Source organism: Acetobacter fallax, assembly GCF_011516735.1.
In the GTDB taxonomy this organism is placed as follows: Bacteria; Pseudomonadota; Alphaproteobacteria; order Acetobacterales; family Acetobacteraceae; genus Acetobacter; species Acetobacter fallax.
The window spans coordinates 1-40494 of sequence record NZ_WOSX01000031.1; the positions used below are offsets into that span (position 1 = coordinate 1).

General features: G+C 58.3%; 37 protein-coding genes and 4 pseudogenes. 10 read left to right on the forward strand and 31 right to left on the reverse strand.

Features of this window, described 5'->3' with window-relative positions; genetic code table 11:
- Positions 1-528, reverse strand: a 528-nt coding sequence (locus GOB85_RS13570) for a 3'-5' exonuclease (protein ID WP_338422450.1), incomplete at its 3' end; no start/stop codon positions are given.
- Between the two features lie 220 nt (positions 529-748).
- A pseudogene (locus tag GOB85_RS13575) lies at positions 749-1774 on the reverse strand (transposase); the annotation flags it as partial.
- Positions 1775-1824: 50 nt separating this feature from the next.
- Here GOB85_RS13575 and GOB85_RS19785 point away from each other — a divergent pair.
- Positions 1825-1952 (forward strand): annotated as a pseudogene (locus GOB85_RS19785) (transposase); the annotation flags it as partial.
- On the opposite strand, the gene GOB85_RS19790 reads toward GOB85_RS19785, so the two are convergent.
- Positions 1893-2150, reverse strand: a complete 258-nt coding sequence (locus GOB85_RS19790; protein ID WP_408737075.1) for a hypothetical protein — start codon at positions 2148-2150, stop codon at positions 1893-1895. The pseudogene GOB85_RS19785 and the gene GOB85_RS19790 sit on opposite strands and share 60 nt — an antisense overlap.
- Before the next feature lie 89 nt (positions 2151-2239).
- Here GOB85_RS19790 and GOB85_RS13585 point away from each other — a divergent pair, with 89 nt between their 5' ends.
- Together GOB85_RS13585 and GOB85_RS13590 are read left to right on the forward strand one after the other, a co-directional pair.
- A complete protein-coding gene (locus GOB85_RS13585) occupies positions 2240-3229 on the forward strand; it encodes a glycosyltransferase family 2 protein (RefSeq protein ID WP_338421746.1) in 990 nt (329 codons plus the stop codon).
- Complete coding sequence (locus tag GOB85_RS13590; protein ID WP_173578047.1) at positions 3229-4365, forward strand: hypothetical protein; 1137 nt, start codon at positions 3229-3231, stop codon at positions 4363-4365. The genes GOB85_RS13585 and GOB85_RS13590 overlap by 1 nt, the downstream gene beginning before the upstream one ends.
- A gap of 302 nt (positions 4366-4667) precedes the next feature.
- Here the strand turns inward: GOB85_RS13590 and recD2 are convergent, their stop codons facing one another.
- From recD2 to ssb, 11 genes are all read right to left on the reverse strand, one after another.
- Positions 4668-6851 (reverse strand): SF1B family DNA helicase RecD2, encoded by a 2184-nt coding sequence (gene recD2, locus GOB85_RS13595; RefSeq protein WP_173578046.1) that lies wholly within the window; start codon positions 6849-6851, stop codon positions 4668-4670.
- 3 nt (positions 6852-6854) lie between these two features.
- On the reverse strand, positions 6855-9080 hold the full coding sequence (locus GOB85_RS13600) for a site-specific integrase (RefSeq protein WP_338421745.1): 2226 nt from the start codon (positions 9078-9080) through the stop codon (positions 6855-6857).
- 4 nt (positions 9081-9084) lie between these two features.
- Positions 9085-10119 carry a tyrosine-type recombinase/integrase gene (locus tag GOB85_RS13605; protein WP_173578044.1) on the reverse strand — a complete coding sequence of 345 codons (1035 nt, stop codon included), beginning with the start codon at positions 10117-10119 and terminating at the stop codon, positions 9085-9087.
- Positions 10120-10174: 55 nt separating this feature from the next.
- Complete coding sequence (locus tag GOB85_RS13610) at positions 10175-11038, reverse strand: ATP-dependent helicase (RefSeq protein ID WP_242011511.1); 864 nt, start codon at positions 11036-11038, stop codon at positions 10175-10177.
- Complete coding sequence (locus GOB85_RS19330) at positions 11035-11709, reverse strand: hypothetical protein (protein ID WP_242011512.1); 675 nt, start codon at positions 11707-11709, stop codon at positions 11035-11037. Before GOB85_RS19330 ends, GOB85_RS13610 begins: the two co-directional genes overlap by 4 nt.
- Positions 11706-12896 (reverse strand): DUF3991 and toprim domain-containing protein, encoded by a 1191-nt coding sequence (locus GOB85_RS13620; RefSeq protein WP_173578043.1) that lies wholly within the window; start codon positions 12894-12896, stop codon positions 11706-11708. The genes GOB85_RS19330 and GOB85_RS13620 overlap by 4 nt, the downstream gene beginning before the upstream one ends.
- 393 nt (positions 12897-13289) lie before the next feature.
- A complete protein-coding gene (locus GOB85_RS13625; RefSeq protein ID WP_082770822.1) occupies positions 13290-13505 on the reverse strand; it encodes an antitoxin VbhA family protein in 216 nt (71 codons plus the stop codon).
- Between the two features lie 48 nt (positions 13506-13553).
- Entirely contained in the window at positions 13554-14594 is a 1041-nt protein-coding gene (locus GOB85_RS13630) for a Fic/DOC family protein (RefSeq protein ID WP_173578042.1), read from the reverse strand.
- A gap of 12 nt (positions 14595-14606) precedes the next feature.
- Entirely contained in the window at positions 14607-14816 is a 210-nt protein-coding gene (locus tag GOB85_RS13635; protein ID WP_146222787.1) for an antitoxin VbhA family protein, read from the reverse strand.
- A gap of 101 nt (positions 14817-14917) precedes the next feature.
- A complete protein-coding gene (locus tag GOB85_RS13640; RefSeq protein WP_061274672.1) occupies positions 14918-15121 on the reverse strand; it encodes a hypothetical protein in 204 nt (67 codons plus the stop codon).
- 74 nt (positions 15122-15195) lie between these two features.
- Positions 15196-15663 carry a single-stranded DNA-binding protein gene (gene ssb / locus GOB85_RS13645; RefSeq protein WP_061274675.1) on the reverse strand — a complete coding sequence of 156 codons (468 nt, stop codon included), beginning with the start codon at positions 15661-15663 and terminating at the stop codon, positions 15196-15198.
- 372 nt (positions 15664-16035) lie between these two features.
- Here ssb and GOB85_RS13650 point away from each other — a divergent pair, with 372 nt between their 5' ends.
- Positions 16036-16548 (forward strand): hypothetical protein, encoded by a 513-nt coding sequence (locus GOB85_RS13650; protein ID WP_146891145.1) that lies wholly within the window; start codon positions 16036-16038, stop codon positions 16546-16548.
- On the opposite strand, the gene GOB85_RS13655 is transcribed toward GOB85_RS13650, so the two are convergent.
- From GOB85_RS13655 to GOB85_RS13720, 14 genes are all read right to left on the reverse strand, one after another.
- Entirely contained in the window at positions 16545-17051 is a 507-nt protein-coding gene (locus tag GOB85_RS13655; protein WP_173578041.1) for a hypothetical protein, read from the reverse strand. The genes GOB85_RS13650 and GOB85_RS13655 overlap by 4 nt on opposite strands.
- Complete coding sequence (locus GOB85_RS13660; RefSeq protein ID WP_146891139.1) at positions 17048-17437, reverse strand: hypothetical protein; 390 nt, start codon at positions 17435-17437, stop codon at positions 17048-17050. Before GOB85_RS13660 ends, GOB85_RS13655 begins: the two co-directional genes overlap by 4 nt.
- Positions 17434-17814: a hypothetical protein gene (locus GOB85_RS13665; protein WP_242011513.1), complete on the reverse strand. Its 381-nt coding sequence runs from the start codon at positions 17812-17814 to the stop codon at positions 17434-17436. The genes GOB85_RS13660 and GOB85_RS13665 overlap by 4 nt, the downstream gene beginning before the upstream one ends.
- A 52-nt stretch (positions 17815-17866) precedes the next feature.
- A complete protein-coding gene (locus tag GOB85_RS13670) occupies positions 17867-18766 on the reverse strand; it encodes an ArdC family protein (protein WP_173578040.1) in 900 nt (299 codons plus the stop codon).
- 72 nt (positions 18767-18838) lie between these two features.
- Complete coding sequence (locus tag GOB85_RS13675) at positions 18839-18982, reverse strand: hypothetical protein (protein ID WP_173578025.1); 144 nt, start codon at positions 18980-18982, stop codon at positions 18839-18841.
- Positions 18983-19212: 230 nt separating this feature from the next.
- On the reverse strand, positions 19213-19725 hold the full coding sequence (locus GOB85_RS13680; RefSeq protein ID WP_173578039.1) for a DUF3085 domain-containing protein: 513 nt from the start codon (positions 19723-19725) through the stop codon (positions 19213-19215).
- A gap of 102 nt (positions 19726-19827) precedes the next feature.
- On the reverse strand, positions 19828-20130 hold the full coding sequence (locus tag GOB85_RS13685; protein ID WP_173578038.1) for a DUF5983 family protein: 303 nt from the start codon (positions 20128-20130) through the stop codon (positions 19828-19830).
- 332 nt (positions 20131-20462) lie between these two features.
- Entirely contained in the window at positions 20463-20831 is a 369-nt protein-coding gene (locus GOB85_RS13690; protein ID WP_082770824.1) for a DUF6915 family protein, read from the reverse strand.
- A gap of 11 nt (positions 20832-20842) precedes the next feature.
- Positions 20843-21259 carry a DUF6878 family protein gene (locus tag GOB85_RS13695; RefSeq protein WP_146891128.1) on the reverse strand — a complete coding sequence of 139 codons (417 nt, stop codon included), beginning with the start codon at positions 21257-21259 and terminating at the stop codon, positions 20843-20845.
- A gap of 147 nt (positions 21260-21406) precedes the next feature.
- Positions 21407-23341 (reverse strand): ParB/RepB/Spo0J family partition protein, encoded by a 1935-nt coding sequence (locus tag GOB85_RS13700; protein WP_173578037.1) that lies wholly within the window; start codon positions 23339-23341, stop codon positions 21407-21409.
- A 169-nt stretch (positions 23342-23510) separates the two neighbouring features.
- Positions 23511-28613 (reverse strand): lactate dehydrogenase, encoded by a 5103-nt coding sequence (locus tag GOB85_RS13705; protein ID WP_173578036.1) that lies wholly within the window; start codon positions 28611-28613, stop codon positions 23511-23513.
- A gap of 886 nt (positions 28614-29499) precedes the next feature.
- Positions 29500-30333: a replication initiator protein A gene (locus GOB85_RS13710; protein ID WP_173578035.1), complete on the reverse strand. Its 834-nt coding sequence runs from the start codon at positions 30331-30333 to the stop codon at positions 29500-29502.
- A 66-nt stretch (positions 30334-30399) separates the two neighbouring features.
- Positions 30400-31302: a ParB/RepB/Spo0J family partition protein gene (locus GOB85_RS13715; RefSeq protein ID WP_173578034.1), complete on the reverse strand. Its 903-nt coding sequence runs from the start codon at positions 31300-31302 to the stop codon at positions 30400-30402.
- Positions 31299-32324, reverse strand: coding sequence for an AAA family ATPase (locus GOB85_RS13720; RefSeq protein WP_173578033.1), 1026 nt, complete (start codon positions 32322-32324; stop codon positions 31299-31301). The genes GOB85_RS13715 and GOB85_RS13720 overlap by 4 nt, the downstream gene beginning before the upstream one ends.
- A 328-nt stretch (positions 32325-32652) precedes the next feature.
- On the opposite strand from GOB85_RS13720, the pseudogene GOB85_RS19335 reads away from it, so the two are divergent.
- The 4 genes and pseudogenes from GOB85_RS19335 to GOB85_RS13735 form a co-directional block, all read left to right on the forward strand.
- Positions 32653-32955 (forward strand): annotated as a pseudogene (locus GOB85_RS19335) (transposase); the annotation flags it as partial.
- A gap of 126 nt (positions 32956-33081) precedes the next feature.
- Positions 33082-34154: pseudogene (locus tag GOB85_RS19795) on the forward strand (IS630 family transposase).
- A gap of 343 nt (positions 34155-34497) precedes the next feature.
- Positions 34498-35261, forward strand: a protein-coding gene (locus tag GOB85_RS13730) for an IS5 family transposase (protein WP_173578032.1) whose coding sequence is annotated in 2 segments (ribosomal slippage) — positions 34498-34831 and positions 34831-35261 — 765 coding nt in all. Because the reading frame shifts where the segments join, the coding sequence is not laid out codon by codon here.
- Between the two features lie 76 nt (positions 35262-35337).
- On the forward strand, positions 35338-36435 hold the full coding sequence (locus tag GOB85_RS13735; protein ID WP_173578031.1) for an IS630 family transposase: 1098 nt from the start codon (positions 35338-35340) through the stop codon (positions 36433-36435).
- Here GOB85_RS13735 and GOB85_RS13740 read toward each other — a convergent pair.
- Genes GOB85_RS13740 through GOB85_RS13750 form a run of 3 tightly spaced genes read right to left on the reverse strand, consistent with a single transcriptional unit; the run spans position 36418 to position 39447 of the window.
- Positions 36418-37389: a BsuBI/PstI family type II restriction endonuclease gene (locus GOB85_RS13740; protein ID WP_173578030.1), complete on the reverse strand. Its 972-nt coding sequence runs from the start codon at positions 37387-37389 to the stop codon at positions 36418-36420. The genes GOB85_RS13735 and GOB85_RS13740 overlap by 18 nt on opposite strands.
- Positions 37386-38867, reverse strand: a complete 1482-nt coding sequence (locus tag GOB85_RS13745) for an Eco57I restriction-modification methylase domain-containing protein (RefSeq protein WP_173578029.1) — start codon at positions 38865-38867, stop codon at positions 37386-37388. Before GOB85_RS13745 ends, GOB85_RS13740 begins: the two co-directional genes overlap by 4 nt.
- Entirely contained in the window at positions 38851-39447 is a 597-nt protein-coding gene (locus GOB85_RS13750) for a recombinase family protein (RefSeq protein WP_173578028.1), read from the reverse strand. Before GOB85_RS13750 ends, GOB85_RS13745 begins: the two co-directional genes overlap by 17 nt.
- A gap of 273 nt (positions 39448-39720) precedes the next feature.
- Here GOB85_RS13750 and GOB85_RS19340 point away from each other — a divergent pair, with 273 nt between their 5' ends.
- Entirely contained in the window at positions 39721-40200 is a 480-nt protein-coding gene (locus tag GOB85_RS19340; protein ID WP_173578027.1) for a hypothetical protein, read from the forward strand.
- A complete protein-coding gene (locus tag GOB85_RS13760; protein WP_173578026.1) occupies positions 40193-40426 on the forward strand; it encodes an SMC-Scp complex subunit ScpB in 234 nt (77 codons plus the stop codon). Before GOB85_RS19340 ends, GOB85_RS13760 begins: the two co-directional genes overlap by 8 nt.
- Positions 40427-40494: the final 68 nt, after the last annotated feature.

Genomic DNA, 40494 nt, shown 5'->3' on the forward strand with positions numbered 1-40494 from the left:
CTTCGCTCCGAGACCCCGGGCAGGCTTGTTGGCAACCCGACGAAAGGCCTCATCGGACTGGCGCTCATCCGGCCACGAGGAAAGGGTCAGGAGCGCCAGGGCGTCCTTGACGGCTGTTCGCTGATAGAAACCGACATCGCCGACGATCTCATAAGGGACGCGCGCATGGAGCAGCGCTTCCTCCAGTGCCCGTGACAGTCTGTTCTGACGGTAAATGATCGCCATGTCGTGCCAGGCTGCGCCTGCAGCCGCTCGGCGGCCGATCTCGCGGGCAATCGCCTCAGCCTCCTCGCTGGCGTAGGAAAACCCCAGCACTTCGATCGGCAGCCCCTCACCCCGGCGGGTAAACAACGTCTTCTCGATCCGGGATGGATCAAACGAGATCACGGCGTTCGACGCATCGAGAATATGACTGGTGGAGCGGAAATTCTCCTCCAGCTTGAATGTCTTCGCGTTCGGGAATTCTCTTGAGAAATTGCGGAGAAATCCGACCTTCGCGCCGCGCCAGGAATTTATGTGGAATGCAATTTTTCAACAAAAAAATACTTTCCAGGTCGCTTTTGTGGGGGAATGCTGAATGTCCGCTTACAAATTGATGTCGGAAGAAGCTGCCTCCTGAATCACGCGGTAAATTTGCCCGAACGTGGAAGAGGCAGTTCCAGCCATGAAAAGGGAAAAGCTGGCCGATTCATTTAGCAGTCTGTCGGGTTGGTCATTTTGAGGCTCATAATGCCGAGGCTGACCCGGCTTATGCTGCGTGAAGCCGTGCCATTCTTTTGCAGTTGTATGCGAGAGCGACGAGTGTCCATTCAGTCGTGACTTTTGCAAGGCCACGCAGGTTGAATCTTCTGAAGCCCATGATGCTTTTGATAATTCCAAAGACCGGCTCAACGGTCTGTTTGCGTAGTCTGTAAAGATCTCCGGCTTCTGTAGTTTCCAGCCTGTCCTTCATGGCGAGCCGCCAGGGTTCAGTGACCCGGCGCGGTTCCCTGTCTTCAGGAGGTGGCCGGAAGTCATAAGGCCTGCGGGGGCAGGGCCGTCCGATGGCGACCAGCGGATCGATGCCTTTTTTCCGCAGATCCCGAACTGCCTGCCCGCTGGCGTAACCGGTGTCGGCGAGTACCGTCTCCGGGAGACCGATTGTGTCTTCCATCGACAGTACCGTGTCGACAAATGATGGCGCATCGGCTGACGTGGCGACCACGCCAGTTGTCACGATCAGCTGGCTGCCTTCGGCGCAGACCACGGCCTGGGCATTGTAAGCCTGCCGGAATTCATGGGCGTCCGAACGCCGCATGAGGCGGCTGTCGGGATCGGTCAGGCTGATCTGTCTCCCGGGTGGTGGTTCATCATCGGGCGGTTTCGGTGCCCGGCCGCGACGCCCTGTTTTCGCGTCATACGCAGCTTTCTTTTTTTCGTATGCCGGTCGCGCCGCCCCGGCCTGCGCCTTCGCGTCGGCTTCCAGCGGGGCGCTGGCTTCGTCCAGCTTCGCTTTCAGCGTTTCACGCCGGGTGAGTTCTTCCGGCAAGGCCTGCAAATCCGTGTCCGTGGCGTCGGCACGCTCCGCCTGCTCCATCAGCTCCGCGATATCTACTGCCAGCTGTTCCCGCAGGGCCCTGATCCGGTCGTAGCGCAAAGAGCGGTATTTCGAGGCGTCGGCGTCGATCTTCGTGCCGTCGATCGACACCACGCCCAGGCGTAACAGACCCGTCTCGCGCGCCAGAAGCAGGACCTGCACAAATGCAGCTTCAATGGCCGTCCGGTTCATTCGGCGAACGGGATGAAGCGGCTCATCTCATCACCCTGCAGTCTCGCCGCTTCACAAGGTACCCCAACCCGAGCGCGGGCGTGATTGATAGCCAGTCGGTAAAAACCACGAAAAGTGGCGGGTTTCAGGCTGCGCCGCGGGCAAGAGGGTCAAAGGACGCAAGCGCCATATCCTGACGGATACCTAAGGCTTCCTGATCTTCCTCCTCGTGCATGCCGCAATATTCAGGATCGTGACTTTGAAATCCTGCCTCGCAGTTGGGTGGTCGAACAAAAATACGCTTACTATTTTTAACACCGCAGCTCTCAAAACAGGAGAATTTTTTCTTTCTGTCGACACAAGGATTTCTGTGTAATTTTAGTGATTTTTCAAAATTATACATGGCTGTGTTGTGAAGACAAACTGGCTTCCGGGATCATTATGGAATAAGTAGCTGTCCGTTACATAATTGCAATCCAGAAGATACACGAAGTGAAATCCGTTCGCTGCATCAGTTCCCATCGTTGTGCCTTACCTCACCTTGCCATCGTAATGCCTTGCTACAATGAAGAAGAAATCCTTCCACACACGCTTGCGAACGTGGCGATATTCTTTGCTAAGTGCGTTCAGGATGGGGTCATTGATCCGGACAGTTTCGTGCTCTGTGTGGACGATGGAAGCCGGGACACTACATGGGATCTGGTCATTCAGGCTGCTAAAGCCGATCCGCGTGTCCGGGGAACGAAGCTTTCACGGAATACCGGCCACCAGACAGCCCTTGTTGCAGGTCTTTCTGCTGTACGCGACTGCGATGTTATCGTCAGCATAGATGCTGATCTTCAGGATGATCTTCTTGTCATCCGCGATATGCTTGCTGCATGGCGCAACGGTTACGACATTGTTTACGGTGTGCGTAATGAACGCAAGACGGACACACTGTTCAAACGGGAAACAGCCCGAATATTTTACCGGTTAATGCTGTTGATGGGCGTTAATCTGGTCCCAAATCATGCCGATTTTCGTTTAATGGACCGTCGCGCGCTTGATGCCCTCCTGGAATACGGCGAGCGGAACCTCTTCCTTCGTGGGCTGGTGCCGCTGATTGGTTTTCCTTCCACATCTGTCTACTATGCGCGCCTGGAACGCACTGCCGGAGAATCCAAGTATCCGCTTTCGCGCATGATAGGTCTGGCAGTTGAAGGCATCACGTCCCTAAGCGTGACACCCCTTCGGATCATCGCTCTCACTGGCATCCTGATCTCTAGTTTTGCTGTGCTGGCTATTTGTTATGCCCTTGTTGGCAAGGGAACTGGCCACACTGTCCCAGGCTGGACATCCGTTACGATTGCCATCTTTTTCATGGGAGGTGTGCAAATGCTCTCTCTTGGCATTATCGGTGAATACATCGGGAAAATCTATCTGGAGACGAAAAGACGCCCCCGATATCACGTTGAAAATGCGACGTGGAAAAATAACCGATAATGGTGAGCAATGTGTTTCGGGGTGTCCTACAAACGGCGAACAGCGGCCGTAAAGGATTCGTCATTGTTATTCTTGCCACCTGCGCTGCCAGTCTGCTGCTGTCAGCATTGCTGGCTTTGCCATGGGGCGGACTTGCTTCCGCTTCCTGTCGGTGGGATTGCTTCTGGTACAGTGACATTGCTACAAACGGTTATTCACGCCTTCCGCTGCTCTATGACGGCAAGCGGCCTGCTCAGGCGAGCTGGGCGTTTTTTCCATTGTATCCTTTGCTCACGAGCACGCTAAGGCATTTTCTTGCGCTCAGTACACAATCGGCAGGTTTGCTGGTCAATATCGCTCTGTGGCCATTTCTGATTTTTCTTTGCAACCGTGACCTTGAACTACGCGACATCCGCACGGACAGAGTGTTCTTCGTTCTCTTCTTCGTGCTTTATCCTTTTAATGTCTGGTACACGGCGCAGTATTCCGAAGCGGTATATGGCGCTACGCTGATGGCTGCCATCGTGGCACTTCGCAGCGGGTGGATCGGGTTGGCCGCGCTGACTTGCGCCCTGATGGCGATTGCCCGACCAACCGGGTTCATTATGACGGTCTGTCTCTCGGCCTGGTGGTTGTTTAGCAGACCGAGAGACGCCGCTATTTTTACGCGTGAAACGGTACGACACCGTTTATCTGACAGTCTGTTGCTGATAGCTGCGGGTGGCGCCGGGCTTTCACTCTTTGTGCTATATCTCTTTCACCTGACCGGCGACGGCTTCGCTTTTGCTCATGTCGAGATTGCCTGGCATAAAAGATTCCGCTTCTTCCTCCTCCACATTTTTCATGCGCTCGGCCACAAACACCAGATACAGTTCGGTGTATTTGCTCTGCTGGCTGTCGCAATTATATGGAGGATGTGTTCACGTGCATGGGCGTTAAATGCGTTTCTCGTTGGCTCGACCGCGCTGCTTGCTTCCTCGGCCGGAGCGGAATCAATCGAACGCTACGTTTTCGGCAATCCGCTCACCATCCAGTTCTTAGCCTGTAGCACGCTGTCACGTTCTCAACGCTTTGCCCAGATTTCGCTGGCAATCATGGCATGCCTCCACATTGTAACGACGATCCTGTGGTATCGTGAGAGCCGCTGGGTGATGTAAAAATGAAACGAATAATTATTCTTGTCATATTACTTTCATTAGACATATTTTCTTTCATACGAGGATTATATCCATGCGTTTCCAAGGCTTATAGCGACTACTATATGCATCACTCTATCACTAGCGATGCTTACCTGAAAGCGGCTCGAGCAGGGCTGGCGGAGCCTGGGAAATGTGCCACCGAGCACTGATCTGGCATTCACTGATTTCATGGAGCCTCTCTTTGAGCTCTACCCACATATTCACCAAGGAAAAACATATCAGCTTACGTGAAAAGGATCGAGATGAGGCGATAGCTGACTTCATACCGACATGACCACCAGCCATTCCCTGAGCTTCGACCACCGCCGCCTCGCGCCCTGGTTGCGCACCGCGATCGCCAATGCCTTCTTCTGTCCCACCAGCACGACCAACTTCCGCCCCCGTGTGACACCCGTGTAGAGCAGGTTCCGCGCCAACATAGCGTAATGCTGCGTCACCAGCGGGATGACGACCGCCGGATATTCCGATCCCTGGCTCTTGTGGATAGTGGTGGCATACGCGAGCATCAGCTCGTCTAGCTCCCCAAAACCGTAAATGACCTCCCGTCCATCGAATGAGACCGTCATTTCGCCTTCTTCGATATCGATCCTGTCGATGACGCCGAGATCGCCGTTGAAGACGTCCCGGTCATAGTCGTTGGCGATCTGCATCACCTTGTCGCCCGGACCATAGGTCCAGCCGAACCGCTCGACCTTCATCTCGCCCGGCGGGTTCAGCGCCTGCTGCAATTCGACATTCAGCGACCGAGCCCCTAGCCCGCCCCGGTTCATCGGACACAGCACCTGCACGTCCCGAACCGGGTCCAGCCCGAACCGCGCCGGAACACGGTCTTTCACAACCGCCAGCAACTTGCGCAGCCCGATCTCCGGTTTGGCCGCTTCGACGAAATAGAAATCCGATCCCTCTTCCACGCTCAGTTCGGGCATCCTGCCCTCGTTGATCCGATGCGCATTTGTGATGATGCGGCTCTGTGCCGCCTGGCGGAATACCTCGGTCAGCCGCACCACGGGCACAGCATTGGAACCGATGATATCGGCCAGCACCTGTCCCGGTCCGACGGACGGCAACTGGTCCACGTCCCCCACGATCAGCAGGGCCGCGCTGTCGGGCAAGGCGCGCAGCAGGGATCGCATCAGCAGCACATCGACCATGCTGGCCTCATCCACGACCAGCAGATCGCAGGTCAGCGGGTTGGTATCGTCCCGCTTGAAGCTCCCCGTGGCCGGGTCTGTCTCCAACAGGCGATGGATCGTCTTGCCTTCCAGCCCGGTGCTTTCCGACAGACGCTTCGCCGCCCTTCCGGTCGGGGCGCAAAGCTGCACATCCGTGCCCTTGGCCGTCACGATCTTGAGAATGGCATTGACCAGCGTGGTCTTGCCGACGCCAGGACCGCCGGTAATCACCAGCACCTTGCTGTGCAGGGCAAGACGCACTGCTTCCTGCTGGCTGGGGGCCAGAGCCAGCCCGGTCTTGCCTTCCACCCAGGTCATGGCCTTTTCAGCGTCGATGTCAGGCCAGCGTGGACGGCCAATGGCACAGGCGCGCAACCGCTCGGCGATGCTCTGCTCGGCACGATAGAGACCAGCCAGGAAGATACAGCCCGTATCGCCCACGCTGTCGGCCACCACGTCGCCCGCTTCCAGTTCCAGCGCGAGGGCCATCTCGATCAGAGGGGTGGCGACCTCCAGCAGTTCGGCGGTACTGGTCAGCAACTCTCCCACAGGCAGGCCGCAATGCCCTTCATCCATCGCTTCACCAAGCGCGTAGGATATCCCGGCCCGCACCCGGATCATCGCGTCAGGCGCGATCCCCATCTTACGGGCAATCTGGTCAGCGGTCTTGAACCCGATCCCCCGGATATCTTTCGCCAGCCGATAGGGGTTCTCACTGATCAGTCTGACCGCGTCCTGCCCGTAGGTCTTGAAAATGCGCACCGCCCGCGAGGTGCCGACGCCGTTGCTGTGCAGGAACAGCATGATCTCGCGGATCACCTTCTGATCCGCCCAGCCACCGACAATCCGCTCGGCCCGTTTGGGGCCGATGCCCATCACCTCCCGCAGGCGGTGCGGTTCCTGTTCGATCAGGTCGAATACCGCCTCGCCGAACGCTTTCACCAGCTTCTTCGCGTAGACGGGGCCAATGCCCCGGATCATGCCCGAACCAAGATAACGTTCGATGCCCTCGACCGTGGTCGGCGGGCTGGCCTTGAGGAACTCGGCCTTGAACTGGAGGCCGTGGGTGTGGTCGTTGAACCAGCGCCCCGACATCTGCACGAACTCGCCCGCCGATATCATGGCGGCGTGGCCGACGACGGTGACCAGGTCGCGCTGCCCCCGCACCTTCACGCGCAGGACGCAGAAACCATTCTCGGAATTATGGAACGTGATCCGCTCGACCAGACCAGCAAGCGTTTCGGTGTGGCGTTCCTCTTTAACCTGTGACACGCGTCATTCTGACCCCGCGCTCAGAGAAGAGGCCAGGGGCCCGCTCGTGGCTGAAATCTCGGCAGGCGTTCGACCATCCGGGGTCGGCTTATCTCGCAGCTTATTCAACATTCCATCCAGCGCTTCAACATCTCCGGATACGGCATCCCGTTCTTCAGGACTTAACCAAACCTCTTCCAGCAAACGATTGGCCGCTTGTTGAGCGGCAAGCACAACTCCCTTGGCGCCTGGCTTGGGAATATTGAAATAGCAGCGCGCGCACGCCATACGATGCGGACACGTGCTCCAGAAAGCATTGCTACAATAAGAGTCGCCCAGATCGTAATACTTCCATGGCGCCCCATCTTTTGTTGCGCCTGCCGCGATGACGTCCTGATCAATAACAATTTGGATCATCCGCGCCGCCTGATCCGCCTTGGCAAACGCACCCGCCAACTGCGTAGGCTTCGACCGAACATAGCTCATGGTCGATTGGACGGACGTATGGCCGCACCATTTCGCCAGATCGAAAATTGTCATTCCTTGCGGGACGCTGGCCAACATAGAGACGGCCGAGGCGCGTCCGCGGTGACTTGTGATACGGCCTTTGCTGTCTTCAAGCGGAATGCCAGCCTTCTTACACAAAAGCGGGATAACAGTTTGATTCAAAACTTCCTTCGCGATTGGCCGGTTTCGAAGTTGAAAAAGAAAATGCACATATTCACCGGTTCGCCGATCGAGATGCTTTCGGGGCGAAGCACGCTTTTTCAACCAGGCCGCCACATACTTATGGACCGCATGGCTGACCGGTTTGGTGTAAGCGGCAGAGGTTTTGCCTTCCGGCACGTCGAGCCAGCACACCTGCCCCGCCGGAACAACGTTACCTGACTGATCGACCACGTCTTCTGATTGCTCTCTCGTGCAACCGACCCGAAGTCGAGCGATTTCGTTGCTTCGGAGTCCTGCGTGTGTCCACACCACGGCGATAGCCTGTAACAGGGCGAACGGATAGAAACATTCTGGAGAAAGATCGTTTGGTTCAATATTGAGGCTAGCCCACGTCAGTTTCAGCCACGCCGCATCATCTATGGTCCTTGGATTTACCCCAAGATATTTTGCAATGTTCTTCGGTGTAGAAAGATGATAGCGCGGATTACACCTGAGACGAGCCCATTCCCAACTCTGAACGTCAGACAAAAAACGACGCATAACCTGGTAGTAAGCTACCTTAGTCGGAGCCTGCAGAGGCTGGCCGACCGTAGGGATGAGACGATAATCGAAGGTCGAACCGGCCCAATCGCCTATACGCAATCTGTCGACGGTCGCCAGATAGTCGGCACATATCGATACCGTCCAATGTTCTGGACTGGTTACCTCCGGATGCTCACGACTTAGCCAGATCCCGACACGCGTTAGGGTATTGTAAATCGCTCGCCTCGACCCCTCTCGCAAGGTTGTTGTCTCCAGCCAACGCCGGCACCACGTCATCCATTCGGGGTCGATGTTATCAGATTCAGTTCCATGACGAGGTTGATAAGCCCGGAAGTGAATGATCTTTGGTGTAAGCCCCATTGCCGCCAAGCCGTTCGCCAACATCCCAATCCGCTTGGCAATATGCTGCCCAGCATAACAATCTCGCGTGTATTCCAGTAGTTCCTTGTCAAAACTTTCGAGCTTTGGGTTCTCGCCTTGTAATGCAACCGCTGCAAACACTGACGGCACGATCGGCCGAACTGTCTGACAGACGAACCCGACACGGGTGAAGGCCGAATATAGCCGCTCACATTCTGCATCGACGCTCTCCGCCCCAAATACCATCCGGGCTACGACAGCCGTGGCCACATTACGCCCAATTTTGTACAAGCTCCGAAAACCACAGAGAAGATAAGCCACTGCAATCAACTGCGGTACCATTCCAGTATGTTTCAGGACAGGACTGCTATTGATAATCTCAACCCACAGATCTTCATCCCATCCCCAGTAAGGGCTCTCACGCTGCGCGACCTGCAGAAGCAGGTATTTCAGGGCGCGTTGACCGTTCGCGCGGTCAAGGTCACCGCGATACAGGATGTCCGCCAGAGGCTTGTGAAGACGCGGCGCCTGCCGTTTCGTGATGAAAACATTGTCTTCTCGCCAGCGCCGGACAACAGTCAACTCGTCCGCAGATAAAGCGGGACGTCTATCGTATTCATCGAGATCGATGCAGGATTTGTACTCTGGCTGGGCGCGAGAAAACTGGGGTTCGGCCACTTTTCTATCCTCCGAAAAACCTGTTACCAAGCTTCATGTCCATCCGCTCGACCGAATGCGCGATTTTGCGCAGAAGATCCTCACCAGAAAGATGGATATAAAGCGTCGTGCTCTGCACGTTGCGATGTCCGGCGTACGTCGCGATATCATGCAGCCGCCAGCCAGCTCGTGCTAAATGAGTGAGTCTCAAATGACGGAGCGTGTGAGTGCTGAATCCAGGTGCATCTGCCTGATGCGCAAGGCGCCCGACCGCTTTGCTCCAGGTCCATTTGGTAACCGGTTGTCGGAGATTACGGTCTGACTCAGACAGAAACAGAGGCCCTGCTCCAGCCACCACATCGCGCCGACACTGCAAGTATACTGCCAGCACGGGAGACACGGCAGCAGAGTAACAGACCACTCGCGGTCGCGCGCTTTTGCTAGTTTCGGCACGGATGGTCAGAAGGCGCCGCGCCGGGTCGATATCAGAGACGCGCAACCCTACCAGCTCCTCACGCCGCAGAGCCCCATAATATGCCAGTGCGAACATGAGCCGATTACGCACAATTTCTCGGGAGACAGCTTCCTGAATGCGGATCCACTCATCATCCGAAGGCAGATGCGGTAACCGTCTGGAGCGTCGCACCAAGCCATACCGGAACCCCACATGCGCTTGGGGGAGCGGGCCACGGTGGACGACGGCTTGCCCGCGCGGCACCGGGTTGCGCGTGCATATTCCCTCGAAAACCAGGTGATCATACCATAGCCTTACTGCCGTAAGGCGTTGATGAAGCGTTGCATTACCTACCGGAAGGCGCGCGGAAAGAAACGGGACCGGTTCACCCCGCAAATAACGCACGAATAGCGAAACATGCGCGAGCGTTGCAGCCTCTGCCTCAACAACTGCGGCAGCGCAAAATGCCAGATATTGATCAAGCCCTCTGGCGTATGCGTCGACGGTGGCCGGTGAACGACCCAGGTTATCAAGCAGTGAAAGCCACAAACGACTTTGCTTGTCTCTCGCGACCAAGGGATATCGCGACCAGTTTGGAACGGACATGACACACCACTCTTTCCGCGACGATATCGCTTAGTATCGGTGTATTCCAATTAACTCATAAGATGCTCTGCGAATCATCGCCCACGCAGAACAGTTCTCCGGATTTCTTGCTGAGCAGGGTGAGCCAGAGATACTGCGCGCGGTTCACATCCTGAAATTCATCCGCCATCACGGCTGTGAAGCGGCCTGTCCAGCGGCGATGATAGGCCGGATCATGGAGCATGGCGAGAGTCGGCCACATCAGGAGATCGCCAAAGTCCGCCGCGTTCTGCTCACGCAGAATGGCCTGATACCGGCCATAGAGCCCGACCACGAAACGCCAGCTCTCATGATCCACGAAGCGGTTGGCCGCCTGTCGCTTGCGGATCATGCTCTCGACATGCGCCCGGGCGGCTTCCGGTGTCACCAGATCCTCCTTCAGGCGCGAGATCCGCTCGGCCATCTTTTTGATCTGTTTCGCATCTCCGGGAGCCCCCTCCTGCGGAACAGGAAGCTCCTCTTTCGGCATCGCTTTGATCAGGCGGCGCACAATCCCAAGACTGTCATCCGCATCGCGGATGTCGAAGCCGCTGCGCAGATGTGCCACTTCCGGCTCTGCACGAAGCTGGCGGGAGGCGAGCGCGTGGAATGTGCCGAGCCAGGTGGGCACCGAGTGCGGACCCAGAACGCCGGCGATGCGTTTCCGCATTTCCTGCGCGGCTTTGTTGGTGAAGGTGACGCACAGGATCTGGCCGGGCACCATGCCATACAGCTCGATGCGCGTCGCCACGCCGGCGGTCAGGGTCTTGGTCTTACCCGTGCCGGCACCGGCCAGGACCAGAACATGGCCGAGAGCCATGGCTGCGCGGCGCTGTTCCGCCGTCAGATCGTCAAGGATCGGCGCCAGGGCGTGCGGAACAGGAAGATCATCGGGTGTCATAGCTCTTCGATCCCTTCCGCCAGACAACCATGCGTTTCGGTGATCTCACCGGTCGAGAGCAGGAGCGTCGCCGGGTAGGAGAGATCCCAGGTCTCAAGCCCGCGCTCCCAGCGTCCGTCGATGACCAGACCGAGCGGACAGCCGACACGCTCATAAAGCCGCACAGCGGTCTGCGGGATCGGCGGATCCTCTTCGACCGGAGCATCGCTCCGGCGCAGATGACGGGTCCAGATCTCGGCAGCCGGGGCCGATCGGGCGAACACCTCGGCGAGGTCCGTCACGAAGGCCAGGCGTGCAACGCCGAGATCCGCGTAATGGGCAACAGTGGTCATGACAGTCTCCTGTGTCAGGTGATCCTGGAAACAGGATCGGTCAGCCGACAGGTCTGTGGCCCGCCAGCCGGCAATGACGATCACCTCGTGATCATCGGTGAAGAGGACGATGCGCCCTTCCAGATCCCAGCCCTGAGGCAGGGAGGTGTCGCGTTCGCCGCCAATCACCACACCCCGGAATTCCGCTTTCCCGTCACCGATCTCGACAAAACAGTCAGGCTCGGCACATCCATGCGGGCGATGCTTCTTCCAGATCGCACTGGCCTGAGCGTGACCGGGAAGGATGTCCAGAAGGCGTCTCCGCCAGTTCTGTGAGGCGAAAGGTTCGAACCAGCTCATAGGGAAGCTCCCGGAGAAGAGGTCGCTGAGCGCGCTGTGGCAGGGGACGGCGCCCTGACAGGTTCCGGGGCTGACGCTGCCTGATGGTGCGCCGGGCTGTGCGCCCTGGCCTGATCCAGCCATGAGGAGGAAACGGCATCCGGCTGCGCAGCGGGCTGTGTGGTGATAGCGTCGGACAGGCGGGACAAAGAGCCAGCAGGGGCGGCTCCACCCTGAGCCTCTTCTCCGCGTGCCCTCAGAGCCTTGTTCCAGTCGTCTCCCGGTGTTTTCGGAGAGATACGTCCCGACCAGAGCCCGACCTCCTGGGCCATGGCGGCCAGTTTCGCGGCATAGACGTGACCCTGACGGTCATTATCGACGGCGATGACCAGGCGGGCATCGGGCTGTTTCGCCACGGTCGCCATGACCTGTTTCAGATTGGCCTCGCTCTCCGGGCTTATCCCGCCACCCGTCGAAGTGTAGAGCGATCCTTTTTTGAAGCGATCCAGTGCGGCAAAGGACAGCGCATCAATAGCGGCTTCTGTGACCACAAGCCGCCGTGCGGGCTCCGTTCCCTCGTCCGCCCGAAATCCGAACAGACGCTTGCCGCCGCCACCCGTTGAAAAACCCTTGTACTCGGGGCCGCGCATCTCCATGCCGGCAAACTGGCCGCCCGCGTCCCGATGGCCGAACCAGGCGGTCCCGTTCGGGCCTTCCTTCAGCACGCCCTGACGTCCGGCCGCCGCCACGATGCTGCCCGGCAACCCGCGTTCTTCGGTGAGATACCGCCATGCCGGGGTGCCTTCCTGCGGCGCTGAACGACGGCCCCACAACTCAGCCGGGTCGCGGCGCGGCCTGTCACTTACGCCCTTGGTCCGCTCAGCGACTTCGAGTGTCGGGCTTTTACCGATCAGGTCGCGCAGTTCGCGCCGGACATGGCCGAGATTCTTCGACGGATCGAGATGCTGCACGAGTTTGAAAACGTCGCCCTTTCCGTCCCCTTTCGGATCCCACCAGCCCTTGCCGTCATGATTCACGATGATTGCCTCGTTTTCACGGCGGAATTTCAGGTTGCGGGCCGAGCGCTGCGCCGTGGCTTCGCGGTCCAGTCTGAAGCCGGCTTTTTCGAGCACAAGAACGCAGCTCACCTCACGGCGAAGTTCTTCGAGTTCTTTCTGTTGTGCTTCTGCGGAATTTGCGTAAGCCATGGAAGAAATCCTTTCACGAATAGCTTCGGCTTTCTTGTAAAACTATACTACAACTCGAACGCAAGAGCGAGTATTAAGCACAATAAAACGCAGCAAAAACCGCACGAAAGCGGGATTTATTACTTGCATTGTCAATCTATACAGGATTTTTTCTTTCCGCCTGCCCGGCGGGGGTGCAGGGGGCAGCAAAGCCCCCTGCCTGCGCACCCAGCCCGCAACCGGCTGCACGACGGCACGCGACTGTTCAGGATCCGATCGGATTAAAGACGAACGAATAAACACGACGCGGGACACTCCTTCTGGAATGTTCCGCGTGCGCCCCCATCATGCGACTAACGAGAAAAAACTGAACTTAGAGACACGGAGCGCCCGATGCGTCCCGGCTCTGCAGCATCACCGGTCAAGGTGACGCTGCAGTTCCTCAAAATGTTCATTCATGGTCAGTTCGCCCTGGATGAACCGCGTGTTGATCCGTTCGATCTCCGCATCGAGTATCACGCCTTCAAGCCGACAACTTCCTCGCGCGTAATCGACCGCTTCCTGTCGCTGACGGCGTTCTTCCGCAGTAATGGAAGGCCGCGACTGGTCATTATTCCCGCATTCTTCCATTTTTATATTCCTCTACCTGCTGGTCTGGCTTCGGGTCAGCGTCCCAATTCAGGGAGAGGGATCGCCCGATGGATCATGCCGCCTGACTGATGCCGGGGTTTCGTCACTGACTGGCTCGCTGCCAGGTTTTTTCTGGCGATCGCCATAAGCCTTCGCCCGATCGAGCCAGTCCGGTGCCGTGGCCTTTGGTTCATAAGAACCGGAGCGCCCGGTCAATGCGGTCGCCAGGGATGAAAAACTGCGGCTGGCAGGCGTTTCTCCCGCAGCACGGAAACTGACCTGATCCCCCGATCTGAGACCGTCGGCATGGCTTCCGAGATCCGCGAGATTGCCGATGTAAACGCGGTCGCCTGAACCCATCATGAAATTATCACCCGAGCGTCCGGCGAATTTCCCATCATAGGCCTGACCGGGCGTCGTTGTGGCGATATAACGCTCATTCCAACTGAAATCAGAGTCATCCCGGAATGCCTTTTCGAGAAACCGGGTTGCCTTCACCAGAGCCTTATGACGGGTTGAATCCAGAAGTTCATCGAACATCCTGATCGCCGGCATGTGATCGCCCTTCATACCGGCGATTGAGACGACGGCCATCCGCTCCTGCGAAATACCCTCGAAATCCAGGGTATGCCCTGCCTCGCGGGCAAAAGCCTCCCAGACGATCCGCTGCGTCCGTCCGTTTCCCTCACGAAATGGATGAATATGGTTCAGCTCGTTGAAAGGAACGGCAAGCTGTTCCGCAAATTCCATCCGCGATAACCCTCGCAGATTGTCTTTTTCCGCCAGCCGTTCAAACAGTTTCCTGCCTTCCTGTTCAATCCGCTCAGGAGCGAGAAAGCCGCTCATGTCCCGGACCAGAAGTGTTGTTCGCGGCTGTCCGGCCCAGCTGTATACATCCTGGAACAGGTGGTAATGTATCGCTTTTACCAGAGGAAAGCCCTGCAATGCAGGGAGTCCACGTTCATGCAGTTCTGCTTCCCGTGAAGCAGTCAGAAATTTTTCCAGCCGATCAAGTGCCTCTGGATCATGCTGGATCCCTTGCACATTCTCTAATGTCTCGCCATCGCTCTGGAGATAGGGATCGCCCATGTCTCAGGAAAATCAGGCGGCTTCCGACCTTTTCTTCACGGATCGGCCGGTAATCGCCTCTATAACCTGCCGTCGTGCTTCGTCGCCGGAAATCTCGCCGCGAGCGTAGGCATCGAGCACAGGGGCATCACGAGGGTCTTCGCGTAGTCCTTCAATCAGATTGTTTACGCGCGCCTTATGTACTGCTCGTGTCCGGACGGCGATCTGCTCAGGTGTTAACATGGACGTGGCTCCCTCATCGGCAGTCGGAACAGTATCATACCCTGACGATTTTCGCACACTTTCGCGCTTTTCCAGACGTCATTTCTGGTCGCCCTTTGCCCTTACCGCGCGCTGTCGAGAAGCTTCTCCCGGGCGATCCTGCGCATCTCCAGGGCGCAACGCCGGAATTCGGCCCGCTGCCGGGCCGAAAGCTGCGGCAGATGACAGAGCTGGTCGAGGCCCGAGGCCGCAGCCTCATGATTCCGCGCATAGGCGCGGGCCTGTCCGCGAGGAGCGGTCAGGCGCCTGATAAAAACGCTGCACATGGTGCTGACTCCGCACAGGGATTCCGGATGAAGTGCGCCATTCCGGGCCGTCTCCGGCCCGAAAAAAGCCCGACTCAAAACGGTATTTCGTCATCCAGATCCGATCCGCCGGGCGTGTTCGCAGCAGAACGCGGCGCCGCGCTTCGCGATGGCCGGTCATCGTCAAAGCGGCCTTCTCCGGTGTTCCGGCCATTGGCCAGCACCTTTATGTTTCCGTCAAAGCGATCGATAATTACCTCGGTCGTGTAACGATCCTGTCCCTGCTGGTCAGTCCATTTCCGCGTTTCCAGATGGCCCTCAACATAGACGAGAGTGCCCTTCTGACAGCGGCGTTCAATCACGCCCGAGAGATGGTCGTTGAAGCACACAACACGGTGCCATTGCGTTTTTTCTCTCCGCTCGCCCGTATTGCGGTCGTTCCATGATTCGCTCGTTGCTACGGCGATATTTGCGATTTTCCCGTCGCCTTCCCTGCGTGCCGCGAGTTCCGGATCCCGACCGAGATTGCCGACGAGGATGACGCGATTGACTGACTGGCTCATGACCTGATTTCCTTTTCTTTCCTTCCAGTTCCTCTCCGGCCTCTGCCGGGTCTCTGACCTGGTGCGGTCGCGCGGAAGCGGGCATCAGGCGGCGGGCGCAACCCCTCGGGGCGGCAGTGGTGCGGAAGCCGCCTGCGGCTTCACGGTGCCGTCCCGACCGAAGGCCTGGGGGTTGCGCCCGACGACGACCGCTTCAGACCGCAAAAACCAGGGCAGAGACCCGGCAGTGCCGGCGATCCCCTTTCCTCTTCTTCCTGATTTTTGATATTTCAGCGTTCTGACGACCATTTTTTGCGTTTTTCCCCACTGTTTTCGCTTGTACCGCCCGATTCCGCGTACTAGACTCTCCTGACGAGAGAACGGGAGTTCAACATGGCTGTGATTACTGTCCTGGACGGCCACATCACCCTGAAAGCCGATTTTCATCCGGAGCTGGCCACACAGGCGCGGCGTTATCGGGGACGCTTTATGGGAAAAGAGACCGGCTGGTCCTTCAGGCACGAGCACGAGGAGGCGGTGCGGAATGTCTGCCGCACACTCTACGGCGTGGATGGCACGCCGGAAGCGTGGGGCGATCGCTGCAACGTGCAGATCGAGGTCAACGAGCAGAACATCCGCACACCGTTGTGGCGACAGTTCAACGCCGACATTTATGTCGCGGGCCGGCACGTAGCCGGTGTCTTCGGCCCGCGTCACGTTCTCCGGACAGGCAAGGGCGTGAAGTTCCTGCGCGGCGGTCCGTGCTGTGTTCTTCAGCGCGGCGCCTATGAGATGGACGTGCCGTCCGGCACCCTGCTTGAAATCCGTAATTATCCCCGTGCGGCACTCGACTTTCTGGCCCGGTGCCTCGAAGGTCACGGTTCATGGACCGTGGCGCGGGGCTAGAACAGCCCCAGCTGCACGGCTGGTGCGGCCGCGACCGGGGATACCGGCGCCACGCCGTGCTTCGCCATCAGGCGGGCCAGTTCCGCCTTCTCGCGCGCATCCTGATCTTCCCGGGCACGGCTCGCCCATGCCTCGACCAGAAGGTTCTCACGGACACGCTGGCCGATTTCCCGCTCTACGTCCGACCAGACAAAGCCGGGATCTCCCCAGCAGGGATGTCGCGCAATCTGATCAAGGAAATCCCGTCGTGTCGCGGCGCTGTCGAACCATGTCTGAGCGAAGCCGTGCCGGTCATAATGAGCAATGAAGCCGAACATATTGCTCACACGCTTGTGCAGCGACGCCGTGAATTTCCCGGCAGGCATTCCCTCGGCGATGAACCGCAGCATGGCGTTACCCAGCTTCGCTTTTTCCTCGACCGTCGTCCATCTGGTCGGTTTCAGGAAAGCCGGATCGAGCGGCGGCGTGCGGATCCGCTCGCACAGGATCGGCACGCCGCTCATGTGACCGGGCTCCGGTTCCGATACCTGTTATGGAAACGGCTTACGTCCGGCAGATCCGGATATGTGCCGGGACCATTCCCTTCCAGTACCATCTGTTCGAGCAACCTCACGCTGAGATGTGTCCTGCGCCCGTCCCGAAGACTGCGCATCACCGCAAGGTCTGATCGTCCGCTGATGTAACGGTCTTCCCACAGACCCGTCTGGGGATGGCGCGCGGCCGCAGCCTGTGTGCCATTCAGGAATGCCTCCACGATCCAGCGTGAAGCGCGCTCCGGCCGGCCACGCTGGGGAGCCGGCAAATAGAAAATGGCGCCGACGGGCACGGTTCCCACCCGGAGAGGATTGTCGCTTCCCTGGAACGGTGACGTGTAATACTGCCGGTTCATGCCGCTTCTCCTTTTGTCTCAGAGCCTTTGTTCGCGCCGGACGCAGGACCGTTCAGGGCAAGCGCCTCGGCAGCGTCGCTCTCCACGGTCACGATCCATTTGTCCGTTCCGAGCGCACCGCTGCGATATGCGGTATCGAACCCGCGTGGTTTGCGGTCGCCCCGGCGGATATGCACGCCGATGGAGAACGACCGCCCGGGATGGTCAGTGGCGATCCTGTCGCCATAAAGCGTCACCGCCTTCGTGAGATCTGCCAGCGTACGGGCTTCGGTCATTCCCCGGTTTCCGAGGTGATCCATGGGCAGAGCGACCAGCACTTTGCCGGTGCCGGAAAGCCTGCGCACGGCAGGGGTCGCAATCAGAGCAAAGACAGGCATGACAGACTCCATCTGTAAAACACCCGTATCGGGCATGTGTTTTGGAAAACTCTCAGGCGGCGGCGGCCACGTCCCCGATGGGCTGACGGCGCGTCGATGTGTTGAAAATGTATTCGGCGGCGGCCGACGCGGCGCTTGCGGCGGTGAAAATCGCGCGTTTGTCCGCCTTCAGAAGGTCCAGCCAGCTTCCAATGTAATCCGAGTGACGGACGGTCGGCTCGATCTGCAGTTCCGCGCACACGAACGCTGACACCATCTCGGCGACCAGTTCCTCGGCGGCATAGGCGCGGTCTCCGAACCGTTTTCCGAATGTGCGGGCCAGCCGTTTTTCCGAGCCCGTCCAGTGTCCGATCTCGTGAAAGATCGTGCGATACCAATCGATTTGTGCAAAATAGTTCTGCTGGGGCGGGACACGGATATAGTCCGGCTCAGGCGCATAAAACGCCTTATCGCCTCCCACCCGGATGTCTGCCCCGGTGTCGCGCATGAGCGCTTCTGCCTGCGGCACAATCTCACGCTCGGGCAACGGTGTGGGCGCCGCCCCCATGCCTTCCGGCAGGTTCTCGCACTGGTCCACATTGAACACCGTAAACCGCTTCAGGAACGGAATCGTCCGGGGATCGTCAGACCCTGCTTCCGACTTCGGCGTGAAACGGTCGGCGTAGAAAACCGTCGTTCCTTTCTCTCCTTTTCTGACATTTCCGCCCTCGGCCAGCGCCTGCCGGAACGTCAGCCATTTCTGCGTGGAGAAGCCCTGCATCTCCACCGAACCCCACAACATCAGAATATTGATTCCGGAATAGGCACGGCCCGTCGTCGCGTTCCGGGGCAGGGCGACGCCGCAGTTCGAGCGGCCCCACGGGCACACCCACGGCACGGTGCCATTCTCAAGCTCGCGGATGATCCGGTCTGTCACGGTCTGATGGATGTCGGTGCGTTCGGTTCTGGCCATGATCTGTCTCCAAAAAATGCAAAAGCCGCCCCAAAGGACGGCCATTCTCTGCTGCAGATGGGCGGACGGGTTTCACCCGAGATCGAGCACCCCGGTCGTGGGATCCAGGAACAGGTCCGGAAGCACGAGAGCGACGACCAGGGCGAGCGTCCAGAGGAGCACGAGCGCGAGAAACCTGATGATTTCCACCGCGGGATGGGGTTGGGGTGGAGACACGGTGCGGTCCTGAGCCATTGTCCAGATCCTTTTTTCTGGCGTTTCTGACCCTTTCCGGCGACCGCAGGGCAGACTGACGGGCAAGGGCGCCGCGCAGCGGCGGGATCGGCCTGGCCCGCAGCGAAGCGAGGACACATGCCGACCCACCCCTTGCGCGGCAGGCTGAACTGTGGTGCCGATCCCCTTTTCCGTTTCCTTCCCTTCCTTTCCTGGATTTTCCCCTTCTTTTCTTATCGCGAAGGCCCCTTCCCTTTCGTGCGTGACGGGCCGGCACGGGGCTTTTTTGGCGGTGCAAGGAAGGGGCATCGGATCTGTGTCGGGGACACGTCGATCCAGAAGCGACCGCGCGCGGTCGCCTCAAGCGCCTTGCGGATAGTCTCGGCAGACAGGAATTCCGCGCCATCATCCCCGCCAAAAGACGCACGTTTCACGTCATACCAGTCCTCGGAAGAGGCTTGCGGATCCGCCTCTCTGGCGTAGGCGACAAGGTTCACCTCGCCGTTGTCGCCAGGGAGACCCGGATGACCATTCGACATCAGATAGATCCCCTGGTCGCCCACCAGCATGAGACCAGCAGGGATCTTCGTCCGGTCAATATCCTCGTATGCGGGATGTCGGGTCTTCACCCCGGGCCGGAGACAGGCGGGATCATAGAGCTGATCCAGCGTTGGCGTATGTTCGCTCGCGGCGTCGGCGTGGGCGAGCAGCCGCGTCACCAGGGCATGGTCGAAATGCAGTTTCATAATCGTCTTCCTTCTGTGTTCCTCCTGTGAGGACACAAAAAAAGCGGGACACTCTCGTGTCCCGCCCTTTCGTATTACAGGCCATGGTCTTGGTATTGCCGGTCATTCCCCTTCATCATCAAAGAACTGGTACGCCTCTTCTACCGCACCGTCTGAATCAAACATGACGTAATCACATCCGTTACTTGCCGCATCTTCAAGAATTCGGCGAAGGCTGGCAGAACCCGGCCAGTCCGGCGAACAGCGGCGTTCACCCACCCACACGAACCAGCCATGAGGACCGGAGAGACAGGACAGGCCGGTTGCACCGCCTGATTGTGCATAAGCCTCCAGCAACTCCCGATCTGACTTCGGCAGATGGCCGGTGCTGAGATCCATGAAACGTCTGATATGGGCATTCATCATGGAACTGTGCCTTTCTGTTCACGTCGCACTTTCGGGCGGACGGAAAAAAGAGGTGGTCAGGCAGACTGCGATACCGCTATAATTGTGTTGCTGCCTGACGGGATTTGAAACAGGTGTGGCCAAAATGGACACACCTGGAACCGGGGTAGGCTTCGCTAAAAATCAGTCCGTTAGGCGGCCCTTTCGGAAGTCATGTTTCATAGACGTTCCATATCGCTGAAACGTATCAGGATGGCTCTCGCCGCAGGGTGCCCGGTAGCTGAAGAGACTCTCCTCAGCGACCGACTGGCGCATGAAGCTTGTAATCAGCCTCTGTGCTTTCCCGGTATTTTCTATTTTGTGTGGTTATTTGCCCACTCTTCTGCGAGATGAGCTAACGATTGCGGATTACCCATCCAGCGCTCGGGTCTGATGGATCGCGCCCAGTCAGCAAAAGAAGGAATTCGCCCGTGATCTTCGAGAACGTGTTGCTCGGCAATCAGCCTGACAGGAACAATTCTGCCGTCTGAATTCGTAATCACGACGCCGAACTGTGCCTCGCAGGCGAAACATCCCTCTGCATGATGACGAAGCGCCCTATGCCGCATGTCGCCGATAAGCACCTTCGACCAGTCAAACCAGTCGTGAATGGGTTGGTAATCCTCTGGTCGACCACCCCATTTTCGGACGGAAGAGAGAGCGTGATGATATGGATGTGCCACGGCAGACCTCGTCAATAGAGGGATGTCGAATAGTTACGTTCGACGACGTAATCATAATGTTCAAGGGTAATCACCCTGGTCTCCACATCCCAGGTTACTTCGCCTCCTCCACCTTCGTTGTTTTCCCAGCCGCCGTGATCAATGGCGACTATTCCCATAGAGGTATTTTCGATGACTTCTTTGATCTGAACTGTTTTTTTCTCGGGAGTATTATTCCCCCACACGAGATCCTGGACAACCACCTCTTTCTCAACGGAGCAGTCTGCTGGCAGGATACTGAAATCCTCAATTCCCCCGCTGTCACCGCTACCTTCGTACACAACGGTTACACTTGTAACGCCAAGTTCCTGAAGGGCGTCGAACACGACTTCCCGATTTTCGGAAATCACCTTTCTTTCGGCTTTTTCGTAGTCCTGGTAAGAAGACATAATAACCTCACAGGTTTTATTTGGTGTATCATGTGTGTTTCGCAAGCATCTCGTAAGCAGTAGCCAGACCGACCATCTTCTTCATTTCCAAGACCCGCGCGAGCCTGCCTGCCGTCCAGATGCGACTGAAGAGTCTTTCCTTGGGGTTCACCGGATCGCGATGAACTCGACATGTGATCTCAGGAACTCATCCGGCGTCTGCGGCGGTGGAAGCGGGTTCTCCTCCTCCTCGTCGTCAGGATCACCCTCCCCTTCCTCTTCTGCCGCGCGCCGCGAAGGCCCGACCTCATCATCGTCCTGAGCAATCTCCTGCTCAGGTTCGGCCGTCTCCGCAACAGCCATCGCACTGCCATCCGTGACTGCGTCGTCGCCGTGCTCCGTTTCGTCTTCATCGGCGTCCTCCAGATCGTCGTCGCTGGCTTCGGGTGGCGGTGGACTGAGGGCTTCCTGAAACGAGGCGTTCAGCTTCGCGACATCGAGCCCGAACCGGGCCTCGGGATGGACCCAGACCCCCTGCCCCACCCGGTCCATCAGCGCTTTGCGCATCTCCTTGCCCGTGTTGCGCGGCAGAATGCCCTCGGCCTGAACCACCTTCGTGATGCCCGGCTTGCTGAGCGTCTTCAGGAAGTCCTCATCGGCCATGGTGGGGAGCCGGGCGTCGGCATTGACGATATGGCCGGCCAGCACGCTCCATTCGCCGCTGTTCGTGCTATTCTTCTCGCAGGAGAGCACGGCTTTCAGCACGCGGATCGCCGCCCCGCGCAACAGGGTCTCGTCCAGCGCCAGTTCCCCGTCCTGAAACAGTCCGGCAGCCGCTACCAGCCTCTGCGAGGGCCGGCGCTGCGGATACCACGCGCCCGCATCTCCATCGACCCGGACGTTCTGCGCGTTGAAGGCCGCGATCAGCAGCCCGACCAGCGTCCACGGGTCGGCGCCCTCCTGCATCCCGTCCAGCGCCGCGTGCAGGGCCTGTGTCCGGAAGCTGCCGATCATGTCATGTCCGCGCCCGGAAATATCCGCCCGCTCCTTCGGCACGTCGGGCAGAGAGTCAATCACGGCGGACGGCGTGATCCGGTTCGCGGCCGGGCTGTCGGCGAGAATGCACCAGCCACTTTCGACCTTCAGCCTGTGATTGAGCCAGAAGCACTTCGTCGCCCCTTCCCGCTCCCAGTAAATCCGGGCGCTTCCATCCTCGAACAGGGGCTCGCCATCCTCGTCGCTCTGCACGATCACTGCGTCTTCGGGTGTGCTCTGGCTCAGCCACTGGCGCTGCGCCTTCTCATAGGCGATCCCGTCCTCGGTGTAGCGGCCGTCCTTGCCGGCCTCACCGAACAGATCCTCCTGCCAGACGATCCTGCAGTTTTTCGCGATGGCATCGTCAAAGGACGCATCGGATGCATAAAAACGATCCTGTCGCAGCGCCGAGGCAATCCGGCTCCAGTCGGGTTCGGCCGCCCCCGGCTGCCACGATCCGTCCGGCAGCCGCACCCGGTCTCCCTCGCAGGCCTCGACGTCTTCGGGGGGCTCCGTGCCGACCGGAAACCCGAAATAGCGCCAGACCTGTTCCTGCAGGCCTTTCGAGGCCAGCGCGATACTGGCCAGCTCACGGCTCTCCGGCCCTTTTCCGGCCTCGATCCAGGCGAGAATGTCCGGCAGGACCGATGACAGCCGGCTGATCTGTTTCAGCTGCACCGGCGTCAGCATCAGCGCCTTGCAGATCGCGGTGTCGTTCCACTGCTTTTCCGCCCGGAGCGAGGAGATGACCCGCCACTGTTCCACCTGTGTCATTGGCTGGCGGATCATGTTTTCCGACGCCGCGCGCATCCGGTCCAGTTCCTCGTCATCGCCCGCCACGACCACCTGAATCGTCTTCAGCCCGGCCTTCACGGCGGCGCGACGGCGACGATGGCCGGCAACGATCATCAGGCCATCCGGGGTGTCCCGGACCAGAGGCGGATGGATGATCCCGACCGCCTTGACGTTCAGCGCCAGCTGCCGGTCTTCCGTCTCGTTCGGGACTGCGGTGCGGGGATTTTCGGGATTGTCGAGCAGCGTCTTCGGATCGACTTCGCGCAGTTCCATGGTTTCCACTCCTGTTTTCAGGACTCTTTCCTGATGCTTTTCCGGCAGGCAGCGCCGGACAGGCGGGGCAAGGGCGCCGCGTAGCGGCGGGATCGGCATGGCCCGCAGCGAAGCGAGGACACATGCCGACCCACCCCTTGCGGCGGCTGGCCGGAGATGGCAGCCGCTCTCAGGCTGCCGTCTCTTCCTTTTCCTTGTCCTGACCGTCATCATTCGCCGCCTCCTCTTCGGTCGAGGTGGCGGCGAGATCGTCTTCCAGCGCTTTCAGTTCGGCGCGCTTTTCATCGAGCATCGGCTGTTCAGCGAAGGGCAGACCCAGCCGGGACTGGTAGGACGGCAGGCGACGCTCTGCTTCCTCCCGCGTCCTGATGGCGTCGCGCAGCGCATCATCAAGCCGCAGCAGCGCGTGCTCGATGCGCGAAACCAGCCCGAGACCTTTCGTGTCCTCTTCGATCGTGACGGTGATGCGGCCCGACCGCGCTTCGAGGAACAGCGTCACATCGACGGTGCGCTTGTCGGAGCGCCGGATCCAGCCCGGTTCGGCCTCGCATACGACAGCGAAGCCCCCGATCTGTCCGAGAGTCCACTTCCCTTCCTCGCCATTCTTCGCCGCCATCCGCACCTGGGACAGGAGCCACGATCCGGCCTTCTCGCGCTCCGTCACATTGCCTTTCTCACGACACAGCGCGAAGGCCTCGCCTCTGGTGGGCTGGCGGACAGCAAGATCCGCCTCGATCAGCGGGATCAGACGGTCGGCGCCGGCAATCTCGCGCTCAGCCCGTTCAATGGCGCGCTTCACCGCAAACTGATCATCGTAATGAGCAGCCGCCAGCCGCTCCAGCCGCGCCAGATCGGCTTCCAGCCCGGCTTTCTGCATCAGGCGCGCATCGCCCGAGGCCAGAGCCTTGGCCATGGCGAACTGGTTGCCCCCTTCCCCGCCAATGTCCTCGATCCGGCGGATGGACCGGTCGCCCGACATGGCGAGGCCGATGAAACGCTGCTTGCGCTCCAGAAGCTGCCAGTTTGTCGCATCAACGGACCCCTGCCGGGCATAGGCGTACAGCTCGATTTCCTCGTGCTGATTGCCCTGCCGCTCGATCCGGCCCTCGCGCTGGATGATGTCCGAGACCAGCCACGGCACATCGAGATGATGCAGGGCTTTCAGCCGCTGCTGGGCATTGACGCCCGTGCCCATGGTCGCGGTCGAGCCGATCAGGATCCGCTTGCGTCCCGCATTGAGGTCGCCGAACAGCTTCTGCTTCGCAGCGCTCTTTTTGTAGTGCTGCATGAACGCTATTTCCGCGCGCGGCACGCCCATGCGGATCAGCTCGTCACGGATCCAGGTGTAGGCCGAGAAGCCCCGCGTCTCCATCGCGCTCTCGGTGCCGAGGTCGGAGAAGATCATCTGCACCGCGCCCGGCAGATCACAGGGCCGGCCGGTCTCCGGATCGGTGTAGCGGTTGTCCGTCGTTTCCTGCCAGATCCGGAACACGTTCCCGATCATCAGGTTCAGCTTCGAGCTGTCATCATTGGCGGCCAGCGGCGCCACGAACCGCAGATCGATCGACGCATGACGGGCGTCGGTGATGACGGACAGAAGGATGTCATCGCCCTTCTGTGGCCGGCCCTCACGCGCCTCGATGGCGTCGATCCGCGCCGCGAGCGTCTTCTGATACGCCCGGAAGTTGTCGTTCGTCGGGGCGACAATGATCTCGCGCCGGCCTCCCCGGATCGCCGGCAGTTTCACATACTGGCGCAGGTCATCCTGCTGAACGACATCAGCGAAGTCGCGATACATCGCCATCAGATCGGCGACATTCACAAACTCTGTGAAACGTGTGACCGGCTTGTAAAGGCCGCTCGGCTGCAGCTCCAGTTCGGTGCGGGTTTCGCCGAAATTCGCCGCCCAGGCATCGAACTCATGCAGGAAGCGCTTCTGCAGGGCTTCGAGATCCATATAGCGGCTGACCGTCCACATCTCGGCCAGTGTGTTCGTGATCGGCGAACCGGACGCCATGATCAGAGGCCGTTCCGGATTCTTCGCTGCCAGATAGCGGGTTTTCACGAACAGATCCCACGCCCGCTGTGATCCGTTCGGATCGACGCCTTTCAGGTCGGACTGGTTGGTGGCGAAGCTCAGCTTGCGGAACTGCTGTGCCTCATCGACAAGAATCTGATCGATACCAATTTCGCCCAGATGCAGAAGGTCGTCCTTGTGGCCGGAGAGGCCTTCCAGCTTCGCCTGCATCTTCTCCTTCATGCTCTCGATCCGCTTGCGCGAGAGCCGGTCATCCGCATCGACGCTTTCCAGCACTTCCTCGAAGGAGGCGATCTGCTCCTCGATCATCCGGCGCTCGAAATCCCCCTCGACCGGAATGAATTTGAACGCATCATGCGTGATGATGATCGCGTCCCAGTTGCCGGTCGCGGCCCGGGCGAGGAAACGCTGCCGCTTCGCCTTCACGAAGTTGGTCTCATCGGCGACAAGGATCCGCGCCGTCGGGTAGAGCATCAGGAACTCGCGCGCCATCTGCGCAAGACAGTGACCGGGCACGGCGATCATCGCCTTGCTGATCAGGCCGAGACGCTTCTGCTCCATGACGGCGGCGACCATCGAGAACGTCTTTCCCGAGCCGACGGCGTGGGCGATATACGTGCCGCCAGCCGCGATGATCCGCCAGATCACCCGCTTCTGGTGGCTGCGCAGGCTGATCGTGGTGCTGGCGCCGGGCAGGCGGAGATGGGAGCCGTCGAACTCCCGCGCCACGAGGTTGTTGTAGGTATCGTTATACAGCCGGACCAGCCGCTCCGCCCGCTCGCCGTCCTGCCAGACCCATGTCTCGAAAGCACGCCTGATCGCCGCTAGTTTTTCCTTTGCGGCTTCCGTTTCCTTCGTGTTCAGCTCGCGGTGCTCATTGCCGTCACCGTCGCGCCAGACGTCCCAGATCTTCGGTGACGCCTGGGTTAGCGCGTCTTCCAGCAGCTCGCCCGCATGACGGCGTTCCGTCCCCCAGACAGAGGTGGCCTCGGCCTTGCCCAGGAAGCCCCGCTTCTCCACCGTCCAGCACGCTACGGCGGCGGAATGATGGATCGTGGTTTCCACCCCCAGAACCTCGGCGGTAAAGGCGACGATGTCGCTGACCGGCAGCCAGGGGGCTCCGAGGCGCGCCGTGATTTCGGACGGGCGCAGATCGGCTGGCTGTACGGCTTCCAGCGCCGTCACATTGCGGGCGTAGCGGGGGTCGGCCCGGGCCGCATCGCGGGCCTGCTCCAGTTTTGTGCGCACCGCGCCCGAGAGCATCTCATCCGCCGTGACCCAGACATCACGCCCGTCCGTGCTGCGCTCCGGGTCGAGATACACCGCCTCGCCAAGGGCCGCGACGACATCGCCTTCGGGCTGTCCCAGCAGCTCGGCGATGCGCGGCATCTCCACGCCGCCCGTTTCATGCAGGCACACCGCCAGGGCATCGTGCGCGGAATGGATCTCCGGCTCGACCGGGGCGTGGATCACCCGCTCCGAGAAGATCGGTCCCATCCGGCCCTTCTGTGTCGCCTCGTCATACTCTTCGATCGAGGAGACCAGCCAGACATCCGGGTCGTCATAGAACGGCGTCAGGTTCGGGCGCCGCTGGGTCTCGTTCTCCACCCCGGTTTCCGGATCGACGCGGACGGTCACGTTCGTCAGGTTGATCGGACCGTACTGCCGGACAAAGCTGAGATAAGCCCGCTTCAGCTCACCCTGCAGGCGGCCATAAGGCAGGTTTTCCATCTGTGCCCGCAGGACCGCCCGGGCGGCATCGCGGATCGGCACGAGAGCGGAGATGATGCGGGCGTGCTTCTGGAAAATGCCCTCCTTCTGCTCGCCTTTTCTGATCGGGACCGTCACCGCCTGTCCGTCCGCAATCTGCTGCAGGACGCCCCTGGTGACGAAATACGAGCCTTCCTTCAGGAGGGCGCCGTCCGCTGCGGTGCCGACCAGAACGTCGGATCCTGCCGGCCTGACGATGCGCTGCTCCGCCGGGGCCGGGAACCGCACATCCTGCCCGATCCGGGCCAGAGCCGTGGGCAGCACAGCATCGGGGGCGAGCCCGTCCGCCGCCTCGCAGGTGTAATCCGGGCCGAACTGTGTCGTGGTCCAGCCATGACGGCCCGCCACCTGTTCCGGACGGTCGAGGAAATAGCGGCTGATCACCAGCGGTCCGTTGCCCTGGTTGCTCCCGGGCACCTCGCCGGTTTCCAGCCAGTTCTCATCTCCGGGCAGATCGCCGATCCCGCGTTTGCGGAACACGAGCACATCAATGACCACATCGGTGCCGGCGTCGTTCCGCATCGTGCCGGCAGGCAGGCGCACCGCCCCCACGAGGTCAGCCATCTCCGCGATTGTGCGGCGGGCGGTGCTGTCGGTCTTGTCCAGCGTGTAGCGCGAGGTCACGAACATCGCGACGCCGCCCGGACGCAGCGCCTCGACGGAGCGGGCAATGAAATAGTCATGCAGGCTCAGTCCGAGGCGGGTCAGGCCTTCCGGTCCGCGCACGGTGCGATTGGAAAACGGCGGATTGCCAATGGCGAGATCGTATCCGGCCGCCAGCTTCGCCGTGGTGAAATCCTCGCTGCGGATCCACTGGTTCGGATAGAGTCTGCGCGCGATCCGCGCCGTGATCGGATCATTCTCGATTCCGGTGAAGGCGATCCGGCCTTCAAGGTTTTCCGGGCGGGCGGCAATGAAGAGGCCGCTTCCACAGCCCGGTTCCAGCACGGAACCGCCTCTGAAGCCCATGCGCAGCGCCGTATCCCACAGGGCACGCACGATCGTTTCGGGCGTGAAATGCGCATACTGCGTGGCGCGTTTGAGCCCTGCCCGCTCCGCGTCCGTAGTCGTGGCCAGCAGGCTCGCCCCGATCTCCTCCCATCCGGTCTTAAAGCCATCCTGGCCGGGCGGGAACAGATTGTTCGCCAGGTCCCCTGCCCCGAAGCCGATAAACCGTGACAGCACGACCTGTTCAGCGGCCGTGGCGTTGCGGTCTTCCTCTTCGAGTTCTCTGAGCAGGGCGATGGCCAGCACGTTGTCGCGGGCGCGCTGCCGCCAACCGTCTGCGAGGCCGCGTGTGCCGCAGAGACGGAAGTCGGTCTGAGGAATGGCGAGCGAGGCAACGGGTACGGACGAGGCGGGGACGGGAGATGTTCCCTCTTCTCCTTCGAGTTCGCCCCAGAAGAGATCGCTCTGCGGATCGCCGAGTGCGGTTGTGCCAAAAAGGCTGAGCTGGAGTGACATGACCGGGCTCCGTACAAACGCCGGCGCCCGGCCCTGCTCGCGCAGGCCGGGGGATTGCCGGGTTCAGGTTTTCAGGGTGTCAGGAAAGGCTTTTTCTCTTTCCTTCAGCCTTCATCGCGACCGGGTCGGATGGGGGGGCGCAAGGGAGCCGCGCAGCGGCGGCACCGCATCCCGCGCACAGACGGCGAAGCCGGCGAGCACGGGGAGGAGCCACCCCTTGCGGCACGCCAGCGGATCTGGTCGCGAGTTTTTTGGAATACAAGTATTTATTTTTTTAATATTCGGATGCTACGTGGACGTTTTATGTTTTGTCCAAGAGAGACTATAATAATAGATATTATGTGAACTTCTTTATAATGCAATTTCTATGATTTTTCTTGATTAAATACTTATATTTATTTTTTTGTAACCTAAATTATGACCATTTTCAGAGTTGAGGAGGAGTTATCCTCAGAAGGCGGGTTAAAGAGTTATTTTAAGTTGTTAAAAGGTTATAGGGTGAAATAACTATTATATATCATGTGCTTATGGGATGATTTTGTGCGTGATATTCCGAAGACGCGTGCGTGATGTTCCGATGGTTTTTGTGCGTGATATTCCGTTTGTCTGTGCGCGATATTCTGACTGAATGTGCGCGATGTTCCGTTTTGTGGAAAGCGTCCTGTGGATAACTACCAAGCGAGTCGGCTATTGCACCGCTGAAGATCCAAGCGAGGTCGAGTTTATCTTGCGACGTGCAAGGAAAATCGGGGGTGGTGTTCATTTTATGCTTCGTGGGAAGATAGAAATCGGAACATCGCGCACACAAGTATGCGTGGCTGAGCACCGGCCAATTAACTGACGATTAAGGATTACGGGCTGGAAAGATCGGAACATCGCGCACGCATCAGCCTGGAATGAAGGTGTGATCACTTTCTCGATGTTCGAATATGACGACTGGCCTTCCGCCCCGTGGTCCGACTTCTAGAGATAATGTATAATCGGGAATAACGTCGTTCTGGATTATTTTTAGAAGATCTCGTTTAAAAAAACGCAGTTCGCGGGAAGTTCCTATTTTTTTCGCGAGCTTTTCAAGGCTAATTCGCCAAATATCTTGGTTGCCAAGATGTTTGCGCCCGATTTCATATAATCGGCGACCAAGCCCACTCTCCAGATCAAAATATGTCGGATTAATTGTCAGTACACGTCGCTCTTTAACGAGAGCGCGAAACATCCAGTCATTCAGGGTGATCTCGATCGCGGCCATAATTTTTCGACCAGTTGATGTTTTTCGCTCCACGACACGCCAAGTTTCGATCCAACCGAACCCTCGCCGGTCTCTTTCGTCGGCCGATTCAATTGAGGTCATGATATTGGTTGAACGAAGTCGGAACAGGGCATCCAATAATAGTTCGTAGCTACGTTTCCCGGTTCCGCGGCCGGTGACGCGAAGAAGGTCGTGAGCAGCGAAGCGAACGGTGTGGTCAACATCCATCCCGCGTTCAATTCGTTCGTTAATCAGTGAGACAACGTAGAGGAGAACATCCTTATCCCAAATAGTGGCCAGTCCCTTTGGGCCTGGCTCGATCGTGATTTGCGTCCTGCCGTCGTCATAAATTAGGGGCTCCATTCGGGGCTGTTTTTGGATACTGAAAAATGGAAACTCCATAAGCGCCCGATCATCCTTCAAAGGAGCTCCTACGAGAGAGTCGACGAATAGATCGGCTTCATCTCCGGCCATGGCTTACGAACTCCTGTCGAATGTGCGCGAAGTTCCGAATAGTAAGAGAGAGAGAAGAGGGAATGGTCAACGATTCTCTTCCTCGTCTGAACCAAGGCTTGCATCGAGCATTTGGTCAATTTCAGCCCTGAGCATTTGGAGGCGAGTGCGATCGAGCGGACTAAGGTCTACATGCTGAGCGCGAACCTGGCTTAGACGACGAGCCATTTTTTCGACAGCTCCGAATGTGAAACCCCGTATTTTGCCCGTTTGCTGTTCGGGACCAGAGACCCCATCGTTTTTTCCAAAACGAATAGCTTTGACTGTCAACTGCCCCGATTTCGCTTGTTCGATCAGTTCGTTGCGCCGGTCCGGGTCTTGGATACGCGCAAGTTCGACTAGCGCGTTCCTTGCTACAGCATGTTCTGATGCAAGTTCATTTAATATTTCCGGTGGAAGCGTAAGAATTTTAAGAATTGCACTGACTTCGCCACGACTTTTTCCGAGAGCTTCTGCCGCTTGCGTCTGCGACCATCCTTTTTGTGTGATCAGACGATCGATGGCTGTGGCTTCTTCCTGTGGATTTAAATCCACTCTCTGGAGATTTTCCAGAAGCGATGCGATTTCTGGGTCACCGTCGTGCTCAATAGCAAGAAGCGTATTCCAGCCGAGGGATTTTGCGGCGCGCCAACGGCGCTCACCTGCGACGATTACCCATTTAGGGCGTGTGCTACCCGGCGCTGCCTGTCTGACAAGGATAGGTTGAAGCTGTCCTTCAGCACCCATGGTTTCGGCTAGTTTGGTAATTGCCTCCTGATCGAATGTTTTCCTGGGCTGTTCGGAGTCCGGGGCAGTATTGCCAACCTCAGCTTCGAATGTATGCCGAAATCGACCCCCTTGGCGGATAAAATCACTGCTCGCTTCGGAAACAAGACCAGCTGCAACGCCAAGAATTGGTGACGGAATCTTCGACTTTCGCTTGGTCGTCATGACGATGCCTCTTCCAGATTTTCGGTTTCAGCTAGGGGTAGATCTGATCTTGTCTGAAGCGCCTTTGCGAGATTTAGGTAAGGAAGAGTGGCATTTGCTGAAGGTGAGGCCTCTAGAGCGATACGACCCGCACGGGCAGCATGGCCATAGACGGCACTGACTGGAACGGGTTGTAAAACGGGCGCCCGGTCTTTCATCATCAGACACAAATGCTGGAGTACTTCACGGTCTACCGATTTTCTGGAACTGTATTGAGTTGGAAGAATTCCTGATAATCTCAGGCTTGGATTGAGACGACGTTGGATCTTTCCGATGGTTCCAATAATAAGCCCCACCCCCATAGTGTCGTAGGGCTCTGTCCGAACAGGTACAATCGCTTCATCTGCAGCTGCTAAGCTCATCCATGTGAGCATTCCTAGATTGGGGGGGGCATCGATTACGATCCAGTCGTAGTCCGCTCGAACTGGGTCCAGCGCTTCACGGAGCGCTGCGTCGAAGCCAGGCTCTCGCTTCCCGTCGGTTTCGGCTAAATCAATATGACTTGCTATGAAGTCGAAGGGCAAATTCCGTCCATCAGGTAGAACACTTGCGGGAACAAGGACATCTGCAACTGTTTTTCCACCTAATATCAGGTGGGCTGTAGTTTTCCCCTGATGGTATAAATCAGCATTTGCTCCAGCTAAAAGTCCAGCTGTCGCGGTTGCTTGAGGATCCATGTCGATTAGCAGAACACGAGCACCGAGAGACGAAAATGCATAAGCGAGATTAAGGGAGGATGTGGTTTTTCCTACTCCACCCTTTTGATTTGCCAAGACAAGGACTCGTGCTGATTCCTGAATTGCGCCGGTCATATTCTCGACTGTGTCAGCGACGTCGTCAGGAATTGGTTCTTTATCGTTCTCCCAACGGCTTATTTTGGGTTTATCATAACTTCTACCCAGCCGACGATTGAGCTCGTCTTTCAGTTCGCCTTGGCTCAATCGTAGACTCAGGCGGCTATTACGAAATGCTGGGCCGTTCACGTCCGTTCCTCCATATAATTTAATGCACCTCACTCAACTGCATCAACATCAACAATGATGGTTGATGTTGTCTCCCTAGATAGTTCAATGTCAAGTCTCAGCGTAATAATAGCGTGTGAGCGGTCAAACAAACGCTCACGAGGCCAGAGCGCAGAACGCACCCAATAAATTGAATGTTCTGACGTCAGAACATGACCCGACTGCAAAAAGCTTTCACGCTGTTGGCTCATCACATCGATTTAGCGGGCTCTTGGTGTGGGGTCCGCTTCAGCATCCAATAAGCAGGTGCAGTGATTTAAAGGCCGAAAATTCAGACAGCGTAATGTGAACGGCATTGAGGGTGGCGGCTTCTGCATGTGCTTCCCTTGACGGCCTGACGGGCAATGAGACGCGCAAGACGAGAAGGGTGTGTGCCTAAGCGGCAGGCGATCCGGGTCCGTGGCTGCAACAAGTGCTTCCCAGTCGTGGCGGATGGGAAGCCGATACCCTTCATGATGTCGTCTGGAACTACGTGACTGAGCACTGAAGATAGCGTTCTGGTCACTGACGAGACCGGTTCTGAAGAAAAGCCGTGCTTCGTGCGGTGTAGGCCGGCAAGATCATGAACTGTCAGGTCGGGGTGTTTGCGGCCTGCCCGGCGCTGTCCTCGATGATGATCGGGCGGAGCATTGCCGCTGGTGTGCCATTTCGCTAGTCACCTGAAACTGAAATAAGCACCATTATATGATGTTCCTGTCGCATTAACGGGAGCAGAACGATGGCGGGGCGGCGAGCCGATCGGGTGGTATTGAGCGTGGAGGCCCGGACTTTTCTTGAAGCACAGGTCCGGCGTCATAAGGCGCCGCGGTCGCTGTCTGATCGGTGCCGGATGGTCCTGCTCTGCGCCGATTGCTTGCAAAGGAAGGAAGTTGCCGCACGTCTGGGCGTGCACGAACACACGGTCGGCAAGTGGTGACGGCGGTTTCGTCGCGAGTGGCGTTGAAGGTCTGACCGACAAATATCGTGCAGGGAGTTCCCGAACCGTATCGGACGCTCAACTCGCCAGGGTGATCGAGCGTACACTGAATTCGACGCCCAGGGACGCGACCGACTGGTCGATCCGCTCCATGGCTGCCCGGACAGGCCTGCCGCACACGACCATCCGCCGGATATAGAACGCCTTCGGTCTGCCGCCGCATCGCACCAAGACTTTCGAATTGTCGACTGACCCTTTGTTTGTCGAAAAGGTTCAGAATATCGTCGGTCTCTACATGGCACCACCAAACCGCGCGATCGTGCTGTGCGTCGACGAGAAGTCGCAGCTCCAGGCGCTGGATCGCGAGCAACCGGTCCTGCCCATGGTGCCCGGTATGCCGGAACGGTACGACGTCGCTGTTCGCAGCCCTCGATATCGCGACGGGTGCGGTGATCGGCAAATACTACAAACGCCATCGCGCCAAGGAGTTTCCGGATTTTTTGAAGCGTATCGATACCGAGATCCCGGACGGTCTGGACGTCCATCTGGTGATAGACAACTACGCCACGCACAAAACCCCTACGATCAGGGCTTGGCTGGCCCGTCGGCCGCATTGGCATGTTCACTTCACGCCCACGTCGGCTTCCTGGATCAATCAGGTGGAGCGCTGGCTCGCTGAACTGAAGCGCAAGCAACTCCAGCGCGGCGTGCATCGGTCAACAACCCCACTCCGAGCCGACATCACAACTTTTTTCGACGCACATAATGAAAATCCAAGGCCGTATCGGTGGGTCAAATCAGCCAACCTGATCCTCACTTTGGTGAAACGCTTTTGTCACAAGACAATGAACCGAACTTTAGATTCAGGTGACTAGTAGCGATACGTGAGGAGAAGAAGGAGCTTATAAGGTCCTCCAGTGTAACGTTCAGCCGTCGCCGTGGTCGGTTACTAACACCTAAACGCGGATCTGCATGTTCTGACGTCAGAACATGCAGTAGGTTCAGGATCGAGTACGGCCTTCACTTGCAATGTGCAACTTCCTCCTGTCCGCCCCTACCTCGTTGACCTCTATCATTCTATCGCTGGGGGAACAAAAAGGTGATTTTTTGGGAATGCCCGACTGTGCCAATCCATCCCGAACTAGGTTCAGGACCTGTTAATTGATTGAACTGAGCGTGTTGTTGTGATTCACAGGTTTCCCGATGGAGGGTGAGCCAGTGAGTGATGTGTTTTTGCTGTCTGAACGCCAGATGGAACGGATCAGGCCGTTTTTTCCACTGGCACATGGGGTTCCCCGTGTGGATGACCGTCGCGTTCTGAGTGGGATCGTTTATGTGATCCGCAACGGGCTTCAGTGGAAAGACGCACCGAAAGCGTATGGCCCCCACAAGACGTTATACAATCGCTTTATCCGGTGGAGCCGCCTTGGTGTCTTTGACCGGATCTTCGTCGCGCTGACAGAACAGGTGGGTCGTTCGAAGCGCCTGATGATCGATGCGACGCACCTCAAAGCACACAGAACAGCAGCGTCTCTGCTCAAAAAGGGACTTTTCCCCGCCATATCGGACGCACAAAGGGCGGACTGAACTCAAAATTGCATGCTATGTGCGACGGCGAGGGGCATCCTGTTCGTCTTCATCTGACAGCGGGCCAGGTGAGTGACTTTAAAGGCGCAGACATTCTTCTGAGCGATCTTCCTGATGAGACAGAAGAACTCATCGGAGACCGGGGATACGACAGTAATAAAATCAGGCAGTCTCTCACAGACCGGAATATCACCGCCTGTATCCCGCCGAAGAAAAACCGAAAATCAAAGCCATCTTACGACTGGCATCTGTATAAAAAGCGTCACCTCATCGAAAACATGTTCGCAAAGCTCAAAGACTGGCGACGCGTCGCCACCAGATACGACCGCTGTGCTCATACCTTCATGTCCGCAATCCATATCGCAGCAACCTTCATCTTCTATCTCAAAGAATGAGTCCTGAGCCTAGTCACCTGGAACTGAAATAAACATCATTATATGATGCTCTTGTCGCAACGACGGGAGCAGAACGATGGCGGGACGACAGGCGGATCAGGTGGTGCTGAGCCCGCAGGCTCGGACCTTTCTTGAAGGGCGGGTCCGGCGTCACAAGGCGCCTCGGTCGTTGTCGGATCGCTGCCGGATGGTTCTGCTCTGCGCCGATGGCTTGCAGAGCAGGGAAGTCGCTGCACGTCTGGGCGTGCATGAGCATACCGTCGGCAAATGGCGGCGGCGGTTTGTCGAGGATGGCATCGAAGGCCTGACCGACGAATATCGCGCCGGCCGGCCCCGAACGGTGTCGGATGCGCAAGTTGCGCAGGTCATCGAACGCACGCTGAACACAACGCCCAGGGACGCGACCCACTGGTCGATCCTCTCCATGACCGCCGGGACCGGCCTGTCGCATACGACCATTCGCCGGATCTGGAGCGCCTTCGGTCTGCAGCCGCATCGGGCCGAAACCTTCAGATTGTCGACGGACCCGCTGTTTGTTGACAAGGTTCGGGATATTGTCGGTCTTTACATGTCGCCGCCGAACCGCGCGATCGTGCTGTGCGTCGACGAGAAATCCCAGATCCAGGCGCTGGACCGCGAGCAGCCGGTCCTGCCCATGGCACCGGGCGTGCCGGAACGACGCACCCATACCTATCTCCGGAACGGCACGACGTCGCTGTTTGCAGCCCTCGACATCGCGACGGGTGCGGTGATCGGCAAATGCTACAAACGTCACCGTGCCACAGAATTTCTGGACTTCCTGAAGCGTATCGACGCTGAGACCCCTGATGACCTGGATGTTCATCTCGTGATGGACAACTACGCCACGCATAAAACGCCCACGATCAAAACATGGCTCGCGCGCCGCGCGCATTGGCATGTTCACTTCACGCCCACGTCGGCTTCCTGGATCAATCAGGTGGAGCGCTGGTTTGCCGAACTGACGCGTAAGCAACTTCAGCGCGGCGTGCATCGGTCCACAGATGAACTCGAAGCCGACATCATAACCTTTATCGACGCACATAACGAAAATCCCAGGCCGTATCGATGGGTCAAATCAGCCGACCAGATCCTCGCCTCTGTGAAACGCTTTTGTCACAAGACAATGAACCGAACTTCAGTTCCAGGTGACTAGGTTTTCAACCGGATACGGCCCAAGAAATCGTACACCATTGAAATGGATCAAATGCGAGGGCGCATCGGCCACCCAAACTTCTGATTCCCACGCCATCTCACTGAGATAGCGCCCCATAATAGAACGGTTTGGAAATGCAGTTACATAAACCAATCCAGCCGTCGATCCCGCAAACAGTTTGGCAAGCTCAGCATGACGCTTTCCATCGACTGGCCCATGGCTGGTGACAGACTCGACCAATAACAGCCAATTCTTTTGCGTGAAGTGCAACACCACATCAGGCATCTTGCCGTGTGAATCCACATCGACACCAAGGTCAGCCAGCAGAGGAGCATCGAAGTAGCCCCATTTATCGCCTGTGTCGCCCACATAGACAAGCGTGCTACCCGGCGCAAAACGTGGGCCAAAGTCCTCGACAATGGCTCGGATCAACTCGCTATGCTCGCCGGGGCTGAGGGTGATTTTCTTGCCGGGTGCAATCTCGACTGGGATGCGGTTTTGCTCGCGCTCCTTCGCGTAGCGGGCAACCAGCGTTTCTCGCTCGGCCAAATAGGCAGTCAAGCTGTCGTGCCACGCCGGTGCACCGAAGGTGCGCAGCAAGGCCAGTGCTGCTGGCTCGATCTGATAGACGGCCTTCGGGCTATTCACCGGACGGTCGGGTTTGTCCGGGTTGTAAAGGGCGATACCTGCGTCGCAGAACTGATGCATCGTCTGTCGGCGGAACGTTTCACGGGTATTCGGCGCATACTCCTTCCCGTAGTTTTTTCTCACCCAATCCATGATTGGTGTGATGCCTACAAGCGGGTTCTGAGCCTTAGCCCATGCCTTGCCCGGCGTTAGATTCAACAAAGCCAGAAGCGAAAGCGCGGAGCGCTCGTTCTGTTGTGCCCTCGGCAGGCCAAGAGCAATAATGATCTGTTGTGCCGCTTCGATGTTATCGGTCTTATCACTCATGCAGTCAGTGTTCCTAGCTTGGCGTCGATCTGGCCTTGCGTCGGTTTTGCATGCTGCATGACCCACTCGCCAAGCTCGATCAGGCTCTCACGGCTCGGATATTTCATCAGCTTGAGGTCAGTCGCATTAACCTGTGTGTGGCCATTAAAACGCCGAAAATTTTCATCAACTGCGGTCGTATTTAAGAATACAGCCAGCCCACGGGCCAGTGCCTCGGACAATCCGTGCCGGTTCTCATGGAACACGTTCAGGTGGTTCTCGAAGCCCAACATGGGCATGCCACCGAATACACCCGGCTCGACCACGCTCGCCACAATCCTGCGCTTTTCCTCCTTGGATGAGAAGCGGCGCACAACACAATAGAACCCGCTAGGGTACAGCCACTTCTCGGTATCTGCATTACGTTCGATAGCGTTGGGCTTTTTCATGCCCTCGATAGGCCATGTGGTGCCAGTGCTGCTGAAATGGCCGGGATACAACAAGGGAACAGTGCCCTTCTTCGGCATATCCCGCAGATATTGTTTCAGCCGGAAATCAACCACCGGCCCGGTCGATACTTTAATGCCCAGGTCGCTCAACGTGCAGCGGATCGCCGGGGACAGCTCAATGGTATTCTTTTCTGGTGACGTGGGAACATGAATAAAACGCTCCGGGTCATCGGGAAACACGATCCGGTCGAACTGGTGTGTATGGGTTACAAGGTCGGAAAAGGTATCATCCGTCGAAGTTGAAACGGTCACTGCCCCCTGCAGGCCTCCCCGCTCCAATCGGACAATAATGTTCTCTTGCAGAACCTCGTCATCCTTAAATGCTTTGCTGCGCGAATCGAACAGGTGCATGTGGCGGATTGCTGCGCGTTCAAGGATGAAATCGCGGAAGGGCCGGTAATATGGCCCATTGCAGAAGCTACGCGGGATGATGGCCACGATTTGACCTCCCGGTGCAGCCTGAGTCACAGCCAGCGCCACGAAGGCGCTATATAAGTTCACCGTCTCGATGCCGACGCGACGCAGGGCCAATCGGTGCGAGGAATTGCTGTTGATCTTTTTGTAGGGCGGATTGAGGATGGCGTGCGTGTAGCCCGAAGGCTGCTTCGCCGTGAACAGGTCATCGGCAGTCACCAGTTCAATATAATCACCCGCAATGATCCGGGGCACTACGCCTCGGTATCCAGCCAAATGTTGCGCGAGGTGGCCGCGCAAGTGGTCATCAATTTCGTAGGCCGTTGCTTCCACAGCATCGAAACCGAAACCTCCAGCCGTCCAACGGTCGAGAAAGGCGCACGATAGCGCACCAACACCCGCACCCGCATCCAGCAACCGGCAAGTCTTTATGCGGCTTTCTGGGAACAGGGACGCCATGAAACGGGCCACACTCGAAGGCGTCAAAAACTGCCCGAACTCAGCCTTGTGCTTCTGTGCGATGCCCGGTGCAACCGTGCGACGCACTGTGTCTGCAGTGTCAAGCTGTTGCAGCATTCCCGCTCCTCGGCATTCTCGGCGATATGACGCCGACGTGTTTGTATAGGGTAGTGCGGGACACGCCATAGCGGCGAGCCACGTCCGCCACCTGAATATCAGGATCGCGCAGCAACGCTTTAATCTCACGCACCTGCTGATCGTCCAGTTTTGGCTTCCGACCTCCAGCCCTGCCCCTAGCTCGCGCGGAAGCAAGACCGACCTGCGTTCGCTCTCGGATCAAGCTTCTCTCGAACTCCGCCAGCGCTACAAATACGTGAAAGACCAACTTGCCCGCTGCGCTGCCGGTCTCGATCTTCTCGGCCAAACTCTCGAAGCCCACACCTTGCTGCTCAAGATCAGCCACGATCTGAACGAGATCGGGCAAACTGCGGCCAAGCCGATCCAACCGCCAGACGACGAGGGTATCCCCAGCCCGCAGCGCCTTCCGGCACTGCTCAAGCTCCGGGCGGGCGGCGTTCTTGCCGCTGGCGGCTTCCTCATAAATCACACCGCACCGAGCCTGAGTGAGAGCATCCCGCTGTAGATCTAGATGCTGATCGTCTATGGACGCGCGAGCGTATCCTATGCGTTGATTCATTGACGTAACCAGAACATTGAAAACCTGACGGGTATATTAACACTCGTGAACTGATTCAGCTACCCCAGAGATGCTGCTCCAGAAGTGTCTGGAAAACCACCGTTTAATGGACATTCGAAGGACATTTCCAGACTGTCCGCTATGCGGAAATCAAATCGCTATGTCGCGTGTCTGGCATGAGGCGATAGCAGCCCCGCGCTCCGGCCTCTCTCTGCGTTTCTGTCCGCACTATGCTATGAGAACAAAAGGTGACATTTTTCAGGACGCCAGGCTGTGCCGATCCGGCCGGAACTCAGGAAACTCTACCCGCCCGACTGGCCGCAGATCAGCCGGTCTGTGCGCTTTGAGCGGGCGCAGGGACGCTGCCAGAGGTGCGGCCGTCCGCACGGGCAGCAGGTCCGGGCGGTGGCTGCGGGCCGCTGGTTCGACGCGGACATCGGACACTGGCGCGATGCCAGAGGCCGGGCGACACGCTGTCCCGACCTGATCGAACAGATCGGGGTGCGCGAGACCCGGGTGGTGCTGGCGGCGGCGCATCTGGACCACGACCCGCGCAACAACCGGTGGCGCAATCTGCGCGCCCTGTGTCAGCGCTGTCATCTGGCGCATGACCGGGTCTGGCACGCACGGCAGCGCCGGCTGACCTGGAACTCCCGTTCGGCGCTGGGGGATCTGTTCGAAGGTCCGTACCGCCCCGGCATCCTCGGGATCGCGGCCGGACAGGCCCGCGCCGGGACCGTGACGGATGGATGATCCCTCTCTTCCGCTGGTCCGGCTGGCGGAGGCCCTGCTGTTTCGCAGCAGCGGTCCGATGTCGCAGACCGCTCTCGCCCGGGCGCTGGGACAGGACGTGGATGTCGTGGCCATCATGGCCCGGGTGGGAGAGCGGACAGCGGGGCTGGGCTTCGAACTGGTGCCGGCCGGGGACGGCTGGATGGGGTCACGACACGAAAGTGTACTTTACGTACGCTTAGAGTGAACCCAACAAGAACGTTGAGGCTGTTCTGCTGAGAGTTCGATAGACAGTTGGCCGAGAAATAGAAAACA

What these genes read in the sequence shown, in the direction of transcription:
- GOB85_RS13735 (WP_173578031.1), top strand. Translation starts at nt 35,338, where the DNA reads ATGGCGGGACGACAGGCGGATCAGGTGGTGCTGAGCCCGCAGGCTCGG.
- GOB85_RS19330 (WP_242011512.1), bottom strand. Translation starts at nt 11,709, where the DNA reads ATGAGCTGGTTCGAACCTTTCGCCTCACAGAACTGGCGGAGACGCCTT.
- GOB85_RS13710 (WP_173578035.1), bottom strand. Translation starts at nt 30,333, where the DNA reads ATGGCCGGAGATGAAGCCGATCTATTCGTCGACTCTCTCGTAGGAGCT.
- GOB85_RS13680 (WP_173578039.1), bottom strand. Translation starts at nt 19,725, where the DNA reads ATGAAACTGCATTTCGACCATGCCCTGGTGACGCGGCTGCTCGCCCAC.
- GOB85_RS13740 (WP_173578030.1), bottom strand. Translation starts at nt 37,389, where the DNA reads ATGAGTGATAAGACCGATAACATCGAAGCGGCACAACAGATCATTATT.
- GOB85_RS13640 (WP_061274672.1), bottom strand. Translation starts at nt 15,121, where the DNA reads ATGTGCAGCGTTTTTATCAGGCGCCTGACCGCTCCTCGCGGACAGGCC.
- GOB85_RS13715 (WP_173578034.1), bottom strand. Translation starts at nt 31,302, where the DNA reads ATGACGACCAAGCGAAAGTCGAAGATTCCGTCACCAATTCTTGGCGTT.
- GOB85_RS13590 (WP_173578047.1), top strand. Translation starts at nt 3,229, where the DNA reads ATGGTGAGCAATGTGTTTCGGGGTGTCCTACAAACGGCGAACAGCGGC.
- GOB85_RS13605 (WP_173578044.1), bottom strand. Translation starts at nt 10,119, where the DNA reads ATGTCCGTTCCAAACTGGTCGCGATATCCCTTGGTCGCGAGAGACAAG.
- GOB85_RS13685 (WP_173578038.1), bottom strand. Translation starts at nt 20,130, where the DNA reads ATGATGAATGCCCATATCAGACGTTTCATGGATCTCAGCACCGGCCAT.
- GOB85_RS13665 (WP_242011513.1), bottom strand. Translation starts at nt 17,814, where the DNA reads ATGCCTGTCTTTGCTCTGATTGCGACCCCTGCCGTGCGCAGGCTTTCC.
- GOB85_RS13620 (WP_173578043.1), bottom strand. Translation starts at nt 12,896, where the DNA reads ATGGCTTACGCAAATTCCGCAGAAGCACAACAGAAAGAACTCGAAGAA.
- GOB85_RS13635 (WP_146222787.1), bottom strand. Translation starts at nt 14,816, where the DNA reads ATGTTAACACCTGAGCAGATCGCCGTCCGGACACGAGCAGTACATAAG.
- GOB85_RS13750 (WP_173578028.1), bottom strand. Translation starts at nt 39,447, where the DNA reads ATGAATCAACGCATAGGATACGCTCGCGCGTCCATAGACGATCAGCAT.
- ssb (WP_061274675.1), bottom strand. Translation starts at nt 15,663, where the DNA reads ATGAGCCAGTCAGTCAATCGCGTCATCCTCGTCGGCAATCTCGGTCGG.
- GOB85_RS13630 (WP_173578042.1), bottom strand. Translation starts at nt 14,594, where the DNA reads ATGGGCGATCCCTATCTCCAGAGCGATGGCGAGACATTAGAGAATGTG.
- GOB85_RS13650 (WP_146891145.1), top strand. Translation starts at nt 16,036, where the DNA reads ATGGCTGTGATTACTGTCCTGGACGGCCACATCACCCTGAAAGCCGAT.
- GOB85_RS19790 (WP_408737075.1), bottom strand. Translation starts at nt 2,150, where the DNA reads ATGTATAATTTTGAAAAATCACTAAAATTACACAGAAATCCTTGTGTC.
- GOB85_RS13660 (WP_146891139.1), bottom strand. Translation starts at nt 17,437, where the DNA reads ATGAACCGGCAGTATTACACGTCACCGTTCCAGGGAAGCGACAATCCT.
- GOB85_RS13625 (WP_082770822.1), bottom strand. Translation starts at nt 13,505, where the DNA reads ATGGAAGAATGCGGGAATAATGACCAGTCGCGGCCTTCCATTACTGCG.
- GOB85_RS13695 (WP_146891128.1), bottom strand. Translation starts at nt 21,259, where the DNA reads ATGTCTTCTTACCAGGACTACGAAAAAGCCGAAAGAAAGGTGATTTCC.
- GOB85_RS13760 (WP_173578026.1), top strand. Translation starts at nt 40,193, where the DNA reads ATGGATGATCCCTCTCTTCCGCTGGTCCGGCTGGCGGAGGCCCTGCTG.
- GOB85_RS13705 (WP_173578036.1), bottom strand. Translation starts at nt 28,613, where the DNA reads ATGTCACTCCAGCTCAGCCTTTTTGGCACAACCGCACTCGGCGATCCG.
- GOB85_RS13670 (WP_173578040.1), bottom strand. Translation starts at nt 18,766, where the DNA reads ATGGCCAGAACCGAACGCACCGACATCCATCAGACCGTGACAGACCGG.
- GOB85_RS13610 (WP_242011511.1), bottom strand. Translation starts at nt 11,038, where the DNA reads ATGACACCCGATGATCTTCCTGTTCCGCACGCCCTGGCGCCGATCCTT.
- GOB85_RS13655 (WP_173578041.1), bottom strand. Translation starts at nt 17,051, where the DNA reads ATGAGCGGCGTGCCGATCCTGTGCGAGCGGATCCGCACGCCGCCGCTC.
- GOB85_RS13745 (WP_173578029.1), bottom strand. Translation starts at nt 38,867, where the DNA reads ATGCTGCAACAGCTTGACACTGCAGACACAGTGCGTCGCACGGTTGCA.
- GOB85_RS13700 (WP_173578037.1), bottom strand. Translation starts at nt 23,341, where the DNA reads ATGGAACTGCGCGAAGTCGATCCGAAGACGCTGCTCGACAATCCCGAA.